Source organism: Kineosporia sp. NBRC 101731, assembly GCF_030269305.1.
Lineage (GTDB): Bacteria > Actinomycetota > Actinomycetes > Actinomycetales > Kineosporiaceae > Kineosporia.
Genome location: NZ_BSTC01000017.1, coordinates 1 through 57,671, shown reverse-complemented (window position 1 = coordinate 57,671; position 57,671 = coordinate 1). Strand labels below are relative to the sequence as shown.

The 57,671-nt window shown below is 70.4% G+C and carries 47 protein-coding genes; 22 read left to right on the top strand and 25 right to left on the bottom strand.

Going from position 1 to position 57,671, the window contains the following annotated elements; all coding sequences use genetic code 11:
* Nucleotides 1–141 precede the first annotated feature (141 nt).
* Both QSK05_RS31685 and QSK05_RS31680 read left to right on the top strand, forming a co-directional pair.
* Nucleotides 142–603 (top strand): acyl-CoA thioesterase, encoded by a 462-nt coding sequence (locus QSK05_RS31685; RefSeq protein ID WP_285601073.1) that lies wholly within the window; start codon nt 142–144, stop codon nt 601–603.
* Nucleotides 600–1,319: a DUF8185 domain-containing protein gene (locus QSK05_RS31680; RefSeq protein WP_285601072.1), complete on the top strand. Its 720-nt coding sequence runs from the start codon at nt 600–602 to the stop codon at nt 1,317–1,319. Before QSK05_RS31685 ends, QSK05_RS31680 begins: the two co-directional genes overlap by 4 nt.
* A gap of 26 nt (nt 1,320–1,345) precedes the next feature.
* Here QSK05_RS31680 and QSK05_RS31675 read toward each other — a convergent pair whose 3' ends face one another.
* Entirely contained in the window at nt 1,346–1,792 is a 447-nt protein-coding gene (locus QSK05_RS31675; protein ID WP_285601071.1) for a globin, read from the bottom strand.
* A gap of 95 nt (nt 1,793–1,887) precedes the next feature.
* Between QSK05_RS31675 and QSK05_RS31670 the strand changes: the two genes are divergently transcribed.
* A complete protein-coding gene (locus QSK05_RS31670) occupies nt 1,888–2,286 on the top strand; it encodes a VOC family protein (protein ID WP_285601070.1) in 399 nt (132 codons plus the stop codon).
* A 10-nt stretch (nt 2,287–2,296) separates the two neighbouring features.
* On the opposite strand, the gene QSK05_RS31665 is transcribed toward QSK05_RS31670, so the two are convergent.
* The 3 genes from QSK05_RS31665 to QSK05_RS31655 form a co-directional block, all read right to left on the bottom strand.
* On the bottom strand, nt 2,297–2,968 hold the full coding sequence (locus QSK05_RS31665) for a helix-turn-helix transcriptional regulator (RefSeq protein WP_285601069.1): 672 nt from the start codon (nt 2,966–2,968) through the stop codon (nt 2,297–2,299).
* An 11-nt stretch (nt 2,969–2,979) separates the two neighbouring features.
* Nucleotides 2,980–4,251 (bottom strand): mechanosensitive ion channel family protein, encoded by a 1,272-nt coding sequence (locus tag QSK05_RS31660; RefSeq protein WP_285601068.1) that lies wholly within the window; start codon nt 4,249–4,251, stop codon nt 2,980–2,982.
* 124 nt (nt 4,252–4,375) lie between these two features.
* The gene (locus QSK05_RS31655; protein WP_285601067.1) at nt 4,376–6,529 is read right to left on the bottom strand and encodes a prolyl oligopeptidase family serine peptidase; all 2,154 of its coding nucleotides are present in this window, start codon (nt 6,527–6,529) and stop codon (nt 4,376–4,378) included.
* A 146-nt stretch (nt 6,530–6,675) separates the two neighbouring features.
* Between QSK05_RS31655 and malQ the strand changes: the two genes are divergently transcribed.
* The 3 genes from malQ to QSK05_RS31640 all read left to right on the top strand — a co-directional run bounded on the left by malQ (nt 6,676) and on the right by QSK05_RS31640 (nt 10,880).
* Nucleotides 6,676–9,117, top strand: coding sequence for a 4-alpha-glucanotransferase (gene malQ / locus QSK05_RS31650; RefSeq protein WP_285601066.1), 2,442 nt, complete (start codon nt 6,676–6,678; stop codon nt 9,115–9,117).
* Between the two features lie 6 nt (nt 9,118–9,123).
* Nucleotides 9,124–9,801 carry a pentapeptide repeat-containing protein gene (locus QSK05_RS31645; RefSeq protein ID WP_285601065.1) on the top strand — a complete coding sequence of 226 codons (678 nt, stop codon included), beginning with the start codon at nt 9,124–9,126 and terminating at the stop codon, nt 9,799–9,801.
* 83 nt (nt 9,802–9,884) lie between these two features.
* The gene (locus QSK05_RS31640; protein WP_285601064.1) at nt 9,885–10,880 is read left to right on the top strand and encodes a glycoside hydrolase family 26 protein; all 996 of its coding nucleotides are present in this window, start codon (nt 9,885–9,887) and stop codon (nt 10,878–10,880) included.
* Between the two features lie 61 nt (nt 10,881–10,941).
* Here the strand turns inward: QSK05_RS31640 and pepN are convergent, their stop codons facing one another.
* The gene (gene pepN, locus QSK05_RS31635; RefSeq protein WP_285601063.1) at nt 10,942–13,500 is read right to left on the bottom strand and encodes an aminopeptidase N; all 2,559 of its coding nucleotides are present in this window, start codon (nt 13,498–13,500) and stop codon (nt 10,942–10,944) included.
* 219 nt (nt 13,501–13,719) lie between these two features.
* Between pepN and QSK05_RS31630 the strand changes: the two genes are divergently transcribed.
* From QSK05_RS31630 to QSK05_RS31615, 4 genes are all read left to right on the top strand, one after another.
* Nucleotides 13,720–14,331 carry a mycothiol-dependent nitroreductase Rv2466c family protein gene (locus tag QSK05_RS31630; RefSeq protein ID WP_285601062.1) on the top strand — a complete coding sequence of 204 codons (612 nt, stop codon included), beginning with the start codon at nt 13,720–13,722 and terminating at the stop codon, nt 14,329–14,331.
* A 73-nt stretch (nt 14,332–14,404) separates the two neighbouring features.
* Nucleotides 14,405–14,872 (top strand): ribose-5-phosphate isomerase, encoded by a 468-nt coding sequence (locus QSK05_RS31625; protein WP_285601061.1) that lies wholly within the window; start codon nt 14,405–14,407, stop codon nt 14,870–14,872.
* A 102-nt stretch (nt 14,873–14,974) separates the two neighbouring features.
* Nucleotides 14,975–16,351 carry a PP2C family protein-serine/threonine phosphatase gene (locus QSK05_RS31620; protein ID WP_285601060.1) on the top strand — a complete coding sequence of 459 codons (1,377 nt, stop codon included), beginning with the start codon at nt 14,975–14,977 and terminating at the stop codon, nt 16,349–16,351.
* A 104-nt stretch (nt 16,352–16,455) separates the two neighbouring features.
* Nucleotides 16,456–17,598 (top strand): right-handed parallel beta-helix repeat-containing protein, encoded by a 1,143-nt coding sequence (locus QSK05_RS31615; RefSeq protein ID WP_285601059.1) that lies wholly within the window; start codon nt 16,456–16,458, stop codon nt 17,596–17,598.
* A 199-nt stretch (nt 17,599–17,797) separates the two neighbouring features.
* Here the strand turns inward: QSK05_RS31615 and QSK05_RS31610 are convergent, their stop codons facing one another.
* From QSK05_RS31610 to QSK05_RS31565, 10 genes are read right to left on the bottom strand one after another with little or no spacing between them, the layout of a single operon-like run.
* A complete protein-coding gene (locus QSK05_RS31610; RefSeq protein WP_285601058.1) occupies nt 17,798–21,379 on the bottom strand; it encodes a BTAD domain-containing putative transcriptional regulator in 3,582 nt (1,193 codons plus the stop codon).
* Nucleotides 21,376–21,813: a pilus assembly protein TadG-related protein gene (locus tag QSK05_RS31605; protein ID WP_285601057.1), complete on the bottom strand. Its 438-nt coding sequence runs from the start codon at nt 21,811–21,813 to the stop codon at nt 21,376–21,378. Before QSK05_RS31605 ends, QSK05_RS31610 begins: the two co-directional genes overlap by 4 nt.
* Nucleotides 21,810–22,244: a TadE/TadG family type IV pilus assembly protein gene (locus QSK05_RS31600; protein WP_285601056.1), complete on the bottom strand. Its 435-nt coding sequence runs from the start codon at nt 22,242–22,244 to the stop codon at nt 21,810–21,812. Before QSK05_RS31600 ends, QSK05_RS31605 begins: the two co-directional genes overlap by 4 nt.
* A complete protein-coding gene (locus QSK05_RS31595; RefSeq protein WP_352303359.1) occupies nt 22,241–22,600 on the bottom strand; it encodes a TadE/TadG family type IV pilus assembly protein in 360 nt (119 codons plus the stop codon). Before QSK05_RS31595 ends, QSK05_RS31600 begins: the two co-directional genes overlap by 4 nt.
* A gap of 38 nt (nt 22,601–22,638) precedes the next feature.
* Nucleotides 22,639–22,887 carry a hypothetical protein gene (locus QSK05_RS31590; RefSeq protein WP_285601054.1) on the bottom strand — a complete coding sequence of 83 codons (249 nt, stop codon included), beginning with the start codon at nt 22,885–22,887 and terminating at the stop codon, nt 22,639–22,641.
* A 30-nt stretch (nt 22,888–22,917) separates the two neighbouring features.
* Entirely contained in the window at nt 22,918–23,862 is a 945-nt protein-coding gene (locus QSK05_RS31585; RefSeq protein WP_285601053.1) for a type II secretion system F family protein, read from the bottom strand.
* Nucleotides 23,859–24,758, bottom strand: coding sequence for a type II secretion system F family protein (locus QSK05_RS31580; protein WP_285601052.1), 900 nt, complete (start codon nt 24,756–24,758; stop codon nt 23,859–23,861). The genes QSK05_RS31585 and QSK05_RS31580 overlap by 4 nt, the downstream gene beginning before the upstream one ends.
* On the bottom strand, nt 24,755–26,068 hold the full coding sequence (locus tag QSK05_RS31575) for a TadA family conjugal transfer-associated ATPase (protein ID WP_285601051.1): 1,314 nt from the start codon (nt 26,066–26,068) through the stop codon (nt 24,755–24,757). Before QSK05_RS31575 ends, QSK05_RS31580 begins: the two co-directional genes overlap by 4 nt.
* Complete coding sequence (locus QSK05_RS31570; RefSeq protein ID WP_285601050.1) at nt 26,068–29,802, bottom strand: hypothetical protein; 3,735 nt, start codon at nt 29,800–29,802, stop codon at nt 26,068–26,070. Before QSK05_RS31570 ends, QSK05_RS31575 begins: the two co-directional genes overlap by 1 nt.
* Nucleotides 29,802–30,521, bottom strand: a complete 720-nt coding sequence (locus tag QSK05_RS31565; protein ID WP_285601049.1) for an SAF domain-containing protein — start codon at nt 30,519–30,521, stop codon at nt 29,802–29,804. The genes QSK05_RS31570 and QSK05_RS31565 overlap by 1 nt, the downstream gene beginning before the upstream one ends.
* Nucleotides 30,522–30,811: 290 nt before the next feature.
* Between QSK05_RS31565 and QSK05_RS31560 the strand changes: the two genes are divergently transcribed.
* Both QSK05_RS31560 and QSK05_RS31555 read left to right on the top strand, forming a co-directional pair.
* Nucleotides 30,812–31,540 carry a hypothetical protein gene (locus tag QSK05_RS31560; RefSeq protein WP_285601048.1) on the top strand — a complete coding sequence of 243 codons (729 nt, stop codon included), beginning with the start codon at nt 30,812–30,814 and terminating at the stop codon, nt 31,538–31,540.
* A complete protein-coding gene (locus QSK05_RS31555; protein ID WP_285601047.1) occupies nt 31,537–32,577 on the top strand; it encodes a hypothetical protein in 1,041 nt (346 codons plus the stop codon). Before QSK05_RS31560 ends, QSK05_RS31555 begins: the two co-directional genes overlap by 4 nt.
* A gap of 65 nt (nt 32,578–32,642) precedes the next feature.
* Here the strand turns inward: QSK05_RS31555 and QSK05_RS31550 are convergent, their stop codons facing one another.
* Both QSK05_RS31550 and QSK05_RS31545 read right to left on the bottom strand, forming a co-directional pair.
* Nucleotides 32,643–34,415, bottom strand: a complete 1,773-nt coding sequence (locus tag QSK05_RS31550; RefSeq protein ID WP_285601046.1) for a hypothetical protein — start codon at nt 34,413–34,415, stop codon at nt 32,643–32,645.
* A 101-nt stretch (nt 34,416–34,516) separates the two neighbouring features.
* Nucleotides 34,517–34,924: a hypothetical protein gene (locus QSK05_RS31545; protein ID WP_285601045.1), complete on the bottom strand. Its 408-nt coding sequence runs from the start codon at nt 34,922–34,924 to the stop codon at nt 34,517–34,519.
* Nucleotides 34,925–35,108: 184 nt separating this feature from the next.
* Here QSK05_RS31545 and QSK05_RS31540 point away from each other — a divergent pair, with 184 nt between their 5' ends.
* Nucleotides 35,109–35,942 carry a PhzF family phenazine biosynthesis protein gene (locus QSK05_RS31540; protein WP_285601044.1) on the top strand — a complete coding sequence of 278 codons (834 nt, stop codon included), beginning with the start codon at nt 35,109–35,111 and terminating at the stop codon, nt 35,940–35,942.
* A gap of 135 nt (nt 35,943–36,077) precedes the next feature.
* The gene (locus QSK05_RS31535) at nt 36,078–36,854 is read left to right on the top strand and encodes a YqjF family protein (protein WP_285601043.1); all 777 of its coding nucleotides are present in this window, start codon (nt 36,078–36,080) and stop codon (nt 36,852–36,854) included.
* A gap of 4 nt (nt 36,855–36,858) precedes the next feature.
* Here the strand turns inward: QSK05_RS31535 and QSK05_RS31530 are convergent, their stop codons facing one another.
* Nucleotides 36,859–37,218 (bottom strand): winged helix-turn-helix transcriptional regulator, encoded by a 360-nt coding sequence (locus tag QSK05_RS31530; RefSeq protein WP_285601042.1) that lies wholly within the window; start codon nt 37,216–37,218, stop codon nt 36,859–36,861.
* 64 nt (nt 37,219–37,282) lie between these two features.
* Here QSK05_RS31530 and QSK05_RS31525 point away from each other — a divergent pair, with 64 nt between their 5' ends.
* Both QSK05_RS31525 and QSK05_RS31520 read left to right on the top strand, forming a co-directional pair.
* Nucleotides 37,283–39,508, top strand: a complete 2,226-nt coding sequence (locus tag QSK05_RS31525) for an LLM class flavin-dependent oxidoreductase (protein WP_285601041.1) — start codon at nt 37,283–37,285, stop codon at nt 39,506–39,508.
* Nucleotides 39,509–39,571: 63 nt separating this feature from the next.
* Entirely contained in the window at nt 39,572–40,942 is a 1,371-nt protein-coding gene (locus tag QSK05_RS31520; protein WP_285601040.1) for an FAD-dependent oxidoreductase, read from the top strand.
* Between the two features lie 143 nt (nt 40,943–41,085).
* Here the strand turns inward: QSK05_RS31520 and QSK05_RS31515 are convergent, their stop codons facing one another.
* Together QSK05_RS31515 and QSK05_RS31510 are read right to left on the bottom strand one after the other, a co-directional pair.
* Nucleotides 41,086–43,383, bottom strand: coding sequence for an AMP-binding protein (locus QSK05_RS31515; RefSeq protein ID WP_285601039.1), 2,298 nt, complete (start codon nt 43,381–43,383; stop codon nt 41,086–41,088).
* Nucleotides 43,384–43,434: 51 nt separating this feature from the next.
* Entirely contained in the window at nt 43,435–44,850 is a 1,416-nt protein-coding gene (locus tag QSK05_RS31510) for a lysine N(6)-hydroxylase/L-ornithine N(5)-oxygenase family protein (protein ID WP_285601038.1), read from the bottom strand.
* A 195-nt stretch (nt 44,851–45,045) separates the two neighbouring features.
* On the opposite strand from QSK05_RS31510, the gene QSK05_RS31505 reads away from it, so the two are divergent.
* Nucleotides 45,046–45,222 carry a hypothetical protein gene (locus QSK05_RS31505; protein ID WP_285601037.1) on the top strand — a complete coding sequence of 59 codons (177 nt, stop codon included), beginning with the start codon at nt 45,046–45,048 and terminating at the stop codon, nt 45,220–45,222.
* Here the strand turns inward: QSK05_RS31505 and QSK05_RS31500 are convergent.
* On the bottom strand, nt 45,219–45,833 hold the full coding sequence (locus tag QSK05_RS31500; RefSeq protein WP_285601036.1) for a LysE family translocator: 615 nt from the start codon (nt 45,831–45,833) through the stop codon (nt 45,219–45,221). The genes QSK05_RS31505 and QSK05_RS31500 overlap by 4 nt on opposite strands.
* A gap of 127 nt (nt 45,834–45,960) precedes the next feature.
* On the opposite strand from QSK05_RS31500, the gene QSK05_RS31495 reads away from it, so the two are divergent.
* Nucleotides 45,961–46,413 (top strand): Lrp/AsnC family transcriptional regulator, encoded by a 453-nt coding sequence (locus tag QSK05_RS31495; protein WP_285601035.1) that lies wholly within the window; start codon nt 45,961–45,963, stop codon nt 46,411–46,413.
* A gap of 30 nt (nt 46,414–46,443) precedes the next feature.
* On the opposite strand, the gene QSK05_RS31490 is transcribed toward QSK05_RS31495, so the two are convergent.
* Nucleotides 46,444–47,484 (bottom strand): endo alpha-1,4 polygalactosaminidase, encoded by a 1,041-nt coding sequence (locus tag QSK05_RS31490; RefSeq protein WP_285601034.1) that lies wholly within the window; start codon nt 47,482–47,484, stop codon nt 46,444–46,446.
* Between the two features lie 299 nt (nt 47,485–47,783).
* Between QSK05_RS31490 and QSK05_RS31485 the strand changes: the two genes are divergently transcribed.
* Entirely contained in the window at nt 47,784–48,272 is a 489-nt protein-coding gene (locus QSK05_RS31485) for a hypothetical protein (RefSeq protein ID WP_285601033.1), read from the top strand.
* 111 nt (nt 48,273–48,383) lie between these two features.
* Nucleotides 48,384–49,337 (top strand): RICIN domain-containing protein, encoded by a 954-nt coding sequence (locus tag QSK05_RS31480; protein WP_285601032.1) that lies wholly within the window; start codon nt 48,384–48,386, stop codon nt 49,335–49,337.
* Here QSK05_RS31480 and QSK05_RS31475 read toward each other — a convergent pair.
* Together QSK05_RS31475 and QSK05_RS31470 are read right to left on the bottom strand one after the other, a co-directional pair.
* Complete coding sequence (locus QSK05_RS31475; RefSeq protein WP_285601031.1) at nt 49,330–50,517, bottom strand: glycosyltransferase; 1,188 nt, start codon at nt 50,515–50,517, stop codon at nt 49,330–49,332. The genes QSK05_RS31480 and QSK05_RS31475 overlap by 8 nt on opposite strands.
* Nucleotides 50,518–50,652: 135 nt before the next feature.
* Nucleotides 50,653–51,258 carry a helix-turn-helix transcriptional regulator gene (locus QSK05_RS31470; RefSeq protein WP_285601030.1) on the bottom strand — a complete coding sequence of 202 codons (606 nt, stop codon included), beginning with the start codon at nt 51,256–51,258 and terminating at the stop codon, nt 50,653–50,655.
* 487 nt (nt 51,259–51,745) lie between these two features.
* Between QSK05_RS31470 and QSK05_RS31465 the strand changes: the two genes are divergently transcribed.
* Nucleotides 51,746–53,632: a glycosyl hydrolase gene (locus tag QSK05_RS31465; RefSeq protein ID WP_285601029.1), complete on the top strand. Its 1,887-nt coding sequence runs from the start codon at nt 51,746–51,748 to the stop codon at nt 53,630–53,632.
* Between the two features lie 62 nt (nt 53,633–53,694).
* Here QSK05_RS31465 and QSK05_RS31460 read toward each other — a convergent pair whose 3' ends face one another.
* Nucleotides 53,695–54,690: an aldo/keto reductase gene (locus QSK05_RS31460; protein ID WP_285601028.1), complete on the bottom strand. Its 996-nt coding sequence runs from the start codon at nt 54,688–54,690 to the stop codon at nt 53,695–53,697.
* Between the two features lie 136 nt (nt 54,691–54,826).
* On the opposite strand from QSK05_RS31460, the gene QSK05_RS31455 reads away from it, so the two are divergent.
* A complete protein-coding gene (locus tag QSK05_RS31455; RefSeq protein ID WP_285601027.1) occupies nt 54,827–57,277 on the top strand; it encodes a DUF2637 domain-containing protein in 2,451 nt (816 codons plus the stop codon).
* Nucleotides 57,278–57,671: the final 394 nt, after the last annotated feature.

The window sequence follows — 57,671 nt, the reverse complement described above, 5'->3', positions numbered from 1 at the left end:
GGCGCCCGGTCCGGGGTGCAGTGTTGTTATCGGTCACCCGGCCAACACCTTGACACCTGGATGGCCAGGGTCTTGTGACCTGTGTCATGTGGCCAAAGGTCCCGGTTATTCGGGACCTCACGGATGGGGGACCATGTGCGGGTGCCCCGCCACCGAGTACTGGTTCCGTTGCGCTGGTCGGACGTCGACGCTTACGGCCACGTCAACAACGTCATGTTCGTGCGCATCCTCGAGGAGGCCCGGATCGCCGCGCTCGGCACGGATCTGCTCAGCACCTCGCGCGAGACCGGGGGTGCCCTGCTGGTGGCCCGCCAGGAGATCGAGTACATGGTCCCGCTGACCTTCCGCATCCCGCCGGTGCCGGTCGACATCTGGGTGACCCGGATCGGCGCGGCCGACTTCGAGATGGGGTACGAGGTGCTCGACGAGCAGGACGGCGAGCGCGTGGTCTACGCCCACGCCGAGACCACGCTCTTCGCCTTCGACCAGTGGAAGAACCGGCCCCGCCGGCTCAGCACGGCCGAACGGGAACGCCTGCAGCAGTGGGCCGGTGGCCCGATCCAATGGCGGCGCCGGCGCGACAAGGCGGTGACGGCACCGTGAACCTCCTGCTCCCCGATTTCGGAACGCTCTCCGACGTGCGCACTTTCGTCGGCCGGTCCCGGCAGGTCGACGACGGCGGGGCGATCCGTCTCGTGGCCCAGGGCCAGGTGCTGGCCATGTACGCGGGCGCCCTGCACGGGGCCGGCGGCCCGACCGTGCTGGCTCTGCGGGTGCTCACGCTGGCCGAGCCGGCGCAGATCGATGCCACGGTGCCGCTGGCGGCGATGGCCGACCGGTTCGCCCGCATCGACCGGCTGCTGGCCGGGGCCCGGCCCACCCCCCGCAGCGTGGGCCGGCCGATCGAGCTGCCGGTGCCTCCCACCACCGCGACGAACGCGTCGTGGGCGGGGATGGCGCCTCCGCGCAGCGGCTGGAACGTCGAGGGCGTGGTGCCTTTCGATCTGCTGCGCGGGGCCGCGCGAACGGGGATCGACGAGGTCGCGGCCGGGGTGCCGGCCGGGTCGGGTGCCGCGGCGGTCGCGAAGTTGCGGGGCATCATCTGGGGACGCCCGCTGCTGGCGGACGCGTCGGGCGGGTCGGTCGGGCTGCCCACCGGGGCCGCTTTCGCGGCCGAGACCTTCGGTTTTCTGGGACGGGGGTCGTCAGACCCGGAGCAGCCCGATCAGGACGTCGCCACCTTGCACTCAGCCGGCCGCTGGTGGCGTCTGAGCACCACCCGCGGTCACGTTCTCGCCCGCCCGGCCTCGGGTATCTAGGCGGATCTCGTCAGATCTCGTCAGATCTAATCGGGGGTGTTCTGCAGGCTGAACGCCGCCCGCTCCAGGTAGCCCCAGAGCATCGCGTCCAGCTCCGGTGGCAGATCGAGACTGTCGACGCCCGCCCGCATGTGCGTGAGCCAGCGGTCGCGGGCGTCGGCGTTCACCCGGAACGGCACGTGACGCATGCGCAGCCGGGGGTGCCCACGCTGCTGGCTGTAGGTGGTGGGCCCGCCCCAGTACTGCTCCAGGAACATCAGCAGCCGCTCTTGCGCGGGACCCAGGTCTTCCTCCGGGTACATCGGCCGCAGCACCTCGTCCTGCGCGATGCCCTGGTAGAAGACGTGCACCAGCTGCGCGAAGGCCGGCCGCCCACCCACCGCCTCGTAGAAGGTGATCTTCTCCTCGGCCTCCGGTGCGGCGCCTGTCGGCACGATCCCCAGCGTGGTCGGCTGTCGTTCCTGTTCCGCCATGCCCCCAGTTTCGCCTACCGCCGCCCGATCACCACAGCCAGACCTGTCCGAAGGATCCAAGACCCGGCATCGCAGCCGGTCATAGCGTGGTCGCCATGAAACTTCGCCTGGCCGTCATCGAACTCGTCGTCTCGGACATGTCCGCCACCCTGACCTTCTACCGGATGCTGGGACTGGACCTGCCCGATCCATCCGGGGCCGGCTCGCAGCTCCATGTGCAGGCCGACCTCGGCGGCATCCAGATTGCCTTCGACACCGAGGACACGATCAGGTCGTTCCACCCGGAATGGAAGCGCCCGGCGAGGGGGACCACCCAGTCCGCCATCGCCCTCCTGGCCTCGTCGGCGGCCGAGGTCGACAAGGCCTACGCCGCCGTCACGGCCGCGGGGTACGAGGGTGAGCTCAAGCCCTGGGACGCCGTCTGGGGTCAGCGGTATGCCGTGGTCCGGGACCCGGACGGCAACCAGGTGGATCTCTTCGCCCCGCTGTCCTGAGAGTTCTAGATCACCGGAGCAGGTCGGTGGGGGTGCGGCCGGTGAGGGCCCGGATCTCCCGGGAGAAGTGGGGCTGGTCGTAGTAGCCCGCATCGGCCGCCACCATGCTCAGGGGTTGCCCGGAGCGGGCGCTCGCCAGGGCCTTCTGCAGCCTCAGCACGCGGACCAGATGACCGGCGCCGTAGCCGAAGAGCTCCTGGCTGCGGCGCTGTAGCTGCCTCGCGCTGAAGCCCACGTGGTCGGCGATCTCGCCGACCGGCAGGCCGGTGCGGGCCAGGCCGAACACCCGGGCGCCGAGGGGGTCGGAGGGTTCCGGGGCCGAACGCAGCCATTGCTCCAGGGCGGGGGCGCCGCCCGCCGCGACCTGTTCCTCCAGCCGCGCGGTCCGGACGTCGCCCCAGATGTCGCGCAGAGGGACGAGCTGGTCGACGACGTCGGCGGCGCTCACTCCGAGGGCGCAGGGGCCCGTCGCCGCGGCGAACCGCAGTGCGGTGAAACCGGCCGGCCGTCCGGGCGCGTGCAGCCGGGCGACGGTGTCCGGGCCGGCGACCTGCAGGGTCGCCCCGTCCCACAGCAGGTCCAGGCAGCCGTCGGGAAGGATCAGGGAGGATTGCGCGTCGACCGGACGGCTCTGCCAGAGAACGACGCCGGGCCGGGCGGCGGGCCGCTCGGAGTACGTCATGCCGGCAGATTTTACTTCCCGAGCTCGCGTTCCTCCGGGTGACGCTTCGAGCTGGAGTCGGCGGTCGGGTTACCGCTCGGGGTTCCTTCGGGGGCCGCTGCCGATCCGTAGGCGGGGGTCATCGGGGGAGTGGGGTCGCCCGAGTTCACGATCACGGTGCGCGGTGTGGAGTGCATGACGATGCGGTCGCGGCGGAAGGTCAGGCGGATGCGGCGGCGGATCTCGCGGGCGATCGGGGCGGACTGGTCGGGCAGGGTCTTGACCACCATCCGCACCACCACGCTGTCGGCGGCCATCGTCTCGACGCCCCAGATCTCCGGGTCTTCCATGATCAGCGCCCGGAACCGGGGATCGTCGTGCACCTCGCGGCCGATCTCCTCGAGCAGGTCCTCGACGCGCTCGATGTCTTCCTCGAAGCCCACGTTGACGTCGACCACGGCCCGCGACCAGCCCTGCGAGGAGTTGCCGACCGACAGGATCTCGCCGTTGCGCACGTACCAGACCGTGCCGTTGATGTCGCGCAGCTGGGTCACACGCAGCCCGACCGCCTCGACCGTGCCGCTGGCCTCGCCCACGTTGACCGAGTCGCCCACGCCGTACTGGTCTTCCAGGATCATGAACATGCCGGCGAGTACGTCGCGCACCACGCTCTGAGCACCCAGGCCCAGCGCCACCCCGATCACGCTGAAGCTGGCCAGCAGCGGGGTGATCGGCAGGCCGATCTCGTCCATCACCATCAGGCCGACGACCACGAAGATGATCACCGAGGTGACGCTGCGCAGGACCTGGGCCAGGGTTTTCGAGCGGGCCTTGCGCCGGGTGATCATCGGGCGGGTGACCGGGGCCGGGGTGGCGTCCGCGTCTTCCGGCTTCTCGCCGCCGCTGTTCTTGCCGGGGGCGGTGGTGCCGGCCGCGATCCGGGCGGCGAGCCGGCCGATCAGCCGGTGCACGATCTTCCGGACCAGCCAGCCGATGAAGATGATGAACGCGACGCGCAGCGGGGTGCCGAGGATGAAGTCGAGCCACTGGCCGACCCGCAGACTGCCGGTGGTCCGCAGGGTGATCCCGCAGATCGAGAAGTCGTCCTTGGTGCAGGTCACGCTCTGCGCGCCACCCTGAAGGCTGTCGAAGGCCTTCTCGCTGATCGAGGTGACAGTCGGCGCGGGGGTCGGGCTGACGCTGGCCGTCGGGGTCGGGGTGGCACTCCCGCTCGGGTCTGGCGTCGAGGTCGAGAGGAGCGCGTACAGCTGGGTGTGGGCGGCGACGAGTGGAGCGGCGAACATGCGGCCGAGGCTAGCGGCGTCAGGTGACGACCGTGAAACCAGCATCGGGCGAATTGAGGACGAAGTGGCCCGGGTTCACAGGTCAGGGCGAGGTTCGGCCACGGGGAGCAAGATCGCGACGTCCCTACAGCTCCAGGCCGGTCTGGGCGGCCAGGAACGTCATCGTGTCGGTGCTCAGGGCGATCGTGCGGGACAGGGAGCGGGCGCCGTGGCCCACGTCCTTCTCTCTCCGGAGCAGGATCGGGTGCTCGCCCCCCTGAGCGTGCTGCAGGGCCGCGCAGAGCTTGCGGGCGTGCAGCGGGTCGACCCGGGTGTCGCCGTCGAAGACCGTGAACAGCGTCGCCGGGTAGTCCACCCCCTCCTTCACCCGGTGATAGGGCGAGTAGGCGAGCAGCCAGCCGAACTGTTCCGCGTCGTCCGCCGACCCGTACTCCACGTTCCAGGTCGCCCCGAGGCCGAACTTCTCGTAGCGGATCATGTCGAGCAGCGGTGCCGAGCAGACCACGGCGCGGTACAGCTCCGGGCGCTGCGTGAGCGCGGCCCCGACCAGCAGGCCACCGTTCGAGCCGCCACTGATCGCCAACTGGCTCGTGGACGTCCACTGCTGGGAGATCAGGTGTTCCGCGGCCGCGTGGAAGTCGTCGAAGACGTTCTGCTTGTGCCCGAGCATCCCGGCCCGGTGCCAGTCCTCGCCCTCCTCGCTGCCGCCGCGCAGGTTGGCGACCGCGTACACGCCCCCGGCCTCGGCCCAGGCGAGGATCGTGGACGAGTAGCCCGGCGTCATCGGCACCCCGAAACCGCCGTAGCCGTAGAGAATGGTCGGACGCGGGGAGAGCGGCTCGCCGGTCCCGGAGAGCAGATCGGCGCGGGAGGTCACGAACATCCGCACGATCGTGCCGTCGGCCGAGGGGTATTCGATCTGCCGGGTGACCACCTTCGGCACCTCGACCGTTCCGGGCGGGGCCGCGAACAGCTCGACCCTCCCGGTGAGCCCGTCCAGCCGGTACACGTGCGGCGGGGTGACGTGGTCGGTGTAGGTGAACCAGCACTCGTGCCCACCCTCGGGCCGCGCCACCAGACCTCCGACCGTGCCGACGCCGGGCAGTTCCACCGAGCCGGAGGGGCCCGGGTACCGCGAGCCGGAGTCCAGGTCGTGCACGCTGATCTCCGAAACCGCGTGACGCGTCCAGGTGGCCAGCAGCAGCGGGTTGTCGATGAGCTGCTCACCGTCCAGCACGGTGTAGTTCTGCAGCACCGCCTCGTCGTGCTGGGGAATCAGGTCGCGCCAGTTCGCGGGCGAGGGCGTGCTCGGGTCGGTGACCGCCAGCCGGCCGCGCGGGGCGTCCAGGTCGGTGAAGACGTAGAGCCGGCCGTCCCGTCCGACGTGCGCGCCGAACTGGGCGTCGAGCCCGGTGGCGATCGGCGTGAACTGCGGTGCCTCGTGGCCGCCGGGGGCGGTGAGGTCGGCGATCCAGACATCGTTGCGCGGGGCTGTGCCGACGGCGGCGGAGACGATCAGCCAGCGGCCGTCGCGCGACAGGCCGACCCCGAAGTAGGTCCGCGGGTCGTGGCCGTCGCCGAACACCCGCACGTCGGTGGAGGGGTCGGAACCCAGGCGGTGCAGCCAGATCCGCCGGTGGTACTGCTCCTCACCGGCCGGGACCTCCTGCGCGGGCAGGCGGCGCACGTAGAAGAACGCGGGCACCCGCTCCTGCGCGGTCCCCGGGGCGGGCAGACCGCCCGGGATCCAGGAGACGGGGGAGTAGCGGGCCCGGTCGATGGGGCCGTCGAGCAGCTCACCGGTGGTCACGTCGATGATCCGCAGCACGCTCTCCTCGGTGCCGCCCTCGGAGAGTTGGTAGGCCAGCCGCGCGCCCTCCCGGTCGGGCTGCCAGGCGTCGAGCGTGGTGGTGCCGCCCGGGTCGATCGCCATCGGGTCGACGAGGACCCGGCGGTCTGAATCAGGCGAGTCCTGCACGTACAGCACACTGTGCTCCTGACCGGGTTCGCGGCGCATCGAGAACACCCGCCGGCCCCGCCAGATCGGTACCCCGGCCACCCCCGCGCCCATCAGTTCACCCAGACGGGCGCCGATCCGCTCGCGCCCCGGCCAGTCCGCCGACCCGGCGGCGAACAGCTCGTCCTGCTGCTGCGACCACTTCTGTGTGCGCTCGTCGGAGGCGTCCTCGAGCCAGCGGTAGGGGTCTGGCACCGGCTGTCCGTGCAGCTCGTCGACCAGGTCAAGGCGCTCGGCGGACACGCCGGAGGGGTTTGGCATGCACACACAGTAGGGGGAGTGCCCGAGGTGCTCGCGAGGCAGGTGAAGACCCAGAGGCAGTCCACCCGTCGCGACGGCCGGAAGCATGGCAGGATCTTGCGAAGACATCTGACGATGACCTGAACGAACGCGACGGAAGCACAACGGTGACCGAGCAGCGACCCCTTCCCGACCGCAGCGAGCTCAGTGTGGGCCCCGACGACGAGGGGTCGGTGTACGACATCAGTGCGCCGACGCCCCCGTCCGGCATTCCGCTGAGCGCGCTCTGGGAAGACCCCAAGTCGAGCGGACCGGACGACCATCCCGACCGCGACCCCGACGACGCGAGTGCGGCGTTCACCCGTCCCCGATTGGTGGACGGGAACCTCGACCTCGACGCCCCCGCCCCGGAGGAACTGGTCGAGCTGGCCGCCGGGCTGGGCGTCGCGACCGAGTTCAAGGACTGGCAGGGCAACCTGGTTCCGGTGGCCACGCACACGCTCTGCGGGGTGCTGGCGGCGCTGGACATGCCGGTGCGCACCGGGGTGCACGTGCGCGCGGCCCTGGCCGAGCTGCGGCGCCGGCCCTGGGAGAAGTTGCTGCCCGACATCACCGTGGTGCGCGAGGGTGACTCGGCGATCATCCCGGTGCACGTGGAGGCCGACCTGCCGCTGCACCGGCTGGACGTCCGGCTCGAGACGGAGGACGGCACGCTGCTGAAGCTGCCGCTCGCCGCCGACCAGCCGGCCCCGGACGAGGGCCGTGCCACCTTCGACGGCCGCACCCTGCGCCGGGTGAACTACATGGTGCTGGGCGACATCCCGATCGGCGACCACACCCTGATCGCCCGGCACCTCCCGCAGGCCCGGCACCCCGGCAGCGAGAACCCGGTGCAGTCCGACGAGCTGTACCGCCCGTACGTGGTCACGCCGCGGCGCATCGAGCTGCCGCCCTCGGTGGCGGAAAGCCGGGCCTGGGGCTTCATGACCCAGCTGTACTCGGTGCGTTCCTCCCGGTCGTGGGGCCTGGGCGACCTGGGCGACCTGGCCGAGCTCACCGGCTGGAGCGCCCGGGCCGGTGGCGCCGACTACGTGCTGGTGAACCCGCTGCACGCGGCCGAGCCGGTGGCCCCGATGACGCCGTCGCCGTACCTGCCCACCACCCGCCGCTTCTTCAATCCGGTCTACCTGCGGGTCGAGGACATCCCGGAGGTCGCCTACCTGGCCTCCACCGAGCGCGCGATCATCGAGTGGCAGGCCGAGGCCATGCGGGCCCTGAACACCGACCCCCGTGACCTCGACCGCGACGCCGTCTGGGAGGCCAAGTCGGCCTCGCTGCAGACGGTTTTCGAGCACCCCCGCAGCCGCGAACGGCAGGCCGCGTTCGAGGCGTTCTGCCTGCGCGAGGGCGAGGGCCTGGAAGACTTCGCCACCTGGAGCGCCCTGGTCGAGCGGTACGGTCTGCCCACCTCGAACTGGCCCGATCACCTGCGGGAACCGCACAGCCACGCGGTGATGCAGGTCCGCGAGGAACTCGTCGATCGCGTCGAGTTCCACATGTGGCTCCAGTGGTGCCTGGACCAGCAGCTCGCCCGGGTCGCCGCGGTCGCGCAGGACGCCGGCATGTCGGTCGGCGTGGTGCACGACCTGGCCGTCGGCGTACACCCCGACGGTGCGGACGCCTGGGCGCTGGCCGACGTGCTGGCCCTCGGTGTCACCGCCGGCGCCCCGCCGGACGCGTTCAACCAGCAGGGCCAGGACTGGTCGCAGCCGCCGTGGCGGCCCGACCGGCTGGCCGAGCTCGGCTACGAGCCCTACCGGGCCATGCTGCGCACCCTGCTGCGTCACGCCGGTGCCCTGCGGATCGACCACATCCTCGGGCTCTTCCGGTTCTGGTGGGTGCCCGAGGGCAACTCCCCGGCCGACGGCACCTACGTGAAGTACGACCACGAGGCGATGATCGGCCTGCTGGCCCTGGAGGCCCAGCGGGCGGGCTGTTTCGTGATCGGCGAAGACCTGGGCAACGTCGAGCCCTCGACCCGGGAGTACCTGAAGGAGCGCGGCGTGCTCGGCACGTCGATCCTCTGGTTCGAGCGCGACTACGACGGCGACGGCAAACCGCTGGAGCCCTCGCAGTGGCGCGACCTGTGCCTGGCCACGGTCACCACCCACGACCTGCCGCCCACCGCGGGCTATCTCGCCGGTGAGCACATCGAACTGCGCGAGCGGCTGGGGCTTCTCACCCGCAGCTACGAGCAGGAGGCCGCGGTCGACGCCGAGCAGCGGCAGGACGTGCTCGACCAGCTCACCGAGCTCGGCCTGCTCAAGGTCGGCCCGACCGAGCGCGACAAGGTGGAGGCGCTGCACGCGTTCCTCGCCCTGACCCCCGCCCGGCTGATCGGCGTGCAGCTGGCCGACGCCGTGGGTGACCGGCGCACGATGAACCAGCCGGGCACCGACGACGAGTACCCGAACTGGCGGCTGCCCCTGGCCGACGGGGTGGGCCAGCCGATCCTGCTCGACGACCTGATGGACTCCGTGCGCGTGCTCAGCCTGATCCGCACGGTCGACTCCCGCCTGCACCCGAACGACTGGGTCGAGCCGGAGTGAGGGCCGGTGGCTAAACGCAAGCCGGCGGTCCGGATCGACGAGATCCGGCTTCCCGCGCTGGAGGCCGGTGACCCCGCCGACCTGCTGCCCGGCGCCCGCCTGGACGGGCTGGCGTTCGAGGGCGTCGAGGTGGAGCGGATCGACCTGTCCGACGCCTCGGTGATGGAGTGCAGCCTCACCGGTCTCGGCGCGGACGAGGCCGACCTGCGGGGCGCCCGGGTGCGCGACTGCGTGATCAGTGCCGCCCGGCTGCCCTCGCTGCGCGCGGGCCGGGGCGACTGGCGCGACGTGCGCATCGAGGGGGCCCGCATCGGGTCGGCCGAGATGTACGAGATGAACTGGGGCAGCGTTCACTTCGTCGACTGCAAGATCACCTATCTGAACCTGCGCGGTGCCACCCTGCGCGACGTCGCCTTCACCCGGTGTGCAATCGAGGAACTCGACCTGGCCGAGGCCACCGCGCAGAACGTGGTGTTCATCGGCAGTTCCGTGCCGACCCTCGACGTGCAGCGCGCGCAGCTGAAGGCGTTCGACCTACGGGGTGCCGACCTGCACCGCATCACCGGCCTGTCCCGGCTGAACGGCACCACGGTGAGCTCGGTCCAGCTCGACCTGCTCGCCCCGTTGCTCGCCGCCGAGTTCGGGATGGTCATCGACGACACGGCTCCACCGGAGATCCCCTGAAGCCCAAACTCCTCACGGCTGCGCTGATTCTGCTGCTGGCCGCCGGGGGTGTCACGTACGCGCTCGCGGATGACCGTCCCGGCGTGCCCACCCCGGCAACCACCCCGGTCATCACTCAGGCAGCCACCCAGGTGCCCACGTCGTCCTCTGCTACCACCGACCGGGCCGAAAAGCCGACCGCGCTGGGGGTCTTCCGCAGTACTTCCCCGCACGACGTGCAGAAGTTCAGTGACTGGCTGGGCCGGGACGTCGACTACGTGGTGGATTTCTCGATGCGCCGCACCTGGGACGACATCGCCGACCCGGCCTACCAGCTGGGCGCGTGGCAGGACTCCGGCTACCGGATGGTCTACGGCCTGGCGATGCTGCCCGAGAACGAGAACCTGGACGTCAGTCTCGCGGCCGGGGCGGACGGCGAGTACGACCGGTACTTCCGGACGCTGGCGGAGAACCTGGTGGCGTACGACCAGGGTGACGCGATCCTGCGGCTGGGATGGGAGTTCAACCTCGGGAGCTGGCGCTGGCACCCGGACGACGCGGACGATTTCATCGGCTACTGGCGCTCGGTGGTGACGGTGATGCGCTCGGTGCCGGGGGCCGAGAACCTGCGGTTCGACTGGAACGTGCACAACGGCGGCGACACCTACGACTCGACCACGTTCTACCCCGGCGATGCCTACGTGGACTACGTGGGTGTCGACGTGTACGACATCTCCTGGGCGGACAACACCTACCCCTATCCCGAGAAGTGCGCAGCGGACTGTCGCCACCGGCGGCAGAAAGCGGCCTGGGACAACACCCTCAACTCTCGGTTCGGCCTCGCTTCCTGGTCGAAATTCGCGGCGGCGCACGGTAAACCGATGTCATTGCCCGAATGGGGGCTGTGGGCGGAGCGTCCCGACGGGCACGGGGGCGGCGACGACCCCTACTTCATCGAGCAGATGCACGACTTCATTGCCGATCCGGCCAACAACGTCGCCTACCAGGCCTATTTCGAGTACGACGTGGGGGAGAAGGGCACGCACCGGCTCTCCACGCTCACGACGGCGGGCGCGAAGTTCCGGAGTCTGTTCGGCTGAGCAGAAAATGGTGGACGCGGACGGCCGGCGGCCGTCCGCGTCCACCATCGGATCAGTCGGATCAGCCCTGCCGGTCGCGCTCCTGTGCGCGCCCGGCCCGCTCGACCGCGTCGCGACCCTCGATCACCTGACGGCGCAGAGCCGGCTCGGCGTCGGTGGTGTCGAGCCACTGCTGCGTCGCCGCCAGCACCAGCGCCACCGGCTGGGCCGACGGGTAGAGGCCGACCGCGATCTGGCCGGCCATCTCACTGGTGCGCTCGGCGTACAGCCGGGTGAGGTTGGCGAAGTACGGCTCGACGTAGGGTGCCAGCAGCGACCGGTCGTGCACCCGGTTGAAACCGCCGATGACGGCTGCCTGCACGGTGTTTGGCAGGTCGCCGTCGGTCACCACGCTCGTGAACGCGGCGGCCTTGGCCTCGGGGGTCGGCGTCGCGGCGTGGGCGGCCGCGGCGTGCACCCGGCCGGTGGCCGTGTCGTCGCGGGCCAGTTCGGCCGCGATCTCGCTCTCGCCTGCGGCCCCGCCGGCGACCAGGGCGGTCAGCAGGCCCCAGCGCATCTCGGTGTCCACGGCCAGGCCCTCGATGACGAGTGCGCCGGAGAGCAGGGCCTCGACCGAGGCCAGCTGCTCCTTGGTGCTCGCGTGCGAGGTGAACGAGCGGGCCAGCAGCAGCTGGCTGTCGCTGCCCGGTGCGGCCGTCTTCAGCAGGCCGAACAGCTGGTCGGCGGCCTTGGCCGAGGTCTCCTCGCGGAACTCGGGGGCCACGTACGACTCCAGCGTCGCGGAGAGCTGACGCAGCAGGGTCTGGGCCACGCTCGGGTCGTCGACCGAGGCGATGTTGGCCAGCACCAGGTCGACGAAGCTGCGCGCGGGCAGTTCCGCGTCGCGGGTCATGTCCCAGGCCGCACCCCAGATCAGGGTGCGCGACAGGGAGTCCTCGAAGTCGCCGAGGTGGCCCATCGCGGTGTCCAGCGACCCGGCGTCCAGACGGATCTTGGTGTACGCCAGGTCTTCGTCGTTGATCAGGATCAGGTCGGGACGGGCGCTGCCCACCAGCTGCGGTACTTCGGTGAGCTCGCCGGCCACGTCCAGCTCGATCCGGGTGGTGCGGCGCAGTTTGCCGTCCACCAGGTCGTAGCCACCGACGACGAGCCGGTGCGGCCGCAGGTGCGGGTGGTCGGCCGTGGCCTCCTGGGCGATCGCGAAGCTGGTGATCACCCGATCCGCACCGGTCTCGATCACCGGGCGCAGCGTGTTCACGCCCGCGGTGCGCAGCCAGGCCGCCGACCAGGCCTCGAGGTCCCGGCCGCTGGTCTCCTCGAGGTGCCCGAGCAGATCCTTCAGCGTGGTGTTCTTCCAGGCGTGGGTCTTGAAGTACTGCCGCAGTCCGGCGTCGAAGGCCTCCTGGCCCACCCAGTACACCAGCTGCTTCAGCACGGAAGCGCCCTTGGCGTAAGTGATCCCGTCGAAGTTGACCTCGACGTCCTCCAGGTCGCGGATGTCCGCCACGATCGGGTGGGTCGAGCTGAGCTGGTCCTGCCGGTAGGCCCAGGACTTCTCCGCGCTGCTGAAAGTGGTCCAGGAGGTGGCCCACTGCGTGGCCTCGGCCTGGCACCGGGTGCTCGCGTACTCGGCGAACGACTCGTTCAGCCAGAGGTCGTCCCACCAGCGCATGGTGACCAGGTCGCCGAACCACATGTGCGCCAGCTCGTGCAGGATGGTCAGGGCGCGGCGCTCGATCAGGGCCTGCGGCACCCGCGAGCGGAACACGTAGACCTCGGTGATGGTGACCGTGCCCGCGTTCTCCATCGCCCCGGCGTTGAACTCCGGTACGAACAGCTGGTCGTACTTGGGGAACGGGTAGTCGCAGTCGAAGGTCTCCTCGAACCAGGTGAACCCGGCCTTGGTGATCGCGATGACGTTCTCGGCGTCGAGGTGCTCGGCGAGCGAGGCCCGGCAGAACACACCCAGCGGGATGGTGCGGCCGTCGCGCACGGTCAGCTCGTCGGTGACCCGGTGGTACGGCCCGGCGACCAGTGCGGTGACGTAGGGGCTCATCACCTCGGTGGTCGCGAAACGCCACACCGCGGTGTCGTTGCCCGCGGGCTCGGGCTCGACCGCGGAGGCGACCGTGACGACCTGCCAGTGCGCGGGTGCCTTCACCGTCCAGGTGTAGACGGACTTCAGGTCGGGCTGGTCGAAACAGGCGAAGACGCGCCGGGCGTCGGCCACCTCGAACTGCGAGTAGAGGTAGACCTCGCCGTCGACCGGGTCGACGAAGCGGTGCAGGCCCTCGCCGGTCTGCATGTAGGCGGCGTCGGCCACCACCCGCAGTTCGTTCTCACCGGTGAGGACTCCCGGCAGCGCGATGCGCGCGGTGCTGACGACCTCGGAGACGTTCAGAGGGGTTCCGTTGAGCACGACCTCGTGCACGGTCGGTGCGATGAGGTCGATGAACAGCTCGGGCGACGCGACAGCCGTGAACTTCACCGTGGTGACGGACCGGAAGATGGCTGGATCGGATGTACCGCTGGTCAGGTCCAGGTCGATGTCATACGACTGCACCGTGAACGCGGCGGCGCGGGCGGCCGCCTCGTCTCGGGTCAGGTTCGTACCGGGCACAGGGTCCTCCTCGGTGGGGCGCCCGGGTCCGGTCGGGCGGGACGGGCGCCGGGTCGCGGCGCCCCACCTGCCCACCGGCGGGCGCTGGGTGCGGATTGCTCAATCCGGATCCTCTCACCACCGATGGGCGGTTGCCGTCCCGGTGTGCGGGGATGACCACGGGACGATGTGGTGTTGTCAGTCCGGGAGTCACCACACCCTTACCGAGAGGCACTACCGATGAGTGAACGCAGCACCGCGGATTTCTGGTTCGACCCCCTGTGCCCCTTCGCCTGGGCCACCTCCCGCTGGATCCTGGAGGTGGAGAAGGTGCGCGAGGTGGACGTGAAGTGGCACGTGATGAGCCTGTCCGTGCTGAACGAGGGCCGCGACCTGCCGGACGACTACCGGAAGATGATGGACAACGGCTGGGGCCCGGTCCGCGTCATCATCGCCGCGCGCGAACTGCACGGTGAGCAGCACGTGAAGCCGCTGTACGACGCGATGGGCTCGCAGATCCACTACAAGAAGGAGAAGGACCTCCCGACCGTCATCGCCACCGCGCTGGCCGAGGTGGGCCTGCCGGCCGATCTGGCGAAGTACGCGGACTCGGACGAGTACGACCCGCAGCTGCGCGCCAGCCACGCCGAGGGCATCGGCAAGGTCGGCGAGGATGTGGGGACGCCGGTGGTCGCCTTCAACGACACCGCCTTCTTCGGGCCGGTCATCACCCGGGTTCCCACCGGTGAGGACGCCGGGAAGCTGTGGGACGGCACGCTGCTGGTCGCGAGCAACCCGTACTTCTTCGAGCTGAAGCGCACCCGGACCGAATCGCCGCAGTTCGACGTCTGATCTGCCGTCTGATCCGTCGTCTGATCAGGGTGGGGTACCCCCGGCCGACACCGGGGGTGCCAGACTGTGTCCCATGCGCGTCCATCTGGGTTCCGACCACGCCGGTCTGGAACTGAAGCAGCATCTGGCCCAGCACCTCGCCGAAGCCGGGCACGAGATCGTCGATCACGGCCCGCACCAGTACGACCCCGAAGACGACTACCCGCCGTTCTGCCTGCGGGCCGGCGAGGCGGTGGCCGCCGATCCGGGCAGCCTGTGCATCGTGGTCGGCGGGTCCGGCAACGGTGAGCAGATCGCGGCCAACAAGGTGAAGGGTGTCCGGGCCGCACTGGCCTGGAGCCTGGAGACCGCCAAGCTCGGCCGTCAGCACAACAACGCGAACGTGATGGCCGTCGGGGCCCGCATGCACTCGCTCGAGGAGGCCACGACCTTCGTCGAGGCCTTCCTGGCCGAGCCGTTCAGCGAGAACCCGCGACACATCCGCCGCATCGACCAGCTCACCGGTTACGAGACCACGGGCGACCTGCCGCCTCTTCCCTGAGGTTTTCCGCGGTTTCCTCAACCTCAAATCGCCCATCCGGCCCCGGACGCCTCACGGTTACTCATCGTGGTTATTTAGTTACAGTGTGGCTAAGATCGGGGCATGGTCACGTTGAACCACGGCCCGTCGCGGCTGCCTGAGCCCCGGTCCCCGCATCAGGGGGACGTGGATCGCCAGGCTCCGGGGCACACGGTGCGTGTGCCCCGGCCGCGGCCGGCCCGTGGTGCGCGCACCGGGCGTGGTCCGGCCGTACCCCCGCCGGCGTCCGCCGCCCGCGACCTGGGCGGCTTCGTCCTGCGCCGGGCCTGGCAGCTACTGGGCCGCCGGATCGGCCGGGGCCTGAGCGAGAAGAACCGGCGCCGGGCCGGCCGGGTTGTGCGCCGTGGTGTGCGTGCCGTGCGCCGCTGGGTCGACCAGGGCAGCCGTCCCGGTCCCCGCCGGGCCGGGCTGAACGTCACGGCGGCGGTCTCGTTCGCCCTCGTCGCGCGCTATGCCTCCGACTATCTGCCCGCCGCCTGCGTGGGTCTCTTCCTGGTGCTCGGCTCGGCCGTCGTGCGGCCCCGGCACCTGGTGCGCGACGCCGCGCTGATCGGCGTGATCGTGCTGGTCGTACTCGCCCTGACCGGTCAGCAGTTCTGGTCGCTCCTGCCCGTCATCCTGGTACTGCTCGGTGCCGTGCTGCTGGGCTGGCTGCAGCGCCGCGAGCGCGAGGCCGCCGATTCCGGCCTGCGTGACGCGACCACCGCCGACGCCGTGCTCATCGACCTGCGCAACGAGATGCTGCTGCGCTCGGCCGGGCCCGACCTGCCGGCCGGCTGGCGGTTCGACACCGATCTGCGCCCGGCGCACGGTGACACCTTCAGCGGCGACTTCCTCGTCACCCAGCAGTCCGGCCCCGACGCGCTGGAGGTGGTGCTGGTCGACGTGTCCGGCAACGGCTACCAGGCCGGGGCCCGGGCACTGCTGCTCGCCGGGGCGATGCGGGCCCTGCTCGACACAGTGCCCTCGTCGCTCTTCCTCTCCGCCGCCAACCATCACGTGGTGCAGCTGAGTACGGTCCTGGGCACCGAAGAGGGTTTCGCCACCGCGGTCCACATCAGTCTCGACCTGTCCGGGGGCGGGTTCGCGGTGCACGGTGCCGGGCATCCGCCGGTCGCGCACTACCACGCGGGTTCGGGCCGCTGGGAGGTGCTCGACGGTGAACAGGGGCCCGCGCTGGGTCTGCTCGCCGGTGCCACCTATCCGGCGATCACCGGGTGTCTCGGCCGGGGCGATGCCCTCATGCTCTACACCGACGGGCTGGTGGAGAGCCGCCGGCTGGACGTCGGGCGGGGCATCGACCGGCTCGTCGGGCGAGCCGACCCGCTGATCGCGCGCGGGGTCGAGGGGGCCGCCGCCCGCATCACCGGTGCCATCCGCACCGAGGAGGGTGACGACCGCGCCCTGGTGATCATCCGCCGCGCCGTGACCGACAGGTAACGTGATCAAGGGCCGCGCAGGTCAGGGCCGGGCATTGCTCCGAACGGGTCCCACCTCGCCGGGCGTCACTCAAGCGGGGGGCAGGCCGGGTCGAGACACCGTGTGTGCTGACCCGACGAACCCACCGCATTGCGATCGGCCTCTGCGTCGCCGCCGCATCCGCGGCTCTGGCCGCCCCGTCACACGCTGACGTGGTGCCGGCGGCCGTCCCGGCCGGTGCCGTCGATGCTGTCGATACTGCCGATGTGGCGCTGGGCCGTACGTTGTACGTCTCCCCCCAGGGGAGTGACGGCACCACCAGAATGGCCGCCGCCAAGAACCCGCTGGCCTCGATCACCAAGGCGATCAAGCTGGCGCAGCCCGGCGACACCATCGTGGTCAAGGGCGGAACCTACGTCGGGGCAGCCGGTTACGGAGCCACCCCGGGTCGTTCCGACGCACCGATCCGCCTCCAGAACGCACCGGGCGAGCGGGTCGTCATCCAGGGCACGCTGCAGTTGGAGAACGCGGACTACTGGCGTGTCAGCGGTATCAACGTCACCCGCGGCGCCGATGACGGCCGCAAGGAGTTCCTGGTCAAGTTCGACGGCGGAACCGGCTGGTCGTTCGTCAATTCCGAGGTCTGGGGCACGATCGGCGTGTCCAACGTGATGGTCAGCTCGTCGCCGAAGAACGGCACCCCGAAGAACTACCGGATCGCCGGCAACTGCATCCACGACAACAACGCCGCCGGTGGGGCGTTCATGAACTTCCACAACATCTACCTGATGCCCGGTTACAGCTCCGGCCCGGGCGTGATCGAGCGGAACATCCTGTTCGACACCGAGAACGGCGCCGCGATCAAGGCGGCCGGCCCGAATGCCGCCACCGGTGCCGCCAACGTCCGGATCCGCCGCAACACCATCACCCGCTCCGCCGCCGGCGTGATCATCGGATACGCCAGCCGTAGGGTCGAGGTCCGGAACAATCTCATCGCCCAGCAGCTGATGAAGCCCCCGCCCGGTGCGCAGTACGTGAAGAACTACAACGCGGCCGTGATCGGCAACCACGTCACCGGCAGCGGCAACAAGGTGGTCAGTACGGCGCTGTCCGGCTTCCCGAAGCTGATCAGCAACACCGGCGACAGCAGCCGCCCGGTCAGGGGAGCCCTCACCCGCCGCACCACCCCGAAATTCAGCGGCCGGGTCTCCTGCTCGGGCTTCGTGCCGGCGAGCAGCCCGGCCACCGAGTACGGCCGCTACAGCTAAAAAACTCGTCCGTGATCATGCAAAACCTCCCCAGCGTTCTAGAACTGTGAACAACTGAGTTCTAGAACTCCGGGGAGTGGGGCACCTCCCGGCCGAAGGCTGGGGGATTTGCATGATCACGAGAGGTGTTGGCGGGTCAGGCCTAACACCACGCGGCCCAGGGTGTTCTCCGTACCCACGACACCCTCACCGAAGTGCCCTAGTAGCTGCCTGTCTGGACCTGTGAGCTGCCCGCCAGATGATCGATCAGGGTCGTCGTCTCCGGTTCCATGTCCACGCCGGACGAGGCCAGGACGAAGCGCACGTGGTCGGCCACGTCGTTCAGGCGGGACGGGCCGCCGAGCGCGTACTCGGCCCGGATGATGTAGCGCCACAGGTGCTGTGCGTGCGGCACCGCCCGCAGCCCGGCGGTCGCGGCCTGCTCGACAGCCAGCTGGTCACCGTCTTCGGAGGCGATCTTGCACAGGCGGCTCGCGGCGTCGAGCACCAGGTGCTCGGCCTGCCGTTCGATGCCCGTGCGGGGCAGCCAGGTGTACGTGCCGTGGGCAATGCCCCCGATCAGCGGTCCGCGCACCAGATGCAGCGCCCGCACCAGCAGATCACGTTCCCGCGTGCGATCTTTCGTACGGTCGGCGCGGGTGGTCAGGGTGCGCAGTACGTCCCAGTCGCAGGGCACGTCCGAGCTCAGCCGCAGCCGGCCGTCCGTTCCCTCCCGCAGCCGGGGATGGCCGGAACCGTCGGTACCCAGCCAGTCCCGCACCTCGGCCAGCATGTCGTCGCGCACGTCGGCCGTCACCCCGCGCGGCCAGATCGCCGAGCCGAGCACGGTCGGGTGCGTACCGGCCGGGTGCAGGGCCAGGTAGGCCAGGATCTCCTCGGCCACGATCTGGCGGCGCGGATCGATCGAGCCGGGAGCCTGCACCTCCACCTCGCCGAGGATCGCCACCCGTACCGCGGCCTGGGCCCAGGTGATGTCGTCGGTCTCGACCACACCGTCCGGCTCGGCCACCCGCTCGCCCTGCGGCCCGCTCGCGGTGGGCAGGTCGGGCGTGCCGGCCGAGACGAACAGCGAGTGCAGTCGCTCGATACTGCCGTCGCCCAGCCGGTTCGCTGTCACCTGCAGCGAAAGTTCCTCGCAGGTCAGCACTCCGTTGTCGTCCACCTGCAGACGCCAGCGGGCGCCGGGCAGGTCGCCGGCGATCACGACAGCCAGGTCCGCGCCGCGCCCGACCACGGCCTGCAACCGGGACGCGGTCTGCACGGTCAGCGGGGCTCCGTAGATCGCGACCCGTTCCGGGCGGCTGCCCGGGGCCGGGCCACCGGTGAGGATCTGCACGGGGCCCGTGCGCGGCATCCGGCTCTGACCCTGTTCCAGCTGCTCCGTCAGGTCTTTCGCGCCGTTGCAGGGAATCAGCCGGCCCGCCGCGATCGCCGGCAGCGTCGGAGGCAGATCGGCCGTCAGCACCTCGATGCCCCGTGACCAGGGGTTTCCGGCCAGGCCCAGCGCCAGGGCCCGCACCACCGCGGCGGACATCGCCGGGCTGCCGACCACCGCGACCGGTCCGGCCGCGGCACCCAGGTTGATCAGTGCGTCCCGGCCCGCCTGGTCGCGCCCGACCGAGGCGAGCAGCGGGTAGGCACTGTCGCCGTGCGCCACCAGGTGCTGGGCGTCGGCGTAGGTCAGACGCCAGCGCAGGCCGTCGTCGAGACCCCTCCAGGGCGGCGGCGCCGACGGATGAGCCATGGTCAGGAGCAGGTCAAGACCTTCGTCGTCGACCACCGCGCCGTAGGCCTGGGGGAGCGGGAGCTGGGCCTCGCGGCAGGCCCGCGGCAGCGAGCGCAGCGCCAGGTCGAGCAGGGCGCCGCGGTCGGCGTCCGCCCCCGTGCGCAGCCAGACCTCGGTGTCCCGGTCGACCTCGCCGGGTTCGTCCGGCCCGCCGCGCCGGCGGCGCCGGATCAGCAACAGGGTGCCCAGCAGGGCGGCCGTCACCAGGCCCGCGCCGATCAGCTCGGCCGGCAGTCCGGGGCCGTCCGAAGAGCTTTGATCCGCGGACACTTCCGGCTGCCCGACCACCTGGCCGTCGTCCTGCCCGGTGTCCCGGGGGACCGCGGTCGAGGGGGCGGTGGTCTCGTTCGCGCTCGGGGGCGCCTGGGCGGCACTACTTGAGGACGTTGTTGTCGCCCCAGTTGTCGCCGTCGCCGTCCCGGTGGGCGGGGAAACCCGTGCGGTGCTGGGGGTCGCGCCGGACGTCGCAGACCCGGAAGTACCGGCTCCGGAGGTACTGGCGCCGGGAACATCGGCGCCGGGAGCGCCGGCCCCGGACGACGCCGCCCCGGATGTCGCCGAGCTCGGGGATGTCGCCGCGCCACCCGGGCGGGTGGTGCCGCGCGGGGGCGTCGGGTCGGTCGGCAGCACCATGCCCTGGCCGACCACGTCCGGATGCTGTGACGCGACGTACCGTGGGTCGCCGGGCTCCGGCACCCCGCTGTACACCGAGCCGCCCGCAGCCGATCCCGAAGTGGAGCCGCTGGAGGTCGAGCCACCCGAGGCCGACCCGCTCGTGGCCGAGGCGCTCGGGGCCGCCGACCGACCCGGCGTCGCCGATCCGCCAGCGGTTGACCGTCGCGGTGTGGGCGCCGCAGTCGGCGCAGCAGACGCGCCGGCACCCGAACCCTGCCCGGCACCCGAACCCTGCCCGGATCCACCCTGCTGGCCACTCTGGCCCTGGGTGCCTCCCTGCCCCTGCGTGCCACTTCGGTCCCGGTCTCCACTTCCCTGACCGGTGTCCCGCCCTTGTCCATCAGGTTGCCGGGCACCCTCGTCCGACCCGGAATCCGACCCGTAATCCGAACCGGCACTGCGGTCAGCCACCCACCGGGAGACCCCCACCGCGTCCTCGGGCATGATCAGCCGCCATCCCGGCTGGATCAACCGCGCAAGGTGCAACGAGCGCCCGTCGGGCTGTGTGCGTCCTTCATTGAGGCGGTAGATCTCGTGGTAGCGCCGCCCGTCACCGAGATGACGCTCGGCGATCTCCCAGAGCGTGTCGTGGTGACGCCCGGCCGTGGGCTGCACGACATAGACCTTGTGTCCGTCCAGGGCCAGTTCCTCACGGCTGGTCATCCCGCTGGCGTCCCGCTCGGCCTGCGCGGCGGCCCGACGGGCGGTGGCGGCCTCGGCCGCGGCCTGCTGCGCGGTCAGGTGCCGGGACGAGCCGTGACTGACGGACTGCACCTGTGGCGCCGCGGTGTTCGCGTCGAAGACGTAGAGGGTGTCCGGGTCGGACGAGGCCACCACGCTGATGGACGCCGCGGCCCGGGCGGACCCCAGGTCGGCCCGGGGTGCGGCCTGCGCGATACCCATCTGCCCAGCCATCACCCCGACCAGCAGCATCGACCCGACCAGCCACCGGGCCAGGCGCTGGCTCGGCCCGGACAGCGGCACCGGCGCGGCCAGCACGCCACCCCGCAGGGCCGCACCGATTTCGACCAGCACACAGATCACGAACTGGAGCCAGGCCAGGGCGGCCACGACCACCAGCACGGCGAGCACCTGGTCGATGCCGAGGGTGCCGGTCAGTGTGAGGGTCCGGGAGAGCCGGCCGTTGCGCAGCAGCGGCTCGGCCAAAAAATACAGCCCGGCGGGCAGGCCCACGACCAGCGCGAGCAGCCCCAGCCCGGCGAACAGGGCCCCGAGTTTCGAACGACGCGGCGCGAGCGGCGCCTGCTGGGTGAACCGGCCGGCCCCTGTCGCCGGCCGGTCCGCGGAATGCGCGGTCATGGCAAGCCCTCCCCGGTGATGCCCACCGCCGGCCGGGCCTGGCCCTGGGCGGTCACGGTGAAACTGTTGAAGAAGATCAGAGAAAGCAATGCAGTCTTCTGTTCGATCGTCGCCCGCACCGAGACCTGTGCGGTGTTCGCGTCGATCTCCACACCGGACGCCGGATAGCCCCGGGCGGCGAGGAAATCCGCGGCCGCCTCCTGGGCTGCCCCCGGATCGACGAGCACCGTCCCGTCGGCGCGCAGGGTGTCCACCTGGATCTCCCGGGCTCCGGCGCGCGCGGCCTGCTCCACGTCGTCCGTCACCCGTTGCCGGGCGTTGATCGCCAGGCCACCGTCCACCACGAGCCCGGCCAGCACGAGCAGGACCACGGCGAAGGCCACCACGAACACCGTGGCCTGGCCGGAGTCGTCGCGTCGGATCGGCGCTCTCACGGCGCACCTCCGTTGCCGGTGCGGCGATAGATGTCCAGCGGAGCCGAACTGGTGGCCCGCACCGTGACCGTGCCGGGTAGTCCCAGCAGGCCCAGATCGTCGACCGGAACCCGGCAGCTCAATTCCGTCTCGATCATCCCGCCGGCCACGAAATTACCGGTCAGGCCGACGGTCTCACACGTCCAGCGGCCGCCGAGCGAGGCGTTCGCGGTGCGGGTCGCCGCCGCCCGGGCCGCCCCGATATCACGTTCCAGCGACGCCGCGCGCACCGCGTCCCGGCTCGCCGCCTCGACGTCGCCCCGTACCGCCACGTACCGGCCGAACGCGATCACGAGCAGCATGAAGGCCACGAGCACCGGGGTGATGAGCACGACCTCGACGCTCATCGAACCCTGGTCCCGCGCACCTTGCGAGAACTGCTGCCTCGTCATAGATCCGGCCTGAATTCCTCGATGGGACCCTGCACGACCTGCCGGATCCGGATTCCCGGGATGCCCGGCACCACCTGAACGCCCTTACCCGTCACCACTGCCCGCACCTCGTCGTTGCCGACCGCGGTCACCTGTACCGAAACGTCCTCAATGACACCCGAACCGACCTGGGACGCATAGGCGCGCCCCCGCGCCTGCGCCATACCGATCGCCGCGGCACCGCCGTTGGTGCGCGCCACCCGGGCCGCCTCCCGGGCGGCCGCGGAGGCCGCCTGATTTCCGAGGAACAACAGCGCCGCCTGCACGGTCGCGAAGATCACGAACAGCAGGAGCGGCATGTAGAGCGCCAGTTCGATGGTGCTGGCGCCCCGGTCGCGGCGAGAACTCCGGCGGTTCAGATCTTGCCGGTGTCCAGGTTGATGCTCTCGGCCTTGGCCTTGAGCTTGTTCGCCAGCAGCAGGCCCACGGCGGCCGCGATCCCGACCAGCAGCGCCGAGATCACCACCCACTCGACCACCGACGCGCCGCGGTCGACGGGCCCACGGATGACGCGGGCCCGGGCCCGGTCGATCCGTCCGCGGATGATCATCTCTCCGTACCCGGGCAGCGTGCTCGGGTCGAACCGGAACGGTCCGCTCTTCATCACGTTTCTCCTTCATCGGGACACTTCAGATCAGGTCGTGGTCAGTACCCGGACGATTGCCGGGTAGATGAGGAAGATCAGGAAGCCCACGGCCAGCAGGAGCTGGGCGATGAGCATGGACTGCGAGCGGGCCTGGGCACGTCCTTCGGTGTCCGCCATCTCCCGGCGGCGCATCGAGGCCGCCCGGGCCGCCAGCGATTCGCGCACTTTCGCGCCGTCGTCCGCGACCAGTTCGAGGGCAGCGCCCAGGTCGCTCAGTTCACTGATCGCGGTCTCCTCGCCGAGCCGGCTCAGGGCCGCCCACGGCGTGACTCCCTGAAGCCGGGCGATCGCCAGGGTGTCGCGCAACCGCACCATCGCCCAGCCGTCGCTGACCGACGCCGCTGAGTTCAGGGCCTCCGGAACACCACGTCCACCGGAGAGATTCAGGGCCACAAGGTCGAGGAACGAGCCGACCACGTGGCGGAAGTCGCGGCGCCGCACGGTGGCCCGCTGCCCGGCCTGGAGGGTCGGGAGCAGGCTGCCGACCACCAGGCCGGACAGCGCCAGGAAGATCGGCGTGGCGACCGGCAGGCCGCCGATCAGCCCGACCAGCAGCCCGCCGAACAGGAACGGCAGCACCGCGCCGAGCGCCGCCCCCAGAAGGCTGTAGGCCAGGTGCGACTCGATCGTGCGGTCGATCAGGGAGAGATCGGAGCGCAAACTGGCCGGCAGGTGCACGCCCGAGAGCTCCAGCTGCTGCCGCAGGAACCGCCCGATGGAAGACGTTCGTCCCGACACGGCCCGGTCGCGCACCGCCCGCTGGGCGCTGCTGTCCGAGGCCAGGCCCTGCGCCAGCAGCTTCTGCCGCTCGGCGTCCATCGCGGCCAGCGTGGCCGGGGCCCCGGCCCCCCGCATGGCCGGGCGGGCGAGGGCGATGACGAGCAACAGCAGGCCGGTTCCGGTCAGGGCCCCGGCGAGAATGATGGGAATCACCGTGTCACCCCCTCGGACTGGCTCGAGTGATGCATGAAACGTTCCGGAAGGTCGTACGAGGCGAGCTGTTTCAGCCAGAAGAAGCCAGCGGCGAAGAACCCGACCACGATCGCCAGCACGACCTGGCCGGCCGGGCGCTGGTAGGGCTCCACATAGCTGGGGTTGAACGTGCGCAGCCCGAGCACGAAGAGCAGGGTCACCGTGACCACGATCTGCACGCTGCGCCGGGTCGCGGCCCGCCCGGCCGTCACCCGCCCGCGCATGTCCACCTCGGCACGCACCGAGTCGGCCAGACTCGTCAGCACCTGCCGCAGACCGGGCCCCCGCAGGCGGGAGTTCAGCAGCAGTGCGGCCACCACCAGGTCGGCGCTGGCGTCGTTCAGGTCGTCGGCCAGCCGATGCAGCGCGTTCGGCAGCGGTACCCGCACCCGCAGCCGGTCGGCCAGCGTGACGATGTCGTCGGCGATCGGCCCGGGCGCGGCCCGCGAAGTGGCGATGATGGCCTGCTCCAGGCCGACCGCCCCGGCGATGGTGTCGCGCAGCGATTCGGTCCACAGGGCCAGGGCCTCCAGCCGCTCGGCCTGCCGCCGCTCCTCCCGGGCCCCGCCCATCAACGCGGGCCAGGCCAGGATCATCACCACCCCGGCGACCGCGGCCACCGGCCAGGCGGTGATGAGCAGGATGAACACGCCCACCAGCACGGCGATCGGCAGGCGGGTGCCGAAACCCTTGAGCCGGCGCACGGTCCGGGCGCTCAGCGAGCGAGTGTCGGCGCCGCCGAGGTCGCGCTCGCGCCGGATCAGGGCGTTGCCGAGCAGGGCCAGACCGCCGCCGGCCACCGCTCCGCCCACGACGATCCCGGCCAGCTGACCGGTCGCCCCGAACTCCGAGATCATGAGGTCCACCCCGCCGCCACGGCCGGGTCGTAACCGTTCAGGATCAGCTCGTCGATACAGGAGATCGGCGCCGCCGGTACCGCCCGGCCGTCGTCGCCCGGCTCGAACACCTCGCTCGAGAGCACCCGGCCGTCCACGCCGTTGACCTCACGCACACTGGTGATGATGCGGCGCAGCTTGCCGCCCTCGGCGTAGTCGTTGCGGCGCTCGACGAACACCACGAAGTCGATGGCCCCGGCGATGAGCATCATCGTGGCCTCGGTCGGCAGCCGTTCCGCCGACTGGATCGCGTACGTGCAGATCCGGTTGAACACCTCGATCGCCGAGTTGGAGTGGATCGTCGACAGTGAGCCGTCGTTGCCCTGGCTCATCGCATTGAGCATCGTGACGATCTCGTCGCCGAGCACCTCACCGACGATCACCCGGCTCGGGTTCATGCGCAGCGATCGGCGCACCAGGTCGGCCATCCCGATCGAGCCCGCCCCCTCGGAATTCGGGAGCCGTTCCTCCATCGGCACCACGTTCGGGTGCAGGTCGGGAAACTCGCCCAGCCCCAGCTCCAGCGACCGCTCCACCGTGATCAGCCGCTCGTACGGCGGGATCTCGTGGGCCAGGGCCCGCAGCAGTGTGGTCTTGCCGGCGTTCGTGGCCCCCGCGATCATGATGTTCTTGCGGGCCAGTACCGCCGCCGAGAGGAACGACGCCAGCTCCGGCGTCACCGACTCGTTCTTCACCAGCTGGTCGAGCGTGACCCGGCTCAGCCGTGAACGACGGATCGAGATGGCCGGCCGGGGAGTCACTCCCATCACCGCCGACAACCGGGACCCGTCCGGCAGCCGCAGGTCCAGCTGCGGGTTGGCCGCGTCGAACGACCGGCTCGCCAGTCCGGAATAGGCGCCGAGCAACTGCACCAGCTCGATCAGCTCGTCGTCCGACTCGGCCACCGCCGGCATCGGCAGCTCCCGGCCGTCCGCGTACCCCACGAAAACCTGGTCGCAGCCGTTGATGTCGATGTTCTCCACGAGTGGGTCGTCGAGCAGCGGCTGCAACCGGCCGACCCCGAACAGCGCCGCGTGAATCCCCTCGGCGAGCTCGGTCTCCTCGTCGGCCTCCGGCGGCGTACGTCCCAGCGAGAGTTCCGATCGGGCGTGCAGATCCAGCACCCGGCCGATCACCGCGCGGGCGTACTGCCGCTCGTCCTCCGCGCTCATCACCGGGGCACCGGTCAGGGCGTCCTCGCGTCGCTGCTGGGCGAGGAGGTCGGCGACCTCTTCCCGCAACCGCCGCACCACGCGCTGGTCGATGGCCATCAGCGATCCCCTGCCGGTTCGTCTGCTGGTTCGTCGCCGTCCGGGTGCTGCGGCGAGTCTGCTCCCTGCGACGGTCCGGGGGAAGGCCTACGGCCGTCACCGGACGTGAACGGCACCGGTCCGGAAGCGGGCGCATCCGAGGCCCGTAGCGCCTGGACGATCGATCCAGGACCACTGGTCAGGGTTTTCCCGTGCTCTTCGGGCGTTTCGCCGTCCACGGCGGTACTTTCCCCGGTCGCGGGGCCGACCGGGATCGATCCGGTGTGCCCGGACCAGGTACCGGTTCCGTCCGATCCGAGTCGAGCCCGATTGCGGATGTCCCGCAGTACCGCGGCGCGGTCGTAGGACAGGCTGCCGGTGGTCGGTCCGTCGGCCGGTGGGTAGGGCGCAGGGCCGCCCGGCTGGTTGCCCGGCTGGTCGGCCGGTTCGGCCGGTTCGGCCGGTGAGGAGCCGGTCTCGGGGGTGGCCACCGCGCCGGAAGGTCCAGCGGGCACCGGCGGGAGGCCGGTGCGGTCGGTCCCGTGGTCAGAGGACGTGGTGGTCGCCCCGGTCGGGTCGGTGGGCCCCATGTGGTGGGTCTGCGGAGCAGAGGACGCCGCGGTCACCCCGGCGGAGCCGCTGTCCCACAGGCGGGTGGCTGCCTGATCGGAAGACCCGGCGGGATCGGCGGGAGGCATGCCCGGGTGGATGTGCTCGGTGGGTGCGGCGTCCTTGAGAGTCACCGGGCCGCGGGGCGTCTGTGGAGTGGAGGTCCCGTGGGCGGGAGATCGGGCCCCGTCCTCGTCGTCCGTGGGTGGGGCGACCGCTGTCGGGACGGCATCCGGGATCGACAGCAGACCGGACGGCGGCACCTCCGGCGCGATCCACCCGGTACCCTCCGCCCGGCCGGAATTCCCGGCGAAGACGTTGTTCTCACGGGCATTCGGCGGGGCCGGAAGCTCGTTGCCGCCGGAAGGGGTGGCTGGTTCTTCCAGATCGTTGGTCTGGTAGGGATTACGGAATTCGACGCGAGGGGACGAGAGGGCCGGGCCCTGTGGGTCCACGGGGTCCAGCGGGTCCGGGACAGGACGGGGCCGCCGCCGGGGGAGGGGCTCCACCCAACCGAGTGGACCCGGCCGGTCATCCGGCCCCGGTCCATCCTGGTCCAGTTCCTTCTGATCCAGTTCGGTCCGGCTGAGTTCGGTCCGGTTCCGGGCGCCGTGTCCTGAGCGCTCCCGCCCGGCGTCCCGGCTCTCGCGTTCGAGGGACGCACGCAGGGCGTTGGCCACCTCGTGGAGGTCGGCGCGGTTCAGCTCCGTACGATTGAGCTCGGCGCGCTCCAGTTCGGCGCGGTCCCACGATCCACCCCGTCGGTCGGGCTCGGCCGGAACATCGTCCGAGGCCTCACCGGTGCGGGTGCTCGGGGGCCGGGAGTCCGGGCCCCGAGCATCGGTGCCCCACGGGGGTGTCGCCGGCGCACCGGTTTCCCGCGGGTTGGCGCCGAGCGGGCCGGCGCCGAGTGGGTTGGTGCCGAGTGGGTCGGTACCCCGTGGGTCGGTACCCCGTGGGTGGGCACCGAGCGCATCGGTGTTCCGTGCCGGTGTCCCCAGTGCATCGGAGGTCTCTGCCTCGGTGTGGCTCCGGGTGCCGGCAATCAGTGGGCCGGTGTTGCTGCGGGGCTCTGTATTGCTGCGGGGCTCCGTGGCGGTGCCCGGGCTCAGCGGGTCCTCGTCCCGGCGGGCACGGTCGTGCAGGGCGCTCCAGGCCTGCTTGTCCGGTGCCGGTGCCGGTGCCGGTGACTGACTGGTGGGCGTGGGGGATGCGTCGGTCTCGGGGCGCCGGTCCTGCAGCCAGGTGCCGACGGACGGGGCGCCCTCGTTCTCGTTACTGGAACTGCCGATTCCGTAGCCGGTCTCGGAGTCTTCCGAGGGCATCACGTGGCGCCGGGCCCGGCGGCGCTCGGAGGTGACGAACGCGCCCGGCTCGCGACCGGACGCGGCGCGACGGGAGCGGTTGTGACGCAGTTCGTCCGTGGTCTCGGACGGGTCTTCGGGGTGGGGCTCGGCGAGGTGGGTAGGGGCGTCCGGGGGAGTGGTGAGTCCCGCGAAGCCGCGTACCGGACCGGCCGGCTGGACCGGACCGACCGGATCGACGGCGTCCACTTGCCTCTCGTTCCGCGCGATTCCCTGCGGGGTATTGGTTCTCGCGGTGAAAACGCCCGGGGCGACGGTGATGTGGCTCAGGTCCGGATCCTCGTCGACCGGGGGTGCGTCACCGAAGAACGAGTTACGGCGTGAGAGTTCGACCACCGGTGCCGAAGCCTGCGGTGTCGAAGCCTGCGGGGCGGTGGTCGTGGTGCCCGAGGTTCGCAGGGTCTCGGGTGTGGTCTCCCAGCGGCTCTCCCGGGGGGCCTCGGCGTGACGTGAGGTGCCGCTGTCGCTGAAGGGCTCGGCGGCGAAGGTCCCGGCATTACCGAAAGAACCGGCATCACCGAAAGAACCGGCGCTACCGGAAGGGCTGCTCCCGCTGAACGGTCCGGCGCTGTGGTGGGACTCGGCGCGGGTGGACCGCTGGGCAGGGCTGAACGGATCGGTCTGGTCGAACGGATCGGCCTGGTCGAACGGCCCGGCCGACCCCGACATCTGGGCCCGGCCGGATGTCTGGCCCCTAGTCGACATCGGGGCCTGGCCTGCCATGTGGTTCTGGCCCAACATCTGAGCCTGGCCCGACAAATGAGCCGGATCCGACGGCCGGTCCTGGCCTGACGGCGGGGCCTCGGCGAACGAGGACCGCTCCCCGGCCGACCCACCCGGCGAGGCTGCCGGCGCAGGGCCACCGTTCGCCCGGCCCGGAGTCACGGGCTGGGACGGTGACCGCCGGGGCACGTCCGGCCGCAGTGGTGGTGGGTCGGACAACTCCGGGATCGTGCCCGCCAGCAGACTCACCGACGGCAGCAACGAGCGCACCGACCGGATGAGGGTGGAACGGGCCAGCCGACTGCGGTTCATACCCCGCAGCGCTTCGGCCCCGCGGGCGTCCAGGGCCATCGCCCCCAGTACCGGCACGCTGACCCCGGAGGAGTGCAGCAACTGCTCGGTGCGGCCGGCTACGGCCCGATCGCGCTCGGGCGCCACCAGCACCACGCCGATCTGCGCCCGGGCCGCAAAGCGCCCTGGCACTGCACTGTTGAGGAAGCGCAGTCGTTCGCGGAGGTGGGCCAGTTCCTCGACCTCGGGACGGGCCACCACGATCACGGCGTCGGCCTGGTGCAGCACCGGCATGGCGGGGGAGGCCGGGCCGACGCGTCCGCAGTCGGCGTAGACCGTGCGGCCGGCCTCCTCGGACAGCGCCCGGGCCAGGGCGCTCCACAGGGGCCCCAGGCCGGCGGCCTGCTCCGGGCCGTTGACCCCGAGCAGCAGGTCCAGCCCGCCGCCGGTGACCTGAAGGTGGTCTTCCAGCCGGGTCGGGCCGTCCGGCGCCGATCCGGGCGCACCGCCGAAACCTCCCGGGCCGCCGTCGACCTGTGGCAGCCAGCGGTGGCCGGGCAGGTCGCGGCGCAGACCGGTGGCGAGGGACAGCACGCCCAGGTCGGTGTCGAGCGGTGCACCGTCCGGACGGCGATAGCGCAGTCCCAGGTCACCACCGTCCGGATCGAGGTCGGCGGCGACCGCGCCCGGGGTCAGGGCGGCAAGGGCGACGGTGAGCGTGGTGACGCCCGGCGCGCCCTTGGCGGAGACGAGGACGACGAGCGCCATCAGTTGCCCTTCGTGGTGGCCCCGCGTTCCAGAAGCACGAGGCTGATCTGGTCGGCGGCGGCCGCAGCGGCGACCTGGACGGCCTCGTTGCGGCTGACGATGAGGGTCACTACGGCCTGGCTCTCGCCCCCGGAGGCGAAGACGCTGTCGTCGGAGGTTTTCACCGAGCTGACGGTGGCCCGGCCGGCGATCTCCTTGCCCTCGCCCTCGACGGCTCGCACGACCTGCACCACGTCACCGGCCTCCAGTCCGCCGGCCGGGTACCGGCCCACGCCCAGCGACACCCCGACCCCGGCCTTGTCGGCACCCAGGAGGCTGGTGCTGGCCAGCATCCCGGGGTCGAGCAGCCGGCCGGGCGGGATCTCGGCGCTGGCGAACCGGCCGATCACGGCGTCGGCCTGGTCGGCGCTGATCACCGCGACGCCGTCGGAGGCGACCTTGGCCACGGCCAGGTTCTCGGCGGTGATCTGCTGGCCGACGACGATCGTGCTGCGGGCGACCAGCACGTCCTGCCGGTCGTCGAGTCGGAGCGCGAGCAGCCCGGCCACGGCGGCGCCGAGCACGATGAGCAGCACGGCGAGCACCGCCAGGCCAGGGCGGCGGGTGCCGGGTGGGCGGGGGAGTCGCTCGGTGCCGGGCGTGGCCTTGGACGTGCCGGCCGTGGAGCCCCGGCCGCCGGACTCCCGGGACCGGACGTCGGTGCGTTCCTGCGTGCTCAAGAGCTCTCCTCGGGCCACCCAGTGCTGGTGTCGTTTCCGGATGGTTTGTTCTTGATCTTCCAGTCTGGTCTGATTGGCATGCTTGATTACGCAGTCGACATGCTCTGATGCACTTCGCGATCGCCCGTGACGCCAATGATCTAGGTAATCAACGAAGGGTGACGATAATGCCACCTTGACGCACCTTATGCACTAATCGAGGTGTCATGGTTAGGAAACGTTTGATGCACCAGTACGCGGCCGGTGGGCGTTAGGCCCTACTTGTGAGTAGTAGAGGAGCCGGAGCTGGTATGAGGCGCCGAGCAGGCGTGTTTTCCGCGGCCGTCGTGGTGGTCGCCGTCCTGGGTCCGGCCCTGGCCGGGTGTGGCTCCGACAACCCCTACGAGCTGCCCGAATACCGGTCCGGCGAAGCCTCCGGCCAGCTGTCCGGCAGTCCCGGCACCGACCGCACCCCGGCGGCGGGTGGGGCGACGTCCACCCCCGCTCCCTCCGGCACCGGATCGATCCCCAAGGTCTCCCGCGAACCCTCCCCGGCGTCCACCGCCGTCACCTACACTCCCGCCGACGCCCGGGGTGAGGGTGCCTGGGTGGAGCGGGGCAAGGTCCGGGCCCGCACCCAGAACGCCAAGGACGCCGTGGACGCGGTGGTCGGGTACATGCAGCAGCGCGTCCAGATCTCCAACACCTGGACCGTGGACGAGTCCGGCCTCGCCGCCGTCGCCTCCGGCCAGGCCCGAACCAGCGCGCGCGAGCGCGCAGCCAGTCAGCAGGCCGCCGGGCGCAGGTCCGTCGGCCGGTTCGTCGTCAACGTCTCGTCGGTCCGGGTGAAGGGCGACGCCCTCATCGTGACCGGCTGCCACTTCGACGGTACGTCCGAGCTCGACGAGAACGGTTATGTGCTCGTTCCGCCTCCCGGAGGAATGCTGATCAGAATGAAAGTCCAGAAGGAGCAGGGGGTCTGGCGCGTGACCGCGTGGCCCACGAGCAAGGCCCCGACCTGCGCGGGATGGAAGAAATGAGACCCCGCAACGGGATTCTCGCGCTCGCCGCAGCCGCGGTGCCTCTGGCCGTGCTCTCGTCGATGTCCGGCGCCCGCGCCGATCAGGGCCCGGGAGACGTTGAGGCCGGCGGATATTCGGTATCCGTGCAAATTCGCCTCACCGGTGATGCGGCGCCGGGTGGCGGCGGTGGCACCACGGTCTCCGTGAACCTCCACCCCGTCTGCTGGTGGGAGGCGGCGGCCGGCCCCTATCAGGACGCTGCCGCCATGCTCGACTGGTACGACGAGGTGACCGGCGGGGTGCAGAGCCCCGGTATCTATGCGCAGTACGGCTCCCGGGGGCAGTGGGAGGACGCGGTCGCGCGGGAGGAGGCCGGCCAGGACATCTCCTGGTACAAGGCCTATTGCAAGGATCCCGCGAAATACCCGGACTACGGCCTGGGCGGCGACGAGATACTCGATCCGATCGAGGGTGACGGCACCACCGGCGTGGTCAACCTCTACCGGGCCTTCGGAGCCGGTGAGCCGATCCCGGCGCCACTGGTCACGCCTGACGAATTGGCGCAGGCGGCCCGTGACAACATGGAGATCGCCGATCCGGAGATCGACCGCAACCCACGCGTCCACAACACCGACGACGCCACGCTGGTCGGACTTCCCACCTTCTTCTGGGTCACCGACCCGGCCTCGGTCGGCGGTGCCGGCGGTACCCGCTCGATCCGCGCCGACGTGGTCGGGGCCGGTGCCGCGGTCTGGGCCGAGGTCACCGCGACGACAGGTGGTCTGGATCTTTCCTGGCCCGGTGGCAGCAAGCACTGCGACCCGCCCATCGCGATCAAGCCCTACGTCCAGGGCATGAGCGAGAACGGCTCCTGCACGGTCGAGTTCATCAAGGCGTCCACCGGATACCCCGGCGGTTACCCGGTCGAGGCCAGCACCAACTGGGGCGCGGCCTGGGTGGGTTCGGGCGGCACCGGCGGTGCGCTGGAGGGCCTGACCAACACCGTCGTCGCGAACATCCCGGTGGCCGAGGTCCAGAACATCGTCAAGCCGTGAACAGCTGATCCGCACCCGCGAACCACGGTCTGATCACGAATGAGGTGGCCGTGCCTCGTTCGTGATCAGCCCCGGGTGGCAGGGGCCGGGTAACCGACGTCGTCCCAGCTGATCGGCCAGGCCCGCGGATCTTCGATCGGGGTCTGATCGGGGTGGTGGTGCACCGTGGCCATGCGCACGGCCGCGATCGAGCGGGACAGCCGGTCGGCCCAGGCGGCCTCGACCAGGTCGGGCCGGATCTCGTCCAGCACCACCGATTCCGCGCGCTGGAAGGCGATGCTGCCGTCCGGGGCGCAGGTCACCACTGCCCGGCAGACGTCGGCCAGGGCCTGTTCGTCGTCGTCCAGGCAGATCGAGTGGACGCCCGCGTTCGCGCCCTCCTCGAGCAGGGCTCGCACCCCCGGTATGTTCGAGAGCCGCCGGACACCGTCGAAGACCACCACCACCTCGGGTGAGGCAGTCACCCGCTGGCCCGGCGGGAGCACCTGGCGCAGCCGTTCGTCGATGAGACTGCCCAGTTCCAGCAGGCGCCGCTCGACCGAGTCGTGATCGTTGCCGATCAGCACCGACACCCCCGAAGCCTCGTCCGGTCGGGCGTGCGGAAGCCGCGAAACCCATTCCCAGCGGCGGCGGGCCGCGTAGTCATGACTCGTGAGCACGGTGATGCGCAGTTCGCGGGGTGCGTGGAAAGCCGCGCACTGCGCCACCAGCCAGCGGGCGGTGGCGTGGGCGACCGAGGACTTACCGGTGAGCCCGAGTACGCCGACCGCCTGGAGGTTCAGCGTGACCGGCACGTTGTGCAGCAGGGTGGGCAGGCCGTCGGGCGGCTGGGTGCGCCAGCGGGCCCGGCCCACCCGCAGCGGGGTGCCGGAGTCACGGTCGTCGATCACCGTGCGCGGTGGCTGTGAGGCCAGGCCGAGCCGTAGTTGCAGCCAGTCGTCGTCGAGCGGAAGTCGTTCCCACAGGCGGCGTCCCGGCCCGACCGCGGCCATCAGGGCCAGCGCTGGGTCGGGAGTGGCCTCGCGTCGTTCCTCGGTCTCCCGGTCGAGGGCCCGCTGGATCTCCTCGGTGGCCTGCTCGCGGTCGCGCAACCACGTGGAGAGCAGGCGACGCTGTTCCCGGCCCGGGATCGAGCGCACCGCGGGAGGGCGCGGCGGCAGCACGAACCGCGCCCCGCTGCGGGGCCGGGCCGAGCGGGTGTGACGGAACAGCTCCATCCCGAGGCCACCCTCGAAGGGCTGTGTGTCGGCGTCGGGTTCGCTGATCTCGGCCAGCTGCAACACGGTGTTGGCGACCTGTAGGTAACTGTTGTGGGGCCAGGCGCGGCGCTCGCTGCGCTCCTCGTCGTCCAGCAGGAAGGTCGCTCCCGGGCCGGGCATCACCTCGACCAGGCCACCGGGCCGGGCACTGACGGTGAGGGCATCGGCCGCGAGGTCAGGATCGGGCAGGTCGAGGCCCGGGGCCTCGTGACCGATCACGGTCTGCCCGAGTCCCAGGCGGTGCACCCGGCCCGCACCCGGCCCGTTGACCACACGGATCTCGGCGACACCGGTGGGGATCGGTGTGGGCTGCTCCTCGTGGGCGTGCAGCTCGATGACACAGCCGGGCCGGATACCCGCCGAGCGCAGTGTGTCGGCCTTGTCGGAGTCGGTGACCGCACGCCGCCCGTCCACCCAGACCTGGACCCGCGCGGCCTGGGCCGGGTCGGTGTCGTCGTCCAGGGCGTGCAGCAGCTGAGGGAGCAGCACCGCGAGCTCGGCGTCGGGATGGGCGTCGACGAGCGCCTCGGTCTGGGTGCCGGCGGCCCGGCCGTCCCGCAGCGTGACAGCGAACCTCACGGACGAACCCCCAGCTGATCCGGCAGCGACAGAGCGCCGAATATGCCACGAAGGGGACGGAGGTACCAGTCTGTTCGTGTTCAGGCAACCACAAGCTGTGCTCAACCCGGCTCCCCGAGATCGGCGGGATCGGGCCAGAGCGAGCACCCCACCCGGACCACCGTCATCGGTGAGGTGCCCAGGGTCGCGGCCAGATCCTCGTCGGGCGGCTCCGGCGAGGCCGTCCAGAGGTGCACCGGCCGTCCGCCGAGCAGGTCGTGATGCGGCTGAGGATCCAGGCCTTCGGCATCGAGCAGTTCGTAGGCCAGTGTGACCAGGGCCGAGGCCAGAAGGAACACCAGAGCCCGCTCGTCCGTCCCGGCCGGGTGGCGGAAACTCTCCGGCACGTCGATGAAGAGTTCCGGTCGCCCGGTCGCCCACAGACCTCGCGTGTGAATGCGTCGCACCCGCCCACCGGGCCACGGGACCACCTCGACCCGAATGCGTTCGGTGCTCACCTCGTCCGTCATTGAAACGCCTCTCCGCTCTCGCTCTTTCCGGCAGGACCAAGGCTGCCGGAGATCGGCGGAAAGCTCTCCGGGCCATCCACAGAAGTCGCGCCTGTGGACAAACCGGGGATCGTGTACGCCGACCGGTCCACGGAGCCAGGATTGGCCGTGTCGCGGCGGTTGCGCGAATGGCACGGTGGCAACCATGCGCAGATTTGCCCAGGTGGATGTGTTCACGTCTCGACCCGGCCGGGGTAACCCGGTGGCCGTGGTGCTCGATGCCGAAGGGCTCGCCGACGAGGAGATGCAGCGTCTGGCCCACTGGACCAACCTCTCCGAGACCACCTTCGTGCTCCCGGCGACCCGGCCCGGCGCGGACTACCGGGTGCGGATCTTCACTCCCGGTCGTGAGCTCCCGTTCGCTGGTCACCCCACGATCGGCACGGCCACGGCGCTTTTGGACGCAGGTCAGATCCCCTCCGGTTCGTCATGGACCCAGGAGTGCGGCGCCGGCCTGGTTGAACTGCGGCGCCTGGACGACGGTGCCCTGGCCTTCGCGGCCCCCGCGCCGGTGGCCGAGGAGCCGCTGGAGGACGAGCTGCTGCTGGTGCACGCCCTGGGCGGGGTGAAGGCGGACCAGCCGACGGTGATCGAGATCGGCCCGCGCTGGCTGACCGGCCGGGTGACGCTGGAGGAACTGAACTCCTTGCAGCTGGACGCGCAGGCCTACGCGCAGATCAGCGAGATCACTCCCGACGTGACGCTCTATGCCGTGGACGATTCCGGGGACCTTCACGTGCGGTCCTTCTTCCGCGAGGAGAACCGCATCGAGGAAGACCCGGTGTGCGGCAGCGGGAACGCCTGCGTGGCCCGGCACGTGCAGCTGTCCGGCCTGGACACCGCCCTGGCCGGCGGTTACCGCGCTTTCCAGGGACGGCACCGGGGCCGCGACGGGCGCATCAGCGTGAAGCTGGACGAGGGGCAGAACTGGGTCGGTGGGCAGGCCGTCACCGTGATCTCGGGATCGATCGCCGTATAGGACGCAGCCTCTCCGGCTGCTCTACCCGCTGTGGCCGCTGTGGTTCGCCCCGGGCACCGCGAGCGGACCCAGGGCCCGCGGATTGAATGCGCACACGATTCCGGGTGGCTTTTGGGGTCTGGTTACCATCTGACCGTGGACCCGGAACCGATCACCCCGCTCGCCCCGCGCCCCGTGGGGCGCACCGTCTTCACCCAGACCTGGGCCGAGCTGACGTTCCTGCACTGGGCGGTCGAACCGGAGCGGGTGGCGGCCTACCTGCCGCCGGGCGTGCGGCCGGACACGTTCGGTGGGAAGACCTACGTGGCGCTGGTGCCCTTCCGGATGCAGGGCATCGGTCTGCTCGGCTCGCCGGGGGTGCCGTACTTCGGTGACTTCCTCGAGACCAACGTCCGGCTGTATTCCGTCGATGAGAAGGGCCGTCGTGGCGTCGTCTTCGTCAGCCTCGACGCCGAGCGCCTGGCCCCGGTGCTGGTGGCGCGACTGGGCCCGGGGTTGCCGTATCTCTGGTCGTCCATGGGGTACGAGCGCGAGGGGGACCGGATCACGTACACCTGCCGACGGCGTCCGTACGCCCGGCGCCTCTCGACCAGCCCGGTGGTGACTCCCTGGGAAAGTCGTTTCCCGCAGCACACAGCCACTTCCCGGATCGGCGTGGAGGTGGGCGAGGAGATCCCGGCCGATCGGGTCGGCGAGCTCGAGCACTGGCTGACGGCACGCTGGGGGCTGCACCAGTCCCGGTACTACTGGCCCAACGAGCACGGGAGCTGGCCGCTGCGCCGGGCTTCCCTCGCGGAGTTCGACGACGAGATCCTCGCCGCGGCCGGTTTCGGTGAGCTGGCGGCGAGAACTCCGGACAGCGTGCTCTTCTCGTCGGGCGTGCACGCCACTTTCGGGCCGCGCGTCCGGTAGGGACCTACGCCACCTCCTGGTCCGCGGACCGGTGCCGTTCCTGCAGCGCCAGGTTGTGCATCGAGGTCAACACCGTGTGCCCCCGCGGCGTGAGGTGGTAGCGCACCGAGACCGGGACGGTCGGGGTGACGACGCGCTCGACCAGACGATGGTGTTCGAGCTCGCGCAGACGGGCCGAGAGCAGGCGGGCGGAGATACCCTCCACCAGCGCCTCCATCTGACCGAAGCGGGTGGCGCCGCGGCCCAGGGCGAGCATGACGGCACTGGTCCAGCGCTTGGTCACGATCTCCACGACGGCGGTAGCCCGCCGGCACTCGTCGTCGCTGATCAGTTCGCCCGAAGGCAGGGTAGGGCGGTTGGTCACTTATCAAGAGTAAGCGACTAACCCTCGGATTGGCAGTTCCGGTCGAGGGCCGGACGCTGGTCTCATGCCTGATTACGGTCATCCGCTGCGGTTCGGATCGTTCATCACCCCCACGAACGCCCCGGCGTCCCGCCCGGGTGAGCTGGCCGTGCTCAGCGAGGAGTTGGGCCTGGACCTGGTGACCTTCCAGGACCACCCCTACCAGGCGTCCTTCCTCGACACCTGGACCCTCCTGACCTGGGTCGCAGCCCGCACCGAGCGCGTTCATCTGGCCGGGAACGTGCTCAGCCTGCCGCTGCGTCAGCCGGCGGTACTGGCCCGTGCGGCCGCGAGCCTGGACCTGCTGAGCCATGGACGTGTGAGCCTGGGGCTGGGTAGCGGGGCCTTCTGGGACGGGATCGAGGCGATGGGCGGACGACGCCTGACGCCTGGTCAGGGGGTGGACGCGCTGTCCGAGGCCATCGACGTGATCCGGGGGATCTGGGACGTCTCGCAGACCCGGCCGCTGCACGTCGGCGGTGAGTACCACCGGGTGGACGGGGCCCAGCGGGGACCGGCCCCGGCCCACGACATCCCGCTCTGGATCGGCGCCTACAAGCCCCGGATGCTGCGGCTGGCCGCCCAGAAGGGTGATGGCTGGCTGCCCTCGCTGCCGTACCTGAAACCGGGTGATCTGGCGCGGGGCAACACCGTCATCGACGAGGCGGCGCGGTCGGCCGGCCGCGAACCCGCGCAGATCGTGCGCCTGCTGAACATCACCCCCCAGGAGAGCGCCGACGACCTGGTGGGACTGGCCGTCGACGAGGGCATCAGCACGTTCGTCGTGATGGGGGACGATGCCCGTGGGCTGAGGCGTTTCGCCCAGGAGATCGCCCCGGCGGTGCGGGAGCGGGTCGACGCCGAACGGTCCCGGCGCGGCGTGTCCACCCGGGGCCGGATCCGGACCGCGGCGCAACTGGCCCGGCGGGTGCCCGGTATCGCCTACGACGACGTGCCCGCGTCCCTGGCCGACCGGGCCGTCGAGCCTTCCGACCCGGCGTATGCGCGCTACCGGTCCGGCTACCTGCGCGGTGGCGCCCCCGGTCTCGTGCTGCGTCCACAGACCGTCGAGCAGGTCCAGGACGCTGTCGCTTTCGCGACGAAGCACCGGGAGGTGCCGCTGGGTGTCTTCAGCGCCGGGCACGGGCTGTCCGGGCGCTCGCTCAACCACGACGGCCTGGTCATCGACGTGAGTTCCCTCAACACCATCGACCTGGTGGACGCGGAGGCCTCAGTCGTGCGGATCGGTCCCGGTGCGCGGTGGGTGGACGTGGCCCGGGCGCTGGCACCGCACGGGCTGGCCATCACCAGCGGGGACTACGGCGGCGTGGGCGTCGGGGGTCTGGCCACGGCCGGCGGGATCGGCTGGTTCGCCCGCTCACACGGCCTGACCATCGATCACCTCCGGTCGGTGGACGTGGTGCTGGCCGACGGCACGCTGAAACACGCCTCGGCGGAGGAGAACGCGGACCTGTTCTGGGCGATGCGCGGTGCCGGGGCCAATTTCGGGGTGGCGGTGTCGTTCGAGTTCGCCGCACCGCACGTGGAGAAGGTGGCCTTCGCGCAGTTGGTGTTCGACGTCCACCATCTGGCTTCTTTTCTGGAGAAGTGGGGTGCGGCGATCGAGTCGGCCGATCGCAGCGTGACCGGGCAGGTGATTCTCGGGCCGCCGCGGGGTGAGAAGCAGTATGCCCAGGCGATGCTGGTGGTCGAGTCGGACGACCCGGCGCTGATCGTCGAAAGATTGCAGCCGATCGCCGATATCGCGCCCCTGGTGGACCAGTCGGTGGCGCTGGCGGCGTACGACGAGGTGATCTCCGCGTTCGTCAGTGACGAGCCGCAGCAGGGGCAGGGCGAGCCGCTGGCCCACTCGGGCATGGTCGGGCACCTGACGCCGGGCTTCGCCCGGCAGGTCGCGGCGATGCTGGAAGCCGGGGCGACGTACTTCTTCCAGATCCGGGCCGTTGGGGGAGCAGTGTCCGACGTTCCTTCCGACGCAACGGCTTACGGCTGGAGGGACGCCAATTTCTCGATCGTCGCCTTCGGGTCGGAACAGTCGGGTCTGGACCAGTACTGGCCGCGACTCCTACCGCACCTGGAGGGGTTGTACCTGAGCTTCGAGTCGGATCTCGGGGACGAGGCGCTGACCCGGGCCTTCCCTCCGGCCAACCTGGCCCGGCTGCGCGGGCTCAAGGGGAAGTACGACCCGACCGGGCTGTTCCGGGACAACTTCTTCATCCCGCCGGCCTGAGGGCACCGGGAAGCACCCTTCTGTACATATCCAGGTTTGACCGTACTGGCCTATTTTGTACCGATGACGAGTGCTGCGAAGACGTTCGCCGAGATCGGCGCCACCGAGCCCCCGGCCTCTCCCACGGTGAGCCTGGGTACGGCCGTGGTGCTCGGTGGGAGCATCGCCGGCATGCTGGCCGCGCGGGTGCTGGCCGATCATGCCGAGACCGTGCTGATCGTCGACCGCGACGACCTGACCACTGCGGACGGGCACAGAAACGGTGTCCCGCAGGGCAATCAGGCACACGTACTGCTCGCTGCCGGGGGCCGGCACCTGGAGCGCTGGTTCCCGGGCTTCACCGACCGGGCCGTGGCGGCCGGGGCCCTGCCCCTGACCAGCGACCGGGTGGCGGTCTACGACGACCTCATTCCCCGGGTCAGCGGATCGCAGCTGAACCGTCTGGCTCTGACCCGGCCGTTCCTGGAGCAGCTGATCCGGGCCGAACTTCACGAGGTGCCGAACGTCAAGTTCGTGGCCGAGCGGGTGACCGGCCTGGAGTTCGACGACACCGCCGTCACCGGGGTCAGGTACGGGTCCGGGGTCGAGCCGGCCGACCTGGTCGTCGACGCCCTGGGCCGAGGGAGCCGGCTGGGTGACTGGCTCGAGGAGGGCGGCTGGGAGAAGCCCGCGCTCGTCCGGGTGCCCAACGGCCTGAACTACGCCACGGCCTTCTTCCGCCGTCCGCCCGGGGACCAGCCGATCGGGCTGGGCATGGCTCTGGTCGGCTCCCCGGTCAGGGGCGGCGCCATCTACATGACGGTGGAGGACGACCGCTGGATGGTGATCCAGGCCGGGTACGGCGATTTCAGGCCCGGCCACACCAACGAGGACATGATCGCCCGCTGCCGCCGTGACTACCCCGAACCCTTCGGCCACGTGGTCGGGAACGAGATGCTCGGTGACGTCGCCACCTACCGGCAGAGCGACAGCCGGCGCCGCGACTACGGCGCCTGCGAAAGGCTTCCGGCCCGGCTGGTGTCGGTCGGCGATGCCGTGGCCTCGTTCGACCCGATCTTCGCCCAGGGCATCAGCTCGGCCGCGCTACAGGCGTCGGCCCTGGCGAAATACCTGCAGTCGGAACCTGACCTGAACACCCCGGCCCGCGACTTCCTGGCCCTGCAGAAAGTGGTGGTGGACGCTGCCTGGTCGATCGCGACCAGCGGCGCCGGCGCCGGCCCGGCCCGCCCGTCCCTGGCCCGGCGTGTGCGGGGCCGGCTGCTCGGGCGGGTGGTCACTGCCAACCTGACCGATGCCTCGGTGAACCGCGTCTTCGTCGAGGTGACCCAGATGCTGCGCCACCCCAGCGAACTCGCGTCTCCCGCAGTAATGGGCCGAGCCGTGCTGGCGATCCGTCACCGCCGCCCGGCCCCGGTGCTCCCGCTGGAACGCTAGGTGTGACGCCGTCGGCGTCTCGTACTGCTCGAGCGTCAGCACAATTCCGGTTCTGCGGGAAGGTGCGGGACTGGGCGGGGCCACGGGGGGACGACGACGGGCCAGCACTCCCTTCGTCGCGGGCTTTCCCCCCGTGGCCCTGCTCAGCCCCGCCGGTTTCGTACTGCCGACGCTGATCGCTGATCGCTGACCGGAAGGGCCGGCGTCGCAAGGAGTAGGTCGGCCACCGGCTCGCCACCGGTTCCCCGCGGCAGCCGGTCGAGAACGATCACGGTGGAGGGGATCAGGTCACGGTGCAGTCGCCCGGTCAGGGCGGCCCGGATCTCGTCCGGCCGGGCCTCGCGGTGCGTGGTCACGTAGGCGACGAGTTCCTGGTCGCCCGGGGTGTCTTCCCGCACGATCACCGCGGCCTGGGCGACCATCCGCAGGTCTCGCAGGGCGGCCTCGATCTCGCCGGGTTCCAGGCGCACCCCGCGGAACTGCACCTGCCGGTCGGCGCGCCCGAGCAGTTCCAGCGCCCCGCGGCTGTTCCAGCGGGCCCGGTCGCCGGTGCGGTACATCCGCTCACCGGCGCGCTCGCCGGTGGCGAAAGGGTCGGGCACGAAATGAACGGCCGTCAGGCCGGGCCGGTTCAGGTAGCCGAGGGCGAGACCGGACCCGGCGACGTAGACCTCGCCCGTCACCCCGGCCGGCACCGGGCGCAGCGAGCTGTCGAGCAGATAGGTGCGCACCCCGTCGATCCGGTGGGGCGCCCGGCCGCCGGCCGGGTCGCCGACCCAGCCGTACGCGTCCACCGTTGTCTCGGTCGGCCCGTACAGGTCATACACCTGCAGGCCGGGCTTTTCGCAGACCTGTTGCCAGAGCCCCGGATCGATGGCGGAACCGCCGACCGTGAGCACCTTCAGCCGGCACTCGAGCAGTCCGGCGGGCAGTAGCTCGCGCAGCTGCGCAGGGGTGACGTCGATACCGTCGACACCGTGCCGGTCGAGATAGGTGATCAGCGCGGCCGGGTCGTGGTAGGTGCTCTCGTCGATGACATGCAGCTGATGCCCGGCCAGCATCCAGAGCACCGGGTCCCACGAGGCGTCGTTGCTGAACGACTGCACGTGCCCCAGACGCAGCCGCCCGGGGTGGCGGGACATCAGCTGACGCCGGTGGCCGGCCAGGAGGTTGGCCGACGCCGCGTGTGTGGTTACCACACCCTTGGGCACACCGGTCGAACCGGACGTGTAGACGATCTGGGCGGGTGCCCCGCCGATGATCGGAGGAAGCACGGACGTGGCTGCGAACCAGGCATTCTCGAGCTGCTCGACGGAGCGGATGACAAGGCTGGGAGCGGCGTCGGCGAGCACGGTGCAGGTCCGCCCGGCGGGCGCGCCCAGGTCGATGGGCAGCACCGCGGCGCCGGTCTTCATCACGGCGAGCATCGCGGGCAGGATCCAGGCGCGCGGCAGGGAGAGAGCCACGATCTCGCCGTCCAGCGGACGGGTGGCGCGCAGCCCGGCGGCGACCCGGCCCGACCACTCCTCGAGCTCGGAGTAGGTCCAGCGTTGTTCCTGGGTGACCAGCGCGACCGCGTCGGGGGTCTTCTCGGCCTGTTCGCGCAGGGTGTCCAGCACGGATGCGGGCACCTGGCCGGGCTTCTCGCCGTGGCAGCGAGCACCGAGCAACTCGGCCTGTTCCCCCTCCAGGAGCAGGTCGAGCCGCCCGACTGCGGAAATCGTACCGCGAGAAAGTTGCCGCAGTGCACCACCGAGTCGCTCAAGCACCGTCCCCGCGGTCTCGGGGTCTAGCCGGTCGGGCGTGAATTCAAGCTCCAGGCAAAGGGATTGGCCCGCACGAACCGTGAGACTGAGAGGGCCGGACGTGGACTCGCGGACCACAACATTCGTGATCTCCACATCGTCCAACCGGGGCCGGGGCTCGTCGTCGAACAGCTCACCCACCCCGGCGGGCGGCTGGATCGGGGCGAGCCCGAGACGGTGGTGTCCGAGCCCGGCGTCGCGGCCATCGCGCAGACGGCGGAACATCTTTCCCGGAGATTGCGCCGGCTCGCACCGGACCCGCACCGGAACCGTGCTCGTGGACGACCCGATCGCCGCCGGACCCGGTGGGCGGCCGGACCCGGTGACGTCGAGCACCACGTCGTCCGAGCCGGTCAGCGTGGCCATCACGAGCGCCCAGGCGCCCTGCACCACGGTGTTCAGATCGACCTGCTCGTCGTGGGCAAGGGCGCGCAGCCGCGCGGTGAGTGCGGGATCCAGTTCCCGCACCAGGTGACCGGGCAGCTGAGTGGGCAGCTGAGTGGGCGGGGGACCCGCCGGGGTGACTCGCGTCCCCTGTTCCAGACCGCTCAGAGTCTCCCTGCGGGCCTTCAGCGCCGCACCGGAATCCGGTCGGCTCTCGTCCGCCGGAGGTTCGCCGGCTGAGGCGGGTGTCAACGGCGTCATCGTGACCGCCAGGTTGTCGGGGAAATGAGCACGACCGGCCCTTCAGGAGATGAGGTGGCGCAGTGCGGCAACGGGTGCCTTGGCGCCGCCCTGGGGCAACCGCGCCGTGGCGATCCCGCTGACCACCGAGTCCAGGATCTCCCCGGCCCGCACGGCGATCGTGGAGAGCAGTGACGAGGACAGCCCGTGCGTGTGCTCGGTGCCGCCCTGCAGGTAGATGCCACAACGGATGCCTGGGGTGGTCGCCACCCGGTAGTCACGCTGCACCCGGAGCCGCCCGTTGTGGTCGGGAGGACAATAGGCACCCAGCCCGCCGAGCAGCGGCAGCGGATCGACCGGATCGTAACCGGTGGCGAAAACTGCCAGATCGGCGTCAATGTCGAAAGTGCGGTCGCTGGTCAGGGACCGCACGGTCACGGCCACGCTGTCGCCCTGCTCGCGCACTGCCTCGACCCGGGCGACGTTCATCATGGTGAGCCGCTCGCGACCGACGACCTTCTCCTGGTACTGCCGCCGGTACAGCTCCTCGATGAGGTCACCGTCCACCACCGAGTAGTTGGTGTTCGCGTGGTAGCCCATCAGCATCTCCTTCACCGAGGCCGGGGCCTCGAAGAAGTCGTCCACCGCGTTCGGATCGAAAATCCGGTTGGCGAAGGGGCTGTCGTCGGCCGGGCTGTAGCCGTAACGGGAGAACACCGACACCACCTCGGCATCGGCGAACCGCTGGTGCAGGAACGCCGTCACCTCGGCCGCGCTCTGCCCGGCCCCGACCACCACGAAACGCTTGGCGGCGGCACCGTCGATCTCCTCGACCCGATGCAGCAACTGCTGGTTGTGCCAGACATGCTCCGACCCCGAGATTCCCTGGGGGAAACGCGGTTGCAGGCCGGTTCCGATGACCACGTTGCGCGCGCGGTAGGTCACCTCGCGACCGGTGCCGTCGGCCGTCAGCTCGCGGGCCGTGACGTCGACGGCCACCACCTCGTCGTCGCTCATCACCGGCTCGAGGCGCGTGACCTCGTGACCCCAGTCGACCAGGTCGGCCACCCGCGCAGCCGCCCACTCCAGGTAGGCGTGGAAGTCCAGGCGCAGCGGGAAGAGGGTCTTGTGGTTGATGAAGTCGACGAGCCGGCCGCAGTCGTGCAGGTAGGACAGGAAACTGAAACCGCTGGCCGGATTTCTCAGGGTGACCAGGTCTTTCAGGAACGACACCTGCATCGTGGCGTCGTCGAGCAGCATGCCCCGATGCCATCCGAATGCCGGTTGGCGCTCGAAGAAGCGAACCGCCACGCGCTCGGCGTCGTTAGCCTGGCCGTTGTGCTCCACCGCCGCGATCGCGAGGGCCAGGTTCGAGGGGCCGAACCCGATCCCGATCACGTCGTGGGTGGGAAGCGAGGCCGACGGCAAGGGGCCGCCGTCGGGTCCGTCCGACGATCCGCCAGATGGAAGGGAGCTCATGAATGTCCTCCGGGCGCACCGATCGTGCGCGTCATCGCAACGAGTGCACCAAAGCCGCAACTTCTTAGGTGAGGCTACCCTAACGAACGATGGGATGACATAGTCCAGGCCCAGACAAAACCGCTTTTGCAGGAGGCTCCGTGCGGGTTGTCGCCGCTCGTCTGGGCGCTGGATCAACGGTGGACGGAGGTGGGGGTGACGGCTCTCATGATGAACGAGACGCTGGCCGCGGGGCCGGTCGTCGCGCAGAGGTCGGTGCCGGTGGGGGCCCGTGAGTCCATTGCGTGCCTGCGGGTGGTGCGGGTGCGCACCGATGACGGTCTCGATCACCTGGACGTCGCCGGATCCTTCGGCGGAGAGCCTCTCCTCTAGCGGAGGGCCTCGATCAGCAGGCCGATGCTGATCCCGGTCATGACCACGCCCGAGCAGCGGGTCACGATCCGGGCCGCTGTGGGCCGGGCCCGCAGCACCGCGCGGGAGCCCGTGCCCACGCCGGTGTAGACCAGGGCACACATCAGGATGTGCAGGCATCCGAGCGTGAGTAGTTGCACGGTCAGCGGCCAGCCGGCCCCGGGATCGGTGAACTGCGGCAACAGGGCCAAGAACAGCAGCAGAGCCTTGGGATTGGAACCGCTGATCATCGCGCCACGCCCGGCCTGGTTCAGCCAGGAACCGTCAGGGGTACCGGAACCGGCCTGTGGGGTGGGTGGATTCAGCATCGTCGAGATGCCCAGGCATCCCAGGTAGGCGGCCCCGGCCAGGGTCAGGGCCGGGAGCGCGCCCGGAGTGCCGGCGATCAGCGCGGCGGCCCCGGCGGCGACCACCACGGTGATGGCCAGGTAACCCGCGAGCAGACCGGAGATCGCCGGTACCAGCGAGCGATGACGCAGCCCGGCCGAGATCGCGTAGGCCCAGTCGGCCCCCGGGGTGAGCACGAGCAGGACCGAAACTGCCCAGAACCCGGCAATCATCCCGAACGTCATGTGTTGCCTCGACTTTCCACGCCACGACGGCACTGCTGTGCCGACATGAGGAAAGTACGGAGAATTCTGCGGGAAGTGCTGACCGAATCTGGCCCGGCTCGGGCCTTTCAGGAGAAAGAATGAAGCCGTGGATGCTCTTGATCGCGAGATTATTGCCCAGCTCCAGGCTGACGGCCGGCTGACGCTCACCGAGCTGGCCGATCGGGTCGGCCTGACCGTCTCGCCGTGCCACCGACGGCTACGGTCGCTGGAGCGGGACGGGGTGATCACCGGATACACCGCCCAGATCGATCCGGCCAGCGTCGGCCTGGGGTTCGAGGCCCTGGTGTTCGTCACGATGACCGAGAGCGGGGCCCGCACCGTAGCGGCGCTGGAGGAGGCACTGGCCGGCCTCCCGAATGTGCTGCTGGCCCAGCGGCTGTTCGGTAGCCCCGACTACCTGCTGCGGGTTGTGGCCGAAGACCTGACCGCGTTCCAGAGGCTCTACGACGACCAGCTGGCCACGCTTCCCGGGGTGCAGCGGCTGAATTCGACGCTGGTGATGAAAAGCGTGGTGGAGGGACGCGGGCTGCCTCTCTAGTGGGCAGCCCGCGTCACGCCGTCAGTCGTGTCAGCAGTTCTCGTAGTAGTACTTCGAGTTGCCCGACGCCACCACGTTGCGGTCGCGCAGGATCACCGAGATGTCCTTGCCCTGGGCCGCGCAGGCCTTGGTGTAGGCGGACTTGCCGTTGTCCGTGTACTCGACCTCGTACACCTGGTCACCGTAGATGTCGGTGTAGGCGTCGCACTCGGTCCAGACCTGGCACTCCTCAGCCACCGCGAAGTCGAAACCGGCGGTCGTGGCTTCGCTCTTGGTGATGTCGGCGGTGTTCTTCTGGGCGATCGCCAGGCCCTTGGCGTGAGCCTTCTGCACCAGCAGCTTCGCGAAGGCGAGGTTGTTCGCCTTGGTGAGCAGACCGTCCGAACGTGAGTAGGTGTCCAGGTTGTCGGGCTCTACCGCGTCGAAACCGGCTGTCGCGCAACCATCGATCCAGCCGCCCACAATCTCGGCGAGCGCCGTGCGCTTGGCCGCCGTCGAGGTGTCGAGCAGGAACTCGCCCCACTCGGAGTCCTCGACGTACTCGCCGCCCTTCTTCAGCAGCAGGTCGTCGTGGCTGCCCGTCCAGAAGTCGGCCTCACTGGGCTGGGTCTGGAAGCTGTTGACGTAGCAGACGTTGTACTTGCCGCTCACCGGCTTCGACTCGCGGTCGCGGTCGACGATCTTCACCGACGAGACCGGGGTGTAGGCCCCGCCGATCTGGTAGTCGAACTGCCCGTTCACCGGCGGCAGGGTGACATCGCCGGCGGCTGTTGCGGCCGTGGTGGTGGACGTCGTGGTGGACGTCGTGGTGGAGGTGGATGTCGTGGCAGACGCCGAGGTGCTGGAGGGCGCAGCCGGCGCTGCGGTCGCCGGTGTCTCACCGGTGGGCGTTGAGCTGGGCGATGCCGTCGCGGTGGCGGTCGGTCGCGTCGGCCGTTTCGTGTGCTCGTGGCCTCGGTTCCCGTGGTTGGCCGCGCTCGCGACCGTGAACGATCCAACTCCGAGAAGGACGACCAGTGCGCTCGCGGAGGCCACGGCCACCCGACGCCGGCTCGTGCGCTTGATGCTCATGCTCGCTCTTCGTTCCTCACTGCGAAGCATCCCGCCTCGGGCTCACCCCTGGCGACCAGTACCGGATCGACCACACTGCGTGCGGTACGCCGGCTGAATGCTCCGTAACGGCCCCGAACCTAGGAAACCGAGTGAGTGCGGAGTGTTAAAAACCGCCTAGGCCTTTGCATGGTCCGCGCCGGGCGCTTCCTTTAGCCGGAAGACATCTTCCGGCCAAAGGAAGAGTCGGGCGCGATGAACTCTGTTACCCCGTCGTCCGTACCCCTGGGTGAGGATCGCCCACGGACGGAGTTCCACGCATGGATCACGAGCAGCGGGCCCTACGACGTGAAGAGCCCCGGCAGCCGGAGCGGCCGGCCGCGAGGCGCCGGGCGGGCCGGGAGTACGAGGTCGGGGAGTCGGACGCGTTCCTGGCGGTGCCCGATGTGCCGGACATCGACTCGATGTTGTCGGGGATCGGGCGGATGAAGCACGCGGAGGTCACGGTCGACCGCCTGGCGCCGGGTGGGGTGCTGTGTGTGCTGTTCCGGGACGTCAACTTCGGGGGGCCGCGTCTGGCCGTCCCGTCCGAGAGCGGTGTGGTGCAGAACGACGGCAGTGTGCTGATCGAGCTGGACGGCTACTGGCGTGGCAACCTGACGGCGATCCAGCCGGGCACCATGAGCTATTGGAAGGCCGAGCTCGTCCCGAGGGTGGCGCACCTGCCTCGGCGCCTGGTCCGGCTGCCGATGTCGATGACCCCGGACGGCTACAACGACCTGATCGGTGCTCTGCGGCTCGTGCGCTGAGGCGTCCGACGGTGCTCGGGCGGCCGTGAACGGTACCCGGCACCGCACCTTTCACAGATGGTGACATCAGGCCGTTTCCACAACCCCCTGAGAGGTGCAAAGGTGGGTTCCGTGGAGACCCGTCAACTGAGTTCCGAAGAGCACACGGAGAGTGAGCTTGATCTGGGTGAGTCTCCCTCGCCCGGTCCGGAAACGGACTCGGACCGCCGTCTTCCGTTCGGTCTCTCCGCGCGTGGCCTGAGGGGTGCGGCGGCGGTGCTCGGTTTCGTGACCGTCGTGGCCTGCGCCGTGGTCGGTGGTTCGATGGCGGTCGACTCGGTCGCCCGGTTCGACGACGGGCGTAACGACGGTGCCTCTGCCCTGCTCGAGAACCAGGAGCTCGACGCCCAGCCTCCCGCACCGGTGACGGACACGGACGACACCACCACGATCGACAGCGACAAGGCGTCCCCCACACCCAAGTCCTCGCCGAGTTCCCCGGTCGCTTCCAAAAAGGCCGCGGTGTCCGGCGAGAAGTCCGGCAGCGAGGACGATTCCGGTAACGGCTCGAGCACCGAGCGCAAGCAGGTGGATCAGGTCGCCGACCGGAAGCCGGCCACCCCGAAGATCCGCCAGGCCGCCCCGCCCGCCGAGATGGGCGTCATCAAGAACCTCAGCACCGGCTTCTGTGTCGACCTGATGGGTGCGGACGTGCCGCAGGCGGGTGCCGCGGTCAGCCAGTACGACTGCATCCCCGGCGTCGGCGACAACCAGGACTTCCAGCTGGTCGAGCAGTACGGGCAGTACCTGATCCGCAACCTCAAGACGAACTACTGCCTCGACCTGCCCGGTACCGGCACGGTCGGCGAGAGCACGGGGGTGCTGGCGAGCCCCTGCCAGGCCGGTGAGTCGGACAACCAGATGTTCCGGGCCCGGCCGCAGGGTGGTGGCTACTACCTTGTGAACGTGAAGAGCGGTCTGTGCCTGGATGTTTCGAACACCAACGGTGGTAACAAGAACGCCGGTCAGGCTTTGACCCTGTTCACCTGCACGCCGGACGACGACCACATCTGGACCGTCAGCTAGGTGTACTGACCCCCAGGGACCGGCGGGAAACTCTCGTCTGGTCGATCTTTTCGGTGCCGGTCGGGGGCGTCATCCGAATCCGGGCCGGCCGGATGCGGGGGCCCGGGTCAAGGGTGCGGGCGATCGTCCCGGCCACGTCCGGTGCCGTCTGCATCGCGGCCATCTCCTGCTGCACCCGCTCGGCGTTCGCGCGGTACCAGGGGTTGCCCATCACCTCGGCCATGACCGCCCGCAGCTTCAGGGTGTCGAGGTGCCGCAGCTGACCGGGCGGCACCAGTACCGCGATCCCGCAGCCGGCCCGCTGGGTCAGGACCGCCTCGACGAACTGGCCCGGACCCAGGGGCAGCACGGCCAGCGGGATGCCCTGGGAGAGCAGGTTCAGCACGGTCTCGCCACCGCCGTGCACGAGCGCCGCCCCGACCTGGCTGATCCGGTCGGACGAGGGCCGGAAGGTCGCCCGGGTGACGTACTTCGAGAGCGGTGAGGTGGCGGCGAGGCTGCTGCTGCGCACCACGATCTCCGGATGCCTGCCGGTGGTGAGGCCGTTCAGGACCCGGTGCATCGTGCTGCGGTCGCCGAAGTGCGCGCCCAGAGCCACCACCACGCGAGGACGCCGGCCCGTCGGCGGTGGCAGGCCGTCTCCCTCACGGCGGGGAGCTCGTAGCGTCAGCGCGGTCACCCCTGAGGGGACCGGCCACGCACCCAGGGCCTCGGGGCGAGTGTTGATCATCCACTGCCCGGCGGGAACCGTGCCCGGGGGAGCGAGACGATGGCGAGCGAACCAGTTCGTGACGCTGCCCGTGAGGGCGCTGACGTAGTCGGCCGGGGCCGCCGGGCCGTTGGCCACCGTCGCCAGGGGGCGGCGCAGTGCCTGGGCGACGAAAACACCGGTGAAGTCGTACGGTTCGTTGACCACCAGGTCGGGGCGCCAGTCCTGGGCCAGGTGCAGCGAACGCTCGCCGTGGGCCTCCAGGCGGGAGGCGGCGGCCCCGGGGCCCTGGAACAGGTCCCCGGCGGGCCCGCTGTGCAGATGAGTGAAACCCAGCTCCTGTACGGCGGGCCCCGGAAGGCAGGGGGAGAGGAAGGCGATCCGGTCACCGCGCGCGGCGAAGGCCCGGGCGAGCGGCAGGAGCGCCGACGACCGGCCCGTCAGTGGGGCGGCGGAGAACAGGACCCTCATCGCCGTCAGAATAGCGATCCGGGCAGAGGATTTCGCCCCTCTGGAGAAGTTCGTCCGGGTGTCGTGAGAGCCTCGCCGGAGCGCGGGCGGAGGGGGGTGAGCCACGCGCCCCGGCGGGCCGATCGGGGGGAGCTGTCAGATCAGCCCGGTGCGGATGGCCTGGGCCACCGCGTGGGCCCGGTTGCGCAGGCCGTGACGTGTCATCAGGCCGGCCAGCACATACTTGATCGTTCGCTCGGAATAGTTCAGCCGCCGGGCAATCTCGGCGTTCTCGAACCCCTGCGCGACCAGGGTGAGCACCGCGACCTCGCGCTGGTCGAAGTCCGCCGGGTATTCCGGCCCGGCCGTCGGCACACCTCGGCCGGCCGAGGTGGCGGAGCGGAGCGTGGCGGCGAAGCGGTCCGAGGTGAGCCGGCCGCGAGGCGCGACGGTGCAGGTGGACGGGCTGATACCGGGGGGCAGGCGGACGCCCTCGATCTGGTCGAGGAACAGCACGACGGGCGCGCCGGGCCTCAGCTCCAGCTGCTGGACCTGCTGGAACAGCAGCTCCGAGGCTGATCCGGCGACCACCACCAGGAGATCCGCGTGCCGGGCTCGGCGCGCCGGCATCAGGCTGAACTCCTCGCCCTGTCGCAGTAACTCGATCACGCCCAGCTCGTCCAGGCGGTCGGGGGCCAGCACCACCACCTGCGACGGCGGCGCCTCGCGGGCCGGGTCCACCATGACGGAATGTGCCGTCATCTCACGATGCGTCTGCAACCTCCGAGCCCTTTCGCTGGTCTGCCCCTGAGCGGGGTACAGGAGTGCACCCCCGTCACCCTGCTTCACGGGCAGGATCGGGATCACGTTCACGATGTGCTGATGGTGAACTTGAACATTGATTGTCGTTCATGGGACTTCTGGCATGTTTCCGGGGTATATGCGGCGGTTTATGCCTTGGTCCCCAGGCGTCAGCCTGCCGCCGGAGCGACCCGCGGAGCCGTATGGGGCGCTGATTGAGGCGTCTGGTGGGCATGAATTAACTCAGAGGGACGGCGTTGACCTGCCCGGTCGGCATCGTCCTTCGGTGATTACTGATAGCGAGGTCAAATCTTCCTCAAGCAAGCGAATCGGGCTCTCCGGGCGGATACGATTTCAGTACGTAATCATTCGTCGTTCCGGCAGCAGGCAGGACCGCTCGTGCGATCCTCTCTGTGACGCAGCCGGAGCAGGAGGCCGGTGCCCGTCCATGCCTGATCGTCCCTCGCACCCGTACGGGCTGGCCCCCGACGAGGAGCTGAACGCTCCTTCTTCCCGTCCTGAACCGGCGCGCGCCGAGGCCCGCACCCGTCGGCAGACCGGGTCGCGTCGGCCGATGCCCACTACGGCGGCGACCGGACGACCGGCTCCGGCCGTGGCAGGGCGACCGGCCCAGTCCCGTCGTGAGGCCCGGGCACAGCAGCGCCTGGCGGAGACCGCGCAGAACCAGCGGATCCAGGAAGATCGGCACGATCGTGATCAGGGTTCGGGTGGGGCGCCGGCGGAACATCTGGCGACTAACGACGTTTGGGCTCCGCCAGGACATCGGTCGCTGGAAGAAGCTGCGTCGCTCGGGCAGGGTGGTCTGCTCGGTCAGGACGAACTGGCAGGCTCGGGTAGGCGCGCTGGTCGGGTTGGTCCGGTATCGGCAGCGGGTCCGGCCGAGTCACTCAGCCAAGGTTCGGCGCGGGGCCGGTCCGTGCCGGTGAGTGGCGCCGCGCCCGAGGGCGATCTGGAACTCGAGGGCGAGGCGGCCCGTGACGGTGGCTCCCGCCGTGAGGTTCACTCCCTGGGCAATGTGAGCCGTCCGCCGAGTCGCCGGGCGCGTCGTGATGTCGAGAAGGGCCGCCGGGCTGAGCGTTCCCGCAAGCCACGCCTGATGCAGATCGCCGGTGGCGCGGTCGCGGTGCTGGCCGTGCTGGGCGGCGTGGTGGTAGCGATCGACCGGATCCCCGGTGACAAGACACCGGAGAACACCGCGGCGCTTGCCTCCACGGTCAGCGCCTCCACGTCCGCATCGCTCGACCTGGGCAACACGACGCCCACCGCCACTCCCTCGGCGAAGGCCACGCACGCGAAGAAGAAGACCGAGAAGGTCGTGAAGAAGGCCGAGGCCAAGGCCAAGAAGGTCACGACGGTGACGAAGAAGAAGGCTGCGACCACGACCACCTCGGCCGGGACCTATGCCTCGTCCCCGGTGAAACTCGGGGTGTTCCGCGGAACGTCACCGTCCGAGGTGGCGTCGTTCGGCGCCTGGCTGGGCAACGACGTCGACTACGCGATGGACTTCTCCAGCCGCACCTCGTGGGACGAGATCTCCGACCCGAGCTACATGCTGGACACCTGGAAGGGCTCGGGCTACCGCATGATCTACGCCACGGCCATGCTGCCCACCCAGGACGACTCGGCGACCATGGCGGCCGGTGCGAACGGGGAGTACGACCAGTACTTCAAGACACTCGCGAAGAACCTGGTCGCGGCCGGGCAGGGTGACTCGATCCTGCGGCTGGGCTGGGAGTTCAACCTGAGTGCCTCCCGCTGGCACCCGGACACGAAGGCGAACTTCATCAACTACTGGCAGCACATCGTGAAGGCGATGCGCTCGGTGCCGGGCACGGACAATCTCGCGTTCGACTGGAACCCGAACATCGGCGGCGAGGTCTACGACTCGACGAACTACTACCCGGGTAACGCGTACGTCGACTACATCGGCATCGACACCTACGACATCTCCTGGGTGGAGGGGTCGTACCCGTTCCCGAGCAGCTGCAGCGCGGCCTGTAAGCAGGAGCGTCGTGAGGCCGCCTGGGAGAGCACGCTCAACGGCACGTTCGGCCTGAACTTCTGGTCGGACTTCGCCAAGAGCAAGGGCAAGCCGATGACGCTGCCGGAGTGGGGCCTGTGGGAGCGCCCCGACGGTCACGGCGGTGGCGACAACGCCTACTACATCCAGCAGATGCTCGACTTCATCTACGACCCGTCCAACAACGTGGGCTACCAGTCGTACTTCGAGTTCAACGTGGGCAGCAGCGGCACCCACATGCTCGAGACCCACACCACCGCAGGCGCGAAATTCAAGAAGCTGCTCGGGAAGTAGCCCGGAGACGCCCACCCGAAGACGCCCGCCGGACCCGTGAGGGCCGGCGGGCGTCCTCCGTGTCAGCTCCTGCGCAGCACGCCCTCGGTCGCCGACACGGCCAGCGTGGGCTTGCGCACCGGCGCGTCGCCCAGGGCCTCGTCGACAGCACTCAGGACGTCGGGGGACAGGTTGATGCCGGCGGCCGAGGCGTTGGCGTGCACCTGTTCCGGGCGGGAGGCGCCGGTAATGGCCGAGGCCACCTCCGGATTGCGCAGCACCCAGGCCAGAGCCAGCTGCGGCAGTGTGAGTCCCGCGCCCTCGGCGATCGGGATCAGGCGCTGCACGGCTTCCAGGCTGGCTTCGCTGTAGACCAGGTGCTGGGCGTAGCTCATGCCCTCGTCGGCGAACCGCGAGTCGTCCGGAACGGGCTGTCCGGGAAGATATTTACCGGTGAGCACGCCCTGAGCCAGGGGCGACCAGACGACATGCGAGATGCCGTACTGCCGGCAGAGGGGGAAGAGCTCGGCCTCCGGCGCCTGCCAGAGCATCGAGTACTGCGGCTGCGAGGAGACGAACAGGTCCGGGCCGGCGACCTCGATGCCCGCGCTGATCTGCTCCGGGGTCCACTCGCTGAAGCCCAGGTATCGGGCCTTGCCCTGCTCGACGACCTTCTGCAGTGCCTCGAGCGTGTCTTCCAGCGGCACCGCCGGGTCGAACCGATGGGCCTGGTAGAGGTCGACGTAGTCGGTGCGCAGGCGGGTGAGCGAGGCATCGATCTGCCGTGCGATCTGGTCGGGGGCCAGGCCCGCGTCGTCGGGAGACATCCGTCCCCAGACCTTGGTGGCCAGGACGTAGGAGTCGCGCGGGTGGGCGGACAGGATCTCGCCCCACGCGGACTCCGCCACACCTTGCCCGTAGACGTTGGCGGTATCGAAGAACGTGATGCCCGCGTCGAAGGCCGCCTCGGTGCAGGCCCGCGTCTGCTCCTGGGCGATGCCCCCGGCGAACGTGAGCCAGGAACCGAGCGAGATCTCCGACACCTCGAGATCCGAACGGCCGAGCTTGCGATAGCGCATGGTGGTCCCTTTCCCCTGTGGGTAGAGCATTTACGGCTCGTTTCACGGTGTCACGCAAGGTGTTCGGCCCAACACGCGGGATGTGCGCCGATGCTTTCGGGTGACAGGCCCCCGGTCGAGCCGACAGCATGGGGCCGTGCTCAATCAGCCCAGCCCCGACCTGCGGCCCGAGAACGAGCTCACGGGTGACGCCGCGAACGATGCTGCCGACCTGGCCCGGCAGGCACGCCGCCTGAGCATGTGGGCGCGTGTCGTGCTGGTGCCGGTCGCCGTCATCGGTGCGGTTCTGTCATACCAGAGCCTGTACAAGGCGGCCCTGCCCACGTTCGGCCCGTATCTGGCCGCGGGTTTCCCGTTGCTGGTCGACCTGCTGATCCTCGGCGCGTCGCTGCAGTACGTGGCCGGCGCCAAGATCGGGCGCCCGATGACCGGCTGGCGCCTGACCGCGCACTGCGGTGTCGCCGGGACCCTGGTGCTCAATGCCCTGGCCGCGCGGGAGCTGGGCGAGGTGCCGTGGCACGTCACCGCGCCCGCGGTGTGGGCGGTGCTGGTGGAACTCACCGGCAAGCAGGTGCTCGGGCAGTGGAAGGCCGTTCATCACGGCCCGGCCGCGTCGATCGCGCCGTCGCTGTGGCTGTCGGCACCGGTCGAGTCGGTGCGCACGCGCCTGCTGATGGCCCGCACCGGCGTGGCCGACGCGCACCAGGCCCGCATCGGTGTCGGCACCGCGGCCGCCGCCCGCGAGGCGCTGAACCTGTCGCTGCCGCGCCGCGTCAGCCCGCGCAAGGACGCCAAGCGCGTCCGTCGCGTGGTCAACCGCCAGCTGCGCGCCGGCAGCCTGCCGCCGTCCGCGGTGCTCGACGCCGTCGGCTGGACCAACCCCGACCAGCTTCCCGACCGGAGCCCGGAATCGATCCTGCGGGCCGTGGTGCAGACCATTCTGCGGGGGTCGGGCCACCATGAGATGGAGGACGATCCGCACACCGCTGCGGTCAGCTCACGTACCGCACGGGGTGGGTATGCGGGTGCGGAGACGGCGGCGCGGGGCCGGTCTGATCGGCCGGGTGAGTCGTCGGAGCAGGACGGGTACGCCGGGTCGGAACGCGGCGATGCCGGTGAGTACGCCGGGTCGAACGGGCACGCCGGGTCGAACGGGCACGCCGGGTCGAACCGTGGCCTGCTGAACGCGACGGCGCGGGGCGCTGCGACGCCGCCGGAGGGGAACGCTTCTCCGGCGCGGGTGGAGCCGAGTGAGTATCCCGGGCCACTCGTGCCTGGACAGAGCGGTTATGCCGGGACGGTCGGGGTGGGGCCGGCCGCGCAGGTGGACCGGGACGGACAGACCGAGTCCGGGCGGGACGAGTACCTCGCGGCGAACGGTATGCGGCAGGGCGGGTATGCCGGATCGCATGGCGTCGGTCGGGATGAGTACGTCGGGTCGGGTGGCGCGGAGCGGGGTGCGTACGCCGGATCGGTGATGTCGCCCCGGGGTGAGTTCCGGGACCAGAGCGTGCTGGAGCCGGGTGAGCGTGGTGGGCGCCGCACAGCCGCTGGAGACGCTCAGCCGGTCGGAACCGCCCAGTCCGGAACCGCCCAGTCCGGGATGGCCCAGCCCGGAACCACTCGGCCCGGAATCGCGCAGCCTGCGGTCCTGGCGGAGCAGTCCTACGCCGGCCCGGTCGAGCAGGAGCACGCGCCGTGGGTGCCTGAGCCGCAGTTCGGTGAGCAGACACAGTTCGCGCGGGGAGCCCGGTTCGCGTACGAGCCGCAGCGCACGGCGCAGTTCGCCCAGGCGACGCAGCAGCCCGGTCCCCAGACGGCGCCGGGCTCGCCGTACGCAGCCGGCCGGTCGGACCGCACCCAGGTCGATGGAACGGGTGCTCCGACGGAGAACGCGGAAGCCCCGGTTTCGTCATGGCGGGCATCCGAGAACAGTGTGGACGAGACCGGTGTGGATGCGATCGGTGTGGACGAGACCGGTGTGGGGCGTGCCCGGACGGTGGCGGAGCCCGAGCAGCGACCTTCCTGGTTGACCGCCGAGGAGACCCCGGTTGCCCGTGAGCCCCGACCCGTTCCGAAGCCGGCGCAGCGACCTTCCTGGCTGGTGTCCGACGGTGAGGCCGCCGACTACGACTTCGACGCCATCGGTGACCAGGCGCCCGACTACGAGGCGATCGGCGACGAGGTTCCTGATTACGAGGCCCCCGACCTCCCGGTGAGCCGGGCGACCCGGTCGAATCAGGCGTCTCAGGAGACCCAGCGCGTCCATCAATCGGCTCCGACACATCGTGAACCCACCCCGGCGACGACCCAGAGCCACACCATCATCCTGCCGGACGCCTACGGCGCCGAGGACGAGGACGTGTCCCCTACGGTGCCCACCCGCGTCCGCAAAGGACGGATGACCCTGCAGCAGCAGGAGGAGCGCCTGTCCGCAGCCATCCGCATCGTCCGGGCCCAGCCGGACGTCACCGGCGGTCAGTTGTGCATCGAGCTGGCCAAGCTCGGCTGGGACACCAGCAGCCGCACCGCGAGCCGCATCCTCGTCGAGGCCCGGGAGGCGCCGGCGCTGCGGGCCGTGCAGTAGTGGACACCGCCGGAGCCTGAGCCCCGGAGGGCTCCACCGAACCTCAGCCCGTCGGCCATGTACCTGGCCGGCGGGCTCCTTCGTTTGCGCACCCGTCCTTGCGACGAACGGTCATACCCGGCCTGAACTGCTGACCGGTTTCATCCGTGTAAACGCAGTATGAACGGCTTGCGGGAACCTGTTACGGCAGTGCTCTGACAAGGCCCCAGCCGCGTCATCGACGAGGCTGATCTGCTGCAACGAAGGGAAGAGGAGTACTAGGTGTCGATCTACAGCACGGACACCAAGCTTCTTCTTGAGGCCATTACCGGTGTGAAGTATCCGGCGGCCAATGAGTTCAAGATGAAGGCCGCGGGCGGGGCGGTGCGTCGGAATGCTCATTTGGTGCGGACTT

Excerpts from the sequence above, each read along its gene's own strand:
- QSK05_RS31675 (WP_285601071.1), bottom strand. The coding sequence starts at position 1,792 with ATGGCGGAACAGGAACGACAGCCGACCACGCTGGGGATCGTGCCGACA.
- QSK05_RS31670 (WP_285601070.1), top strand. The coding sequence starts at position 1,888 with ATGAAACTTCGCCTGGCCGTCATCGAACTCGTCGTCTCGGACATGTCC.
- QSK05_RS31665 (WP_285601069.1), bottom strand. The coding sequence starts at position 2,968 with ATGACGTACTCCGAGCGGCCCGCCGCCCGGCCCGGCGTCGTTCTCTGG.
- QSK05_RS31660 (WP_285601068.1), bottom strand. The coding sequence starts at position 4,251 with ATGTTCGCCGCTCCACTCGTCGCCGCCCACACCCAGCTGTACGCGCTC.
- QSK05_RS31655 (WP_285601067.1), bottom strand. The coding sequence starts at position 6,529 with ATGCCAAACCCCTCCGGCGTGTCCGCCGAGCGCCTTGACCTGGTCGAC.
- QSK05_RS31630 (WP_285601062.1), top strand. The coding sequence starts at position 13,720 with ATGAGTGAACGCAGCACCGCGGATTTCTGGTTCGACCCCCTGTGCCCC.
- QSK05_RS31625 (WP_285601061.1), top strand. The coding sequence starts at position 14,405 with ATGCGCGTCCATCTGGGTTCCGACCACGCCGGTCTGGAACTGAAGCAG.
- QSK05_RS31620 (WP_285601060.1), top strand. The coding sequence starts at position 14,975 with ATGGTCACGTTGAACCACGGCCCGTCGCGGCTGCCTGAGCCCCGGTCC.
- QSK05_RS31610 (WP_285601058.1), bottom strand. The coding sequence starts at position 21,379 with ATGACCGCGCATTCCGCGGACCGGCCGGCGACAGGGGCCGGCCGGTTC.
- QSK05_RS31600 (WP_285601056.1), bottom strand. The coding sequence starts at position 22,244 with ATGACGAGGCAGCAGTTCTCGCAAGGTGCGCGGGACCAGGGTTCGATG.
- QSK05_RS31590 (WP_285601054.1), bottom strand. The coding sequence starts at position 22,887 with ATGAAGAGCGGACCGTTCCGGTTCGACCCGAGCACGCTGCCCGGGTAC.
- QSK05_RS31580 (WP_285601052.1), bottom strand. The coding sequence starts at position 24,758 with ATGATCTCGGAGTTCGGGGCGACCGGTCAGCTGGCCGGGATCGTCGTG.
- QSK05_RS31575 (WP_285601051.1), bottom strand. The coding sequence starts at position 26,068 with ATGGCCATCGACCAGCGCGTGGTGCGGCGGTTGCGGGAAGAGGTCGCC.
- QSK05_RS31570 (WP_285601050.1), bottom strand. The coding sequence starts at position 29,802 with ATGGCGCTCGTCGTCCTCGTCTCCGCCAAGGGCGCGCCGGGCGTCACC.
- QSK05_RS31560 (WP_285601048.1), top strand. The coding sequence starts at position 30,812 with ATGAGGCGCCGAGCAGGCGTGTTTTCCGCGGCCGTCGTGGTGGTCGCC.
- QSK05_RS31555 (WP_285601047.1), top strand. The coding sequence starts at position 31,537 with ATGAGACCCCGCAACGGGATTCTCGCGCTCGCCGCAGCCGCGGTGCCT.
- QSK05_RS31545 (WP_285601045.1), bottom strand. The coding sequence starts at position 34,924 with ATGACGGACGAGGTGAGCACCGAACGCATTCGGGTCGAGGTGGTCCCG.
- QSK05_RS31540 (WP_285601044.1), top strand. The coding sequence starts at position 35,109 with ATGCGCAGATTTGCCCAGGTGGATGTGTTCACGTCTCGACCCGGCCGG.
- QSK05_RS31525 (WP_285601041.1), top strand. The coding sequence starts at position 37,283 with ATGCCTGATTACGGTCATCCGCTGCGGTTCGGATCGTTCATCACCCCC.
- QSK05_RS31520 (WP_285601040.1), top strand. The coding sequence starts at position 39,572 with ATGACGAGTGCTGCGAAGACGTTCGCCGAGATCGGCGCCACCGAGCCC.
- QSK05_RS31510 (WP_285601038.1), bottom strand. The coding sequence starts at position 44,850 with ATGAGCTCCCTTCCATCTGGCGGATCGTCGGACGGACCCGACGGCGGC.
- QSK05_RS31500 (WP_285601036.1), bottom strand. The coding sequence starts at position 45,833 with ATGACGTTCGGGATGATTGCCGGGTTCTGGGCAGTTTCGGTCCTGCTC.
- QSK05_RS31490 (WP_285601034.1), bottom strand. The coding sequence starts at position 47,484 with ATGAGCATCAAGCGCACGAGCCGGCGTCGGGTGGCCGTGGCCTCCGCG.
- QSK05_RS31485 (WP_285601033.1), top strand. The coding sequence starts at position 47,784 with ATGGATCACGAGCAGCGGGCCCTACGACGTGAAGAGCCCCGGCAGCCG.
- QSK05_RS31475 (WP_285601031.1), bottom strand. The coding sequence starts at position 50,517 with ATGAGGGTCCTGTTCTCCGCCGCCCCACTGACGGGCCGGTCGTCGGCG.
- QSK05_RS31470 (WP_285601030.1), bottom strand. The coding sequence starts at position 51,258 with ATGACGGCACATTCCGTCATGGTGGACCCGGCCCGCGAGGCGCCGCCG.
- QSK05_RS31465 (WP_285601029.1), top strand. The coding sequence starts at position 51,746 with ATGCCTGATCGTCCCTCGCACCCGTACGGGCTGGCCCCCGACGAGGAG.
- QSK05_RS31460 (WP_285601028.1), bottom strand. The coding sequence starts at position 54,690 with ATGCGCTATCGCAAGCTCGGCCGTTCGGATCTCGAGGTGTCGGAGATC.